Genomic DNA, 54216 nt, shown 5'->3' on the forward strand with positions numbered 1-54216 from the left:
CCAGCGCGCTCACCGGATTGCCGGGCAGGCCGAGCACCGGCGTGCGGCCGAGCCGGCCGAAGATCAGCGGCTTGCCCGGCCGCATCGCGATCTTCCAGAAGTCGAGCGCGAATCCCTCCGGCCCCAGCGCCTGCTGCACCAGGTCGTGGTCGCCCACGCTCGCCCCGCCGGTCGTCACCAGCAGGTCGCAGCCCTGCGCGGCCCGGGCGGCGGCGGCGATGGCGGCGGTGTCGTCGGGCGCGATCGGCAGCACCACCGGCGCGCCGCCGCCCGCGCGCACCAGGGCGGCGAGGGCGTGGGCATTGGAGCTGACGATGCCCCCGGCCGGGATCGGGTCGCCGGGCAGCGCGATCTCGTCGCCGGTGGCGAGGATGCCGACGCGCGGCGCGGCGTGCACCGCGATCCAGGCGTGGTTGGAGGCGGCGGCGAGGCCGATGTCGCGCGCGCTCAGGCGCCGGCCCGCGGGGATCACCGCCTCGCCCTCGGCGAAGTCGAGGCCGCGCCGGCGCACCCAGCGTCCGTGCCGCACCGTCTCCTTCACCAGCACCATGCCGTCGGCGCCGGCCTCGGCGTCCTCCTGCAGCAGGATCGAATCGGCGCCGGCGGGGAGGAAGCCGCCGGTGAAGATCCGCACCGCCTCGCCGGGGCCGACCGCGCCCGCGAAGGGGCGGCCGGCGGGCGCGCTGCCGATCACGCGCAGCCGCGCGCCCTCCTGCGCGTCCGCCGCGCGCACCGCGTAGCCGTCCATCGCCGAGACGTCGGCCGGCGGCTGGGTCAGCCGCGCGACGACCGGCTCCGCCGTCACCCGGCCCCAGGCCTCGGGCAGGGAGACGGTCTCCGGCGCGGTCGGCGCCAGCGCGGCGAGGATGCGGGCGCGGGCCTCCTCGACGGAGAGCATCTCAGGGCGCCTCGTAGGTGCCGGACTTGCCGCCGGACTTGCGGACGAGCCGCACCGCCTCGATGCGCATGCCGCGGTCCACGGCCTTGCACATGTCGTACACGGTCAGGGCGGCGACGGTCACGGCGGTCAGCGCCTCCATCTCGACGCCGGTCTGGCCGGCGAGCTTGACCGTGGCCTCGATCTCCACCGCGTCCGGCGGGGCGGGAACGAGGTCCACGGCGACGCGGGAGAGCATCAGCGGGTGGCAGAGCGGGATCAGCTCGCTCGTGCGCTTGGCGGCCATGATGCCGGCGATGCGCGCGACGCCGAGCACGTCGCCCTTGCCCATCGTGCCTTCCTCGATGCGCGCGAGCGTGGCCGGCGCCATCACCACGCGGCCGCGCGCCACCGCGACGCGCTCCGTCACCGGCTTGGCGGAGACGTCCACCATGGCGGCGCGGCCGGCCGCGTCGAAATGCGTCAGCCGGCCCTGTTCGCGTTCGTCGCTCACGCCGGGGGGGCCGCTCAGAGCGCCTCCACCAGCGTCCGCGCGGCCGCGGCCACGTCGGGCTGGCGCATCAGGTGCTCGCCGACCAGCAGGCAGCGCGCGCCGACCGCCGCCATGCGGCGCACGTCGTCGGGGGTGCGGATGCCGCTCTCGGCGACCGGGATGCGGTCGGCGGGGACGAGCGGCGCCAGGCGCTCGGTGACGGCGAGGTCGGTGGTCAGGGTGCGCAGGTCGCGGTTGTTGATGCCGATCAGCCGCGTCTCCAGCCCCAGCGCGCGCTCCAGCTCGCGCTCGTCGTGCACCTCGGCGAGCACCGCCATGTCGAGGGAGCGCGCCACCGCCTCGAGCTCGGTCGCCTGCTGGTCGGAGAGGGCGGCCATGATGAGGAGGATGCAGTCCGCGCCCATGGCGCGGCTCTCGAACACCTGCCAGGGGTGGATCAGGAAGTCCTTGCGCAGCACCGGCAGCGCGCAGGCGGCGCGGGCCGCGACCAGGTGCTCCGGCGCGCCCTGGAAATAGCGGGCATCGGTCAGCACCGAGAGGCAGGAGGCGCCGCCCGCCTCGTAGGCCCTGGCCAGCGCCGCCGGATCGAACGGGTCGCGGATCAGCCCGCCGGAGGGCGAGGCGCGCTTGATCTCCGCGATCAGCCCGACTCGCATCTCGGCGACGCGGGCGCAGAGCGCGCCGATGAAGTCGCGCGGCGCCTCGGCGGCGGCCGCCAGGTCCTCCATCTCGGCGAGAGGGGTGGCGGCCATGCGTTCGCGCACCTCCTCCTGCTTGTCGGCGAGGATGCGCGCCAGGGTGTCGGGCATGGTCTTGCGCTCGTTCGCTTCGGCGGGGGCCGCGCGGAGCAGGGGGGCGTTCATGTCTGGCCTCTGGCCTCGGGGGGGGTGCACGCTTTCCTGAGCTTCTCGAGCACCGCGGCCGCGGCGCCGGAATCGATGGCCCGCGCGGCCAGCGCCGCGCCCTCGCGCAGGTCCGCGGCCCGGCCGGCCACCACGAGCGCGGCGGCGGCGTTCAGCAGCACCACGTCCCGGTAAGGGCCCGGCGCACCCTGCAGCAACGCGACCAGCGCCGCCGCGTTCTCCGCCGGATCGCCGCCCTTGAGCGCGGCGGCGGGCGCCCGGGGGAGGCCGGCCTCCTCCGGGGAGACGGTGAACTCCCGCAGGCGACCGTCACGGATCTCCACCACCTGGCTCTCGCCCGCGAGGGTGAGCTCGTCGAGCCCCTGGCCGTGCACGACCCAGGCGCGCTCGGTGCCGAGCCGGCCCAGCGCCTCGGCCATCGGGCGCAGCCATTGCGGCGCGAAGGCGCCGGTCATCTGCCGCCGCACGCGGGCGGGATTGGCCAGCGGGCCGAGCAGGTTGAAGATCGTTCGGATGCCGAGCTCGACCCGGGGCCCCGCCGCGTGGCGCATCGAGGCGTGGTGGCGCGGCGCCATCAGGAACACCATCCCCGCCTCGCGCAGCACCTCGGCGAGCCGCTCGATCGGCGTCTCCAGGTTGATGCCGAGCGCCGCGATCGCGTCCGCCGCGCCGGAGCGGGAGGAGAGCGCGCGGTTGCCGTGCTTCGCCACCGGCACGCCGCAGCCGGCGACGACGAAGGCCGCGGCGGTGGAGATGTTGAGCGTGCCGGCGGCGTCGCCGCCGGTGCCGACGATGTCGATCGCCCCGGGTGGCGCCTCGATGGCGAGCATGCGCGCGCGCATGGCGCGCACCGCGCCGGTCATCTCGGCCACCGTCTCGCCGCGCACGCGCATCGCCATCAGCAGGCCGGCGATCTGCGCGGGCGTCGCCTCCCCGGCCATGATGATGCCGAAGGCATGCTCGGCCTCGGACTCCGCAAGCCGCTCGCCGTCGGCGAGGCGGGCGAGGACCGGGCGCAGCGAGGTGTCAGGCTGCGACAATGGGTTGCAGGGTCCGCACGCCCGCGAGCTTGAGGAAGTTGGAGAGCAGGTCGTGGCCGTGCGCCGAGGCGATGCTCTCCGGATGGAACTGCACGCCCCAGAGCGGCAGCGTGCGGTGGGCGAGACCCATGACCAGGCCGTCCTCGGTCCAGGCGGTCAGGGCGAGGTCGGCGGGCAGCGTGGCGCGCTCGACCACCAGCGAGTGGTAGCGCGTGGCGCGGAAGGGCGAGGGGAGGCCGGCGAAGACGTCCGTGCCGGCGTGGTGGATGTCCCAGACCTTGCCGTGCACCGGCTCCGGCGCGCGCACCACCCGTCCGCCGAAGGCCTGGCCGATCGCCTGGTGGCCGAGGCAGACGCCGAGCAGCGGGATGCCGGCCTCCGCCGCGAGGCCGATCAGCGGCAGGCAGATCCCCGCCTCGTTCGGCGTGCAGGGGCCGGGGGAGAGCACGATCGCCTCCGGCCGCAGGGCGAGGGCGCCCTGCGGGTCTATGGCGTCGTTGCGCCGGACCTCGACCACCGCCCCAAGATCGCCGAGGAAGTGGTAGAGATTGAACGTAAAGCTGTCGTAATTGTCGATCAGGAGGATCATGCTGGCGTGATCCTTGTCCCGCCGCGCGGCAGGAATCAAGCGAGGACCCGGGAGGACGCCCTGCGGCGGGCGCAGCGCAGGGGCAGCGCCGTTGCGGGTGCGAGGCCCGGGCCGGCCCGCGCGGTCTCGACGGGGGGACGGCGGACCGAGCGGGGGCGCTGCGATGCGTTCGCCCTTCGTGGCGCGGCGGCCGCGCGGCCGTTCCGCCGCCGGCAGGCCGGCGCCGGGGCGGCGTTGCGGGCGGATCGGCGCGCCCGCCTAGAGCGTCGGCGTCCAGGGGCCCTCGACCGCGTGGCACTCGCTCGCGTCGGTCCAGGGCGGCATGGTGACGCCGAGCGCGACCAGCGGCTCCGCCCCGTCGCAGCGGAACTGGAAGTGCGTCCGCGGCGGGATCGCGAGCGACAGGCCGGGCGCCAGCGCGAGCACCTCCTCCTCCCCCTCCAGGCGGCGCCACATGCGCCCGGTCCCGCTCAGGATGAACCAGAGCTCCTCGAGGCGGTGATGCGCGACGGCGCGCGAGACGGCGCCCGGCGGCAGCGTGAACTGCGCCATCGAGCCGCGGCTGGCGGCGCAGAGGACGCGCACCTCGGAGCCGTCGGGCGCGATGGCGTCGGGCCGCTCGGACAGCCGGCGGGAGGGGAGGCCGGAGGCGGGCGGCGCGGACATGCCGCCGCTCAGACCGGGCAGACCCCGCTCGCGCATTGCAGCGCGGCGAGGTCCACCGCCTCGTGCAGCGCCGGGTCGCGGATCGCCGCGACGGTGGCGGCGAAACGGTCGGCCGGCAGCTCCTCTTCCGGCAGGTACTCGTAGCCGAGGGAGTCGTCCGGCCGGCCCGGCAGCACGGCGCAGCAGCGCACCTCCGGCTGGTGCGTGCGCACGATGGCGCGGAAGGCGTCGAGGTCGTGGCGGTCGGTGAACACCTTCAGGGTGTAGGAGATCTGGTTGCCGCGCTCCTCGCCGATCCAGTGGCGCTCGAGCAGCATCAGCCAGCGGTAGTGCTGTTCCGGCGTCGCCTCCGGCGCGGTCACCAGCCGCTCGCCGAGGCCGAGGCGCTGGATCAGCGGCAGGGTCGGGAAGCCGACCGCCGACATGCCGGGGAAGCTGCGCAGCGTGCGGATCGGGTAGCCGCGGCGCTCGTACTCGGCGAGCAGCGGGTCGGAGTCGGGCGCCCAGCCGCCGTCGGGACCGCGCGTGCCGCGGAACTGCACCCAGCGGAGGTACTGCCGCCGCGCCGGCAGGTGCGCGCCCTCGGTCAGCCCGAACAGCTTGGAGGTGGTGCCGGCGGGCTTGACCGTGGTGACGGTGAGCGGAGGGGCGAGGCCGAGCTCCGCCGCATAGGCGTCGCCCTCCGCCTTCGCCGCGGCGGAGAGCCGCTCCAGCATGGCCCAGAAGGGGGCGGAGCGGGCGGGGTCGAGCAGGTCGTCGAAGGCGAGGCCGAAGCGCATCCAGGCCCATTCGTGCAGGCCGGTCGGGCCGATGCCCATGCGGTTGGTGCGCCGCACCTCCTCCGCGTAGAGCGAATCCATCAGGTTGGCGCGCATCAGGAAGCGCACGCCGAGGCGGACGGAGTCCTCCACCCGCGCGTCCCACAGCGCGGCGGTCGCCTCGTCCACCTGGCCGGGCGCGACCTGCTCGAGCGGCACGGGGCAGGCGAGCAGGGGGGCGAAGTCGCCGATCACGCAGTAGCCGCCGGTGACGTGCAGCACGATCTCGCCGCACGGGTTGGTGGTGGCCGGGAAGTCGGCCGCGGCGGCGCGGCGCGACAGCTCGGCGAGCAGCCCGGCGGCGTGGTCCACCTGGTAGCGCGCGCTGCGGATGTCGCGGCCGTCCGTGTGGACGGGCTTGCGCCGGGCGGCGCCGGTGCGGTGGTCCTCCAGCCTGTCGGCGTTGATGAAGCCGGGCTCGCCGTTGACGTAGGCGCAGCGCGTCGCCTCCTCGAACACGGCGCGGGCGTGGCGGCTCAGCGGGTCGTCCGCTCCCTCGCGCACGCGGCGCCAGAACTCGGCGTCCACCATGACCGAGTTGTTGGCGGTCCAGAGGCCGCCCGCCTCCTTGGCGCGGATGAAGCGCAGCACGCCGGGGTCGCGCCAGGACTTGGTCGCCATGCGCGCGGCGCGGCGGGCGCCGCCGACCTGCACCTCGACCGAGAGGTGGTGGTCCACGAGCAGCGCCTGCTCCCAGGGATCCGGCAGCGCGCCGGCGCGCGCCGGCTCGATCACGGCGCGGCGGATGTTGAGGAAGGCGCGCATCAGCGACAGCGGGCCGGAGGCCGGGCGCCCCTGCATGCCGCCGATCGGGCTGCCGCGCGGGCGGATGGCGGAGAAGTCGAGCAGCACGGCGCGGTCGCGCGCGCCCGCGAAGGCCAGGCTCTCGACCAGCTCGACCGCCTTGGCCCAGCCCTCGCGGCTGTCGGCGACGGCGTGGCGGATGGCGCCCGGCGGGGCGGCGGCCGGGTCGGCGAGGAATTCGCGGGCGAGGAGGTCGCGCACCGCCGCCTCCTGCGCCGCGCCGAAGGCGTCGAGCGGCGTGCCCCAGGGCAGCAGGCCGAACTCCACGCCGATCCGGTGCAGCTCGGCGCGATCGCGCGGCCAGTCCGGGTGCGCGGGATCGAGATGCAGCAGCAGCTCCGGCGCCCGCGCCCAGTCCACCACGACCAGCGCGTCGTCATAGGCGCGGCCGACGCCGCTGCCGTTCAGCAGCAGGTAGAACTTGGCGAAGGAGGCGATCGCCGTCGCGCAGTTGGTGAACACCTCCATGTTGCGCCCGGGCTGCGCCGGGTCGCCGTGCTGCAGGTGCCGGCCGGAAGTGAGGAGCGCGCCGGTGGCGATGGCGTTGCGCAGGCGTGCCGCCTCGACGCGGTCGGTCTCGTCGGGGGCGCGCGGCAGCAGGGCGATGTTGCCGGCGGCGACGCGGTCGGCGACGCGGCCGAAGCACTCGCCGTCGTCCGGGCGGAAGACGGTGCGGCGCGCGACCGCCATCCCCATGCCGGGGTCGAGCGGGCGCGGCGGCAGCGGCGCCTCGCCGAAGCTCGCCCCCGGCGGGGGGCGGCGGCTGATGCTGCGTGCCGCCGCGGTCGGGATCAGTCCGGCCACCGAGCCGTCCATGCGCAATCCTCTCCGTCGCCGATCGATTCGACGGACACAGCATATATGGGTCACCGCCGCTTGGCGACCCTATATCTTGTGATGCGATCCCGTCCCCGGGAGGAGCCGACCGGCCCCTTCCCGCGCGGGCGCGGGGCCGCTTTGATCGCGCCGCGCGGCGGGCGGGGCAGCCCGGCCGCATTCCTGGAGGATTTCCGGCCGATGGCGCTCCGCTGCGACCTCATCATCCGCGACGCGACGATCTTCGACGGCACCGGTGCGCCGCGGCGGGTCGGCGATGTCGGCGTGACCGGCGACCGCATCGTGGCGGTGGGCGACCTCGGCGGCGCCTCCGCCGACCGCGAGGTGATCGCCACCGGCAAGGCCGTCGCGCCGGGCTTCATAGACGCCCACACCCACGACGACCGCGCCGTGCTCTGCGGGCCGCAGTGCATGACCTGCAAGATCAGCCAGGGCGTGACCACGGTGGTGGTGGGCAATTGCGGCGTCAGCCTCTCGCCCGCGCGCTTCGCGACGCGGCCGCCGCCGCCGCTCGACCTGATCGGCGAGGAGGGCTGGTGGCGCTTCGACTCCTTCGGCGACTACGCGCACGAGCTGAAGACGAGGGGCTCGGAGGTGAACACCTACGCCCTCGTCGGCCACCAGACGCTGCGCGTCGAGGCGATGGCGGGGGACGTGATGCGCCCCGCCAACGACCGCGAGATCCAGCGCATGCACCAGCGGGTGAAGCAGTCGCTCGCCGAGGGCGCCTCCGGCTTCTCCACCGGCCTCTGGTATCCGCCCAACATGCACGCCCCGACCGAGGAGGTGATCGCGGTCGCCGAGGCGCTGCGGCCCTTCAACGGCCTCTACGTCACCCACATGCGCGACGAGGCGGACCGCGTCTGCGCCTCGATCGAGGAGACGCTGAAGATCGGCAAGCGCGCCGGCGTGCCGGTCTGGATCAGCCACCACAAGTGCTCGATGCCGGAGAACTACGGCCGCTCCGTGCAGACGCTGGCGCTGATCGCGGCGGCGGCGACGATGCAGGAGGTGGCCTTCGACGTCTATCCCTACCCCGCGGGCTCCACCGTCCTGATGCCGGAGCGGCTGCGCGAGGACGTGAAGGTGATGATCACCTGGTCCGTCCCGCACCCGGAGATGGCGGGACGCTACCTCGACGACATCGCCCGCGGCTGGAACACCGACATCCGCTCCGCCGCCGAGCGCCTGCTCCCCGCCGGCCAGATCACCTTCCAGATGGACGAGGAGGACGTGCGCCGGATCATGGCGCACCCGCTCTCCGTCATCGGCTCCGACGGCATCCCGCACGACCGGCACCCGCATCCGCGGCTCTGGGGCACCTTCCCGCGCGTGCTCGGCCTCTACGCCCGCCAGCTCGGCCTGTTCACCATGGAGACGGCGGTGCACAAGATGACGGGCCGCACGGCGCAGCTCCTCGGCTTGGTGGACCGCGGCGTGATCCGGCCCGGCGCCTTCGCCGACCTGGTGCTGTTCGACCCGCACACGGTGCTCGACAACGCCACCTTCGAGCAGCCGATCCAGCCCGCGACCGGCATCGAGGAGGTATGGGCGAACGGCGTGCCGACCTACGTCGCGGGCAAGGGAGCGACCGGCGAGAAGCCCGGGCGGCTGGTCACGCGCAACAGGGGGTGAAGCGGCGCGTTCCGTGCTACCCTGGCGCGGGCAGGACCGGACCGAGGATCGCTCCCGCATGCGCCACACCACGCTCAAGATCGCAGCGGGCGCCGCCGCGGCGCTGCTGCTGGTCGCCGCCGCGACCGGCGCGGAGCCCGCGCGGGAGGAGCTGCCGGTCCGCCGGGTGACGCTCTCCTCCTCCGGGCTGATCCAGATCGAGCGCGGCGGCACCCTCGGTCCCGGCGCCTCGGCGCGCTTCCGCGCGCCGGTCGAGGACGTGGACGACATCCTCAAGAGCCTGGTCGTCGCCGATCCCGCCGGCACGGTGGAGGGCGTGCGCCTCCCGGCCCAGGACCTCGCCGCCGAGGCGTTCCGCGGCCTGCCGCTGCGGCCCGAGGACTTCGCCTCGCGCGCCGCGCTGCTCAACGCGCTGCGCGGGCACGAGGCGGAGGCGGGCGGCGCGCGCGGGCGCATCGCCGAGGCGGCGGAGACGGACCAGGGCGCGCTCCGCCTCGTGCTGATCGGGCCGACGGGCCTGCGCAGCCTCCTCGTCCGCGAGGGCGAGGAGGTCCGGCTGGCGGACGCGGCGCTCGCCGCGCGGGTCGCGCGCGCCGCCGAGGCGCTGGCCGCGGCGCGCACCGCCGACACGCGCGAGGTGGAGGTCGCCCTGCGGGCCGAGCGGGCGCGGGAGGTGATGCTGGCCTATGTCGCGGGGGCGCCGCTGTGGAAGCCCTCCTGGCGGCTCGCCGTGCCGCCGATCGGCGCGCCCGCGGGCGCGGAAGCCCGGCTGATGGGCTGGGCCGTCGTGGAGAACCGGACCGGCAGCGACTGGAACCAGGTGCGGCTGACGCTGGTCAGCGGCGAGGCGGCCGCCTATCGCCAGGCGCTCTACGCCCCCGTCCTGATCGCCCGCCCGGAGATGCCCGTGCGCGGCGCCGGGCCGGTGATCGTGCGCCCCGACACCGGCGTGCGGCCGCCGCCTCCTCCGGCGCCGCTGGCGATGGCCGAGGCCACGTCGCGCTCGGCGCGGGACCGCGTCGCGGGCGGCCCGGCGGCGCCGCTCGCGCCCGTGCCGACGATGGCCCCGCCGGCCCTGCCCGCGGCGCCGGCGGTCGCGGAAGCCTCGGCCGGGCGGGTCGCCTTCGTCCTGCCGGAGCCGGTCTCGATCAGGGGCGGCGAGACGGCGAACGTGCCATTCCTCGATGCCCGGCTGCCGGCGGAGCGCATCTGGTGGGTGCAGGACCTGTCCGCCCGCCATCCGCTGCAGGCGGTGCGGATCCGCAACACGACCGCGCACGCCCTGCCCGACGGGCTCGCCACCGTGTACGGCACCGACGCGGCGGAGGCCGGCGCCTTCCTCGGCGACGGCGAGATCCGCGCCATGCCGCCCGGCGATGTCCGCATCCTCGCCTTCGCGCGCGACCGCGACGTGCTGATGACCGGCTCCGACAGGATGGCCGAGGAGCCGCGGGGGGTGAGGCTGCGCCGGGGATTCGTGGAGGTGGAGTTCCTCGCCCTGCGCGAATCCGCCCTCGCGGTTGACCCGAAGGGGGCGCGCGGGAAGCTCGTCGCCGACCTGCCGCGCCGCGACGGCGAAACGCCGCGCTTCCCGGTCGCGGCGGAGGGCGATTTCGGCCTGCGTCACGAGGCGACGCTGGACGGCGCGCCGGTCACCCTGCGCTTCGTGTGGGAACGCGCGCATCTGCGCCAGACGCCGCTCTGGGACCCGGCGCTCGGCGATCCGATCCTGCTGCGCTGGCGCGACATCGAGGTGGAGCGCGAGGCGCGGCGGCTGCCGGGCGGGCCGGGCACGCTGGAGACGCTGCGCGCCGTGCTCGTCCGGCTTCCGGTGGACGCGCCGGGGCGCGCCGAACTGGCGGCGCTGGTCGGCGACCTCGGCGAGGCGCGCAGGCTGCTCGACGCGTTCCGCGCGCAGCGCCGCGCCTACGCCACCGCCGAGGCGGCGCTCGAGCGGGCGCGCCGCGCGGTCGAGGACCGCACCGGGCCGGCGCGCGAGGAGGCGCGGAGGAGCCTCAACCGCGCCTCGATCGAGGCGGAGCAGGCGGGCGCTGCGGCCGACGCGGCCTGGGAGGCCTGGCAGGGCGCGGTGCAGCGCATCATCGCGCGCGGCGGGTAGGGCGAGCGGCGCGCGGCGGGAGGGCGCCCGACGCGCGCCGGCCCGCTCACTCCGGCTGCACCCCGGCCTCGCGCAGCACCCGCTGGCTGCGCGCCGCGTCCTGGCGGACGAATTCCGTCAGCGCCTCGGGCGTCGCGAGCTCCGGGCGGCGCTCGACGGCGAGCTCGGTCAGGCGCGGCTCCAGGCGCTGCATCGCCTCGTTGAAGGCGGCGTTCAGCGTGGCGATCGCGGCCGGCGGGGTTCGCGCGGGGGCGAAGGCGGCGAGCCAGGCGGCGGCGGACCAGGCGGGCAGGCCGGCCTCGCTGGCCGAGGGAACGTCGGGAAGGACGGCGCTGCGGGTCTCCCCGGCCACCGCGATCGCGCGCACGGTGCCGCCGCGGATGTGCCCGACCGCGGAGGCGACCGGATCGACGCACATGTGGGCCTCGCCGGCGATCACCGCCTGCATGGCCGGGCCGCCGCCGCGGTAATGCACCATCTGCACCTCCGCCCGGGCGGCGGCGCGGAAGACCTCGCTCGCCAGGTGGTTGGCGCTGCCGATGCCGGCCGAGGCGAAGTTCACCCGCCCCGCATTGGCGCGCAGCCAGGCGAGGAGCGACTGCATGTCGGTGATCGGCAGGCGCGGGTTCACCACCAGCACCTGCGGGATGCGGCCGAGATGCGCGACCGAGGCGAAATCGGCCAACACGTCGAAGGGCATGCGCGAGACCAGCGCCGGCGCGATGACGTGGGCGTTCGAGTGGATGAGGATGGTGTGCCCGTCGGGCGCCGCCTTCGCCACGGCCTCCGAGCCGATCAGGCCGGCGGCGCCGCCGGGGCGGTTCTCGATCACCAGCGGCTGCCCGAGAATGGTGCCGACGGTCTCGGAGAGGACGCGGGCCACGACGTCGGTCGCGCCGCCGGGAGCGAAGGGCACGATGGCGCGCACCGGACGGCTCGGGGTCCAGCGCGGGGCCGCCTGGCCGGCCGCCGCGGCGGCCGGCGCCAGCAGGGCAGGGGCGAGTAGCAGGATGCGACGGCGCATGAGGTTGCCTCCCGTTGATTGCGGGGCGCCCGCGGAACCGGCGCCCCTGCGAGCTATGCCAGCGCGGCGCGACGTCCGCCAGCGGAGACGCGCGCCGCGCCGGCGCGCGGCGCGGCCGCCCGCCCGCGCCTTGCCAGCGGCCGCCGCCGCGCCTAAGCCCCGCGGCGCAAGCGAAGCCGCGAGGCACGGGATGACGCCGACGACCGCGACCGCCGCCGAGGACCACGCCGAGATCCGCGAGGAGGTGCGCAAGCTCTGCGCCCGCTTCCCCGGGGAATACTGGCGCGCGCTCGACCGCGAGCGCGGCTACCCCACCGAGTTCGTGCGCGCGCTGACCGAGGCCGGCTACCTCGCCGCGCTGATCCCCGAGGAGTATGGCGGCGCCGGCCTGCCGCTCTCCGCCGCCGCGGCGATCCTCGAGGAGATCCAGCACTCGGGCGGCAACGCCGCCGCCTGCCACGCCCAGATGTACATCATGGGCACCATCCTCCGCCACGGCTCGGAGGAGCAGAAGCGCCGCTACCTGCCGAGGATCGCCTCCGGCGAGCTGCGCCTGCAGGCCTTCGGCGTCACCGAGCCGACCAGCGGCACCGACACCACCGCGCTCCGCACCACGGCGCGGCGCGAGGGGGACAGGTACATCGTCAACGGCCAGAAGATCTGGACCAGCCGCGCCGAGCACTCCGACCTGATGCTGCTGCTCGCCCGCACCACGCCGCGCGAGCAGGTGCGGCGCAGGACCGAGGGGCTCTCGACCTTCATCGTGGACATGCGGGAGGCGCTCGGCAAGGGCCTCAGCATCCGCCCGATCCGCACCATGATGAACCACAACACCACCGAGGTGTTCTTCGACAACGTCGAGATCCCGGCCGAGAACCTGGTCGGCGAGGAGGGCAAGGGCTTCCGCTACATCCTCGACGGCATGAACGCGGAGCGCCTGCTGATCGCGGCCGAGTGCATCGGCGACGCCAAGTGGTTCATCGAGAAGGCGGTCGCCTACGCCAAGGAGCGGGTGCTGTTCGGCCGCCCGATCGGCCAGAACCAGGGCGTGCAGTTCCCGATCGCGCGCGCCTACGCGCAGATGCGCGCGGCCGAGGCGATCGTGCACAAGGGCCTGCGCAAGTTCGAGGCCGGCGAGAATTGCGGCGAGGAGGCGAACATGGGCAAGATGCTCGCCGCGGAGGCGAGCTGGGCCGCCGGCGAGGCCTGCATCCAGACCCACGGCGGCTTCGGCTTCGCCGAGGAGTACGACATCGAGCGCAAGTTCCGCGAGACGCGGCTCTACCAGGTGGCGCCGATCAGCACCAACCTGGTGCTGAGCTATCTCGGCGAGCACGTGCTCGGCATGCCGAGGAGCTACTGAGATGGCCGGCGCCAGGCCCCTCGCGGGCCTCCTCGTCGTCTCCATGGAGCAGGCGGTCGCCGCGCCGCTCTGCTCGATGCGGCTCGCCGACGCCGGCGCGCGGGTGATCAAGATCGAGCGGCCCGAGGGCGACTTCGCCCGCGGCTACGACAGGGCGGCGAAGGGGCAGTCGAGCTACTTCGTCTGGCTGAACCGCGGCAAGGAGAGCGTCTGCCTCGACATCAAGAGGCCCGAGGACAAGGCGCTGCTCGCGCGGCTGCTGGCGAAGGCGGACGTGTTCATCCAGAACCTCGCCCCCGGCGCCATGGCCCGCGCCGGCTTCGGCAGCGAGGATCTCCGCAGCCGCCATCCGCGCCTGATCACCGTGGACATCTCCGGCTACGGCGAGACCGGCGAGTACGCGCAGATGAAGGCCTACGACCTGCTGGTGCAGGCCGAGTCCGGCCTGTGCAGCGTCACCGGCCGGCCGGAGGGCCCGGGCCGCGTCGGCGTCTCCGCCTGCGACATCGCCTGCGGCATGAACGCCCACGCCGCGGTGCTGGAGGCGCTGATCGAGCGCGGCCTCACCGGCCGCGGCAAGGGCATCGCCGTCTCGCTCTTCGACGGCATGGCGGACTGGATGAACGTGCCCCTGCTGTTCTACGAGGGCACCGGCAAGGCGCCGGAGCGCATGGGCCTCGCCCATCCCTCGATCTGCCCCTACGGCGCCTTCCCCACCAGGGACGGCGCGCTGGTGCTGATCTCGATCCAGAACGAGCGCGAGTGGGTCGAGTTCTGCGCCAAATTCCTGCTGCAGCCCGACCTGCCGCAGCGCCCCGGCTTCCGCGTCAACGTCGAGCGCGTCGAGCACCGGGCGATGGTGGACGCGCACATCGCCGAGACCTTCGCCGCGCTGACGCGCGAGGAGTGCGCGCGGCGCCTGCGCGCGGCCAACACCGCCTTCGGCTTCGTCAACGACGTCGCCGGCCTCGCGCGCCATCCGGCGCTGCGGCGGCTGGCCGTGCAGACGCCGAACGGCCCGGTCGAGGTCGCCGCCCCGGCGGCCCGGTTCAGCGACGGCGCGCGCGACTACGGCCCCGTGCCCGCGCTCGGCGAGCACACGGAGCGGGTGCGGGCGGAATTCGCCGCCTGACGGCGGGGCCGGCGAGTCCGCCGGCGCGGCCGTCTCAGCGCCGCGCTGCGCCGGGGCGTGGGGCCGCCACGGCGCCGGCGGGCGCCTCCGCCGTCTCCACGACCGGGACGGACCGTCCGGCGATGGTGATCGGGGCGGCGCGGTAGGCCGCCAGCCCGCGCCCCGTCGCGCGGTCGCCGCTTGCGCCGCGCTCGATCGGCAGGATCTGCGCCCGCTCGGCGCGGTTGGACAGCGACAGCGCCCGCAGATGGAAGCCGTTCAGCGACGCCGCGGCCTGCTCCGCTGCCACGCGGTCGCGCGCCGCCGCCCCGGTCGCCACGGCGGCCAGCGCGGAGCGCACGCCGCGCCCGCGTTCGGCCCCCGCCTGGGCCCAGGCGTGCGCCGTCTCGTCGCGGAGGGTGTAGGGCCGGCGCGCCTCCGCCGGCCAGGCGGCGAGCACCCGCGTGCGGTAGGCCTCGGCAAGCTCCGGCGTCTGGGAATGGTAGTGCGCCGCGGCCAGGGTCCAGTCCCGCCGCGCGGCGTGGAGCCCCTTCAGGAAGCGCGCCGCATAGCGGGCATTGGCCACGGGGTCGAACGCCTCCTCGAGCGAGGCGAAGGCGTTGGGGTGGTGGTGCAGGTTGATCTGCAGGCAGCCGACGTCGATCAGCCGCACGCCCCGGGCCTGAAGCTGCCGGACATGGGCAATCGCTTCCTCCCGGGTGGCGAAATGCCGCCCCTGGCCCTCGGCGTTGACGGTCCAGGGCCAGGGACCGAAGGCGCCGGTCGTGGGATGGCGCCGGCCGGACTCGACCTGGGCGATGGCGTGGAGGAGCTGGGGCGGCAGGTCGTGGCTCCGCTCGGCGAGCTGGATGGCGGCCCGGCACTGCTGCATCGGGTCCGCGGCGGGGCCGGGGGCAGCCCGCGCCGGACCGGGATGCTGGACGAGCGCGACGAGGAGGGCGCTGCCCGCGGCGACGCCGGAGAGGAGGCCGACGCTGCGGGGTGCGGGGGGGGAATGCTCGGCCATCGGGCTCCCTGCGTTGCCACAGGCGAGGCAGCAACCGGCATGCCAGGGCGGCTGCTGCCGCGCGGCGGCTGAGCTATGCATATTCATCCATTGTGCAGTGCAAAAATGCACTTGCGGGCGGGTAGTGCGGCCCCTATCTTGTGCGACGCAGCAAGGCGGTCAGCCGCGGCGCTGCATTCTTGGACGTTTCCTCCCTAAACTCGGCGGTGCCTCCCGGCACCGCCTTTTTTTTGCGATCAACGGAGATATGACCAGTCGGCCGCGGCGAGCCGCGCGATCAGGCGCGTCAGGTCGCGGCGCAGCGCGCCGAAGCCGGGGCGGCGCTCGATCCGGGCCTCGTCCATGTAGAGGGACCGGGCGACCTCGATCTGCAGTGCGTGCACGCCCTCGCGCGGCCGCCCGTAGTGGCGGGTCACGTAGCCCCCGGCGTAGGGGTCGTTGCGCCGGACGCGGTAGCCGAGGCCGGTCAGCACCTCCTCCACCAGCCGCGTCGCGCGCGGGGCGCAGGCCGTGCCGTGCGCGTCGCCGAGCACGAAGTCCGGCGGGGTGGCCGCCTGGGCCGGGTGGGCCGGCATCGAGTGGCAGTCGATCAGCAGGCAGCAGCCGAAGCGGGCGCGGGTCTCGGCGATCAGCCCGGCGAGCGCGTCGTGATAGGGCTGCCAGCAGTTCTGGATGCGCGCCTCGGCCTCGGCGAAGGCGAGCTTGCGACGGTAGACCGGTTCCCCGGTCGCGACGATCCGGGCGATGGTGCCGAGCCCGGCCCCGACGCGCGGGCTGCCGGTGTTGACCCAGGCGGGGAGCGGCCCCTCGAACATCGCCGGGTCGAGTTCCCAGGGCTCCCGGTTCACGTCGCAGAAGACGCGCGGGAAGGTCGCGGCGACCAGCGGCGCGCCGAGCTCGGGCGCGGCCGAGAACAGCTCGTCCACGAAGCTGTCCTCGCTCCTCCGCAGGCTGAGCGGGTCGAGGCGCGCGGCGGCGAGGAAGTCCGGGGGGTAGTCCGCGCCCGAATGGGGCGAGGCGAAGACGAGCGGCGCGACCTGCCGCTCCGGGCGGCGCAGGATGACCGGCGGCGGCGTTCCGCCCGTCGGGTCGGGGGGGGCCGTCGTCGGGTCGGCGGGTGGGACGGGCGACGGCAGGTGGTCCATGGCTCTCGGTCGGCCGAAAGAACCACAGACGGGCGGGCCTGTCACGCCATCGGGCCGCGCGGCGCGGATGGCCGCGCCATGCGCGCGCCTTCGCCGCGGCGCCGATCTCGACCGGTCCCGGCACGGTCGCGCGCACCGCGGGTGCGACGGCCGGGAACCGGGCGGCGAGGCGCTCGCGCGACCGCCGCTGCCCGCCGACCGCCGGCGCGCTACCGCCCCGCGGCCGCCTGCGCGGCGGCGGCGCGGCGACGGGAGGCGAGCAGGGCGCGACCTCGCGGCGTGGCGACGACGTACAGGTGGCCGCCTTCGCCTCGCCCGCAGGCGACCAGGCCGCCATCCACGGCGTCCTCCCACACCGTCAGGCGCGGGCAGGAGGTGCGCCAGGCCTCGATCACCTCCTCATAGGGACGCGGCGCGTCGGCCACCCACTCGACCAGGTCGAGGACCAGGGGCTCGATCGGCGTGGTCGGCATCGGTTCCTCCGATCTCCGCGATGTCGGGCCGCCGTCACGGCACCACCGGCAGCCGGGTTCCCCGCGCGACATGGGCGCCCGCGATCGTGGTCACCAGCCATCGGCCCGGAACCTATTCCCGGAACCTATACTGCCGCTCCGTCATCGCCTCGAGGTCTGGCAGACGCCTTGCGCGTGCCGGTCGGGCCTGCCGCCGAGAAAGAAGCTGTCGGGCAAGGGGCCGGCCGCGCCGGCGCCGCCGGGCGGACGGAGACGCGAAACGCGGGGTTGCCCCGGCCCCGGAGCGGGGCTAAGAGGCCGGCCCGGGCCGGGCGCGTAGCTCAGCGGGAGAGCGCCCCCCTGACACGGGGGAGGTCAGAGGTTCAATCCCTCTCGCGCCCACCATCCGGCCTCCCGGGTTGTTCCCCCCTCTCCATGCGGCCATGATCGCGCCGGCCGGGCGGGCGGCCCGGCCATGCGGGGAGGACGCGTCATGGCTCGAGGGACGACGCGGCGGACCATGCCGGCGGCCGCCGCCCTGCTGGGCGCGGTGCTGGCCGCCGCGGCACCGGCGCGTGCGCAGCCGGCGGCCGCGGCGGAGTGGCCCGACCGCCCGGTGCGCTGGGTGCTGCCCTACGCCGCCGGCGGGCCGACCGACCTGATCGCCCGCATCCTCGCCGACCGCCTGTCGCAGCGCCTGCCGCACCGCGTGGTGGTGGAGAACCGCAGCGGCGCCGGCGGATCGATCGGCGCCGGCCTCGTCGCGCGCGCCGCGCCGGACGGCTCGACCTTCCTGTTCACCAACAACGGGCATGTGGTGCTGCGCCCGCTCTACCCGAGCATCGACTTCGATCCGGAGGGCGACTTCGCGGCCGTCTCGATCATCGCCGAGAGCCCGATGGTGCTGCTCGTGCCGCCGAACGCGCCGTGGCGGACGGTCGCGGAGTTCGTCGCCGCGGCGCGCGCCGCGCCGGGGCGGCTGACCTACGGCAGCACCGGCGGGGGCGGCGTGCTGCAGCTCGTCAGCCTGCTGTTCATCCGCTCGGCGGGGATCGAGCTGCAGGAGGTGGCGTATCGCGGCAGCGGGCCGGCGGTGCAGGACCTCGCGGCCGGGCGGCTCGACATGCTGTACGACGCGGGGCTGACCGGGTTCGGCCTCGCGCGCGGCGGACAGGCGCGTGCGCTCGCCGTCTCGGCGCCGCGGCGCAGCCCGGTGATGCCGGATGTGCCGACGATCGTCGAGGCGGGCTACCCCGACGCGACCTTCGCGGTGTTCCAGGTGGTGCTCGCCCCGGCCCGCACGCCGGGCGCGGTGGTCGAGCGCATGTCGCGCGAGATCGCGGCGGTGCTGCGCGAGCCCGCCATCCGCGAGCGGCTGGAGGAGCTCGGCGCGGAACGCGTCGTCGGCAGCACGCCCGCGGAGGCTGCCGAGGTGATGGCGCGCGAGACGCCGCGCTGGGCGCGGATCCTGGCCGAGGCGGGCGTGCGGCAGCAGCGCTAGCCCGCGACCGCCCTCGGCGTGCGCACCGAAGGCGGGCACGCCGGGACGCGGCCGGGGCGATGCGGTCTGGCGCGCCGGCATCGGAACGGACGGGCGGTCGGGCCGCGCGGGGTCGCCAGGCCGCGCCGCCTGGCCTAAATCTCGCCGCGATCCTTCCGGAATGCGACGAGGCCCGAGCAGCATGCCCGATACGACCATGCCCGATCCGACGCGCCTGAAGTTCGGCATCGGCCAGCCCGTGCCGCGCAACGAGGACCCGATCCTGCTGCGCGGCGGCGGGCGCTACACCGACGACCTCTCGGTGCCGGGCCAGGCGTACGGCCACGTGGTGCGGAGCCCCTACGCGCACGGCGTGATCCGCGGCATCGACACGGCGGCGGCGCGCGCCATGCCGGGCGTGCTGGCGGTGTTCACCGGCGCCGACCTCGCGGCGGCCGGCTACGGGCCGCTGCGCTGCGGCATGCCGCTCCGGAACCGCGACGGCTCGCCGCTGAAGAGCACCGAGCGCCCGGCGCTCGCGACCGACAAGGTGCGCTTCGTCGGCGACCCGGTCGCCTTCGTCGTCGCCGAGACGAAGGCGGCAGCGAAGGACGCGGCGGAGGCGGTGCTGCTCGACGTCGAGCCGCTGCCGGCGGTGACTGAGGCCTCCGCCGCCGTCGCGCCCGGCGCGCCGCAGCTCTACGACGACATCCCGGGCAACGTCGTCCTCGACTTCCACTACGGCGATTCCGCCAAGGTGGCGGAGGCCTTCGCGCGCGCCGCGCATGTGACGCGGCTCTCGATCCGCAACAACCGCGTCGTCGTGGCGCCGATGGAGCCGCGCAGCGCGATCGGCGAGTACGACGCGGCGGAGGGGCGCTGGATCCTCCACGTCGGCAGCCAGGGCGTGTTCGGCATGCGCGCCCAGCTCGCCAAGGAGGTGCTGAACGTCCCGGCCGAGAAGGTCCGCGTGCTGACCGGCAACGTCGGCGGCTCCTTCGGCATGAAGGCCAACGTCTATCCGGAGTACGTCTGCGTGCTGCACGCGGCGAGGGCGCTCGGCCGGCCGGTGAAGTGGACGGACGAGCGCACCGGCTCCTTCCTCTCCGACCAGCACGGCCGCGACCACGAGGTGACGGCGGAGCTGGCGCTCGACGGGGACGGGAGGTTCCTCGCCGTGCGGCTGACGGCATTCGCCAACATGGGCGCCTATCTCTCGCCCGTCGCGCCGCTGATGGGCACCGGCAACTTCGTCAAGAACGTGCAGAGCAACTACGCCACCCCGCTGATCGAGGTGGCGACCCGGTGCGCGCTGACGAACACGACGCCCGTCTCCGCCTATCGCGGCGCCGGCCGGCCGGAGGGCAACTACTTCATGGAGCGGCTGATCGAGGTGGCGGCGAAGGAGACGGGGCGCGACCCGATCGAGCTGCGCCGGCGCAACCACATCCGCCCCGACCAGCTCCCCTACGCCGCCGCCTCCGGCAGCACCTACGACAGCGGCGAGTTCTCCGCCATCCTCGAGGAGGCGCTGCGCGCCGCCGACTGGGACGGCTTCGCCGCGCGCAGGGCGGAGAGCCGCGCGCGCGGCCGGCTGCGCGGGCGCGGCATCGGCAATTTCCTCGAGTGCACGGCGCCGCCGATGAAGGAGCAGGGCGGTATCCGCTTCGAGCCGGACGGGACGGTGACGATCATCACCGGCACGCTCGACTACGGCCAGGGCCACTGGACGCCCTTCGCCCAGGTGCTGCACCAGCATCTCGGCGTGCCGTTCGAGAGGATCCGCCTGCTGCAGGGCGACTCGGACGAGCTGATCGCCGGCGGCGGCACCGGCGGGTCGAAGTCGCTCATGGCCTCGGGCGCCGCGATCGTCGAGGCGTCGGCGAAGGTGGTGGAGAAGGGCAGGCTCGCCGCCGCGCATGTGCTGGAGGCCGCGCCCGCCGACATCGAGTTCGAGGCGGGGCGCTTCACCATCGCCGGCACCGACCGCGGCATCGGCATCATGGAGCTCGCCGCGGCGCTGCGCGAGGCGAAGGGCAGGCTGCCGGAGGGCGTGCCCGAGAGCCTCGACGTGCGCCACGTCTTCGACCAGGCGCCGATGGCCTTCCCGAACGGCTGCCACGTCGCCGAGGTGGAGGTGGACCCCGAGACCGGCATCGCCCAGGTGGTGCGCTACGTCACGGTGAACGACTTCGGCACCATCGTGAACCCGCTGCTGGTCGAGGGCCAGGCGCATGGCGGCATCGCCCAGGGCATCGGCCAGGCCCTCTACGAGCGCACCGTGTACAGCGAGGAGGGCCAGCCGCTGACCGGCTCCTTCATGGACTACGCGCTGCCGCGGGCCGACGACGTGCCGCCGATCGCCTTCGGCAGCCATCCCGTGCCGGCGAAGACCAACCCGCTCGGCGCCAAGGGCTGCGGCGAGGCGGGCTGCGCCGGCTCGCTGCCGGCGGTGATGAACGCCCTGGTGGACGCGCTGTCCGAGTACGGCGTCCGCCACATCGACATGCCGGCGACGCCGGAGCGGATCTGGCGGGCGATCCGGCAGGCGCGGGGCTGACGCGGTCCCGCCGCCGCGCGCAGCGGCGCGCCGGGCGCCAGGCTGTAGCGGGTGAAGCGGCGGTTCAGCGCCGGCATCGGCGCGATCTCCATCACGCCCTCCGCCGGGCGCATCAGGATCATCGCCACCGTCGCCGAGATCGTCCCGTTCAGCGCCGGACGCGGCGGGCGGCAGACCGACCAGGGCGACTGCCAGTCGTCGAAGAAGGCCGCGCGCAGGTCGTCGAGCGTCAGCCGACCGCGCTTCGCCTCCAGCGCCGCGCGCACGCGCCGCTCGCGCGTCACCGAGCAGGGCGTGCTGGCGATGCCCGTGTCGCGCAGCTTGGCGAGCGCCACCGGGCTCTGGAAGTGGTTGGCGTGGACGAGGATGCCGCCCTCGGCGTGCAGCAGGAAGCTCTCGTCGGGGGCGCATTCGATGTCCACGCCGAAGCCGTCCTGGCTCAGCATCAGGTTGTTCGCGGCGGATTTCGGCGTGGCGTGGAGCACCCGCAGCGCCAGCGCCACGTGCTCCTGCTCCAGCGCCTTGCGCCGCAGGAGGGAGAGCGGGACGCCCTGGGTGCGGTAGTCGCGGTCGCTCTCCAGGTAGTTCGCGGTGAGGCCGATGCCGGCGGCGTTGAGGCCGGAGCGCGCGAGGCCGCCGGCCTCGACGAAGGTGAGGATGTCGGGGCCGTCCTCGCGGCGGAGGCGCAGCACCACGCCGGTCCCGGCGCATTCGGCCTTCCAGTCCCAGTTCTGGCCGTGCAGCAGCGTGCCGTCGGCGCTCGCCTCGGGCAGGACGATGGCGCCGGTGCAGCCCTCGGGCGCGGCGCGGGCGGCGGAGGCGGCCTCCGCCGCGCGGCGGGCGAGCTGGAGCACCTCGGTGCGGCAGTTGACCAGGACGATGTCCTCGAAGGCGACGCCGGCGCCCTCGGCGATGCCGCGCATCTCGGCGACGTAGGCGGGGTCGAAGGCCTCGATCCGCGGCACGAAGGCGCGGGCCATGGCGCGCACCTGCGCCGCGTCCTGGCCGGCCGCGGCGAGCTGCGCGCCGTAGTGCTCGAGGGTGCGGCGCACCCGCGCCTTCGCCGCCTGGCCGTAGGCGCGGCCGCGGTGCTCCGGGGCGCCGGAAAGCTCGATCAGCGGGAAGGGTTCGAAGGTCATGGCGGCGGGCTCCCTCCTCGGCACGGCCGGCGCCGAGGCTAGACCGGACGCGCCGCGCTGGCGATGCCCGTCACGAGCGCGCCGCAGCGCCCGCGCCGCATCTGCTCTGCCTCCCGCCGGTCGCATGCGCCGGGCGGTGGCGCGATGGAATCCGCTGGAGCAGGTCGCGGACGGCTGGAATCAGCCGGGAGCGTGAAGCGGCTCGGCGGACAACGAGCGGGAGCCATGCAGCGAGCACAGCCGAGCGGAATCGGCGCTAGCAGCCTGTCGGCTTTGCGTCTGCGGTCTGCGCATGGGGCGGTGGTGTCTGAGGTCGGGCGAGCCGCAGGCGGTGGAGCCTGCGGCCGTTGTAGGCGAGGGCGATCAGGGTCCACTCGGCGGTGACGTTGGCGAGGCCGCGGAGATGGGAGCGGGCGAAGCCGAGGGCTGACTTGATGATGCCGAAGACGGGCTCGATCCGGCGCGAGGAGAAGATGCCGTCGGCGTAAGCGTAGATCAGCGCCAGCGGCCGCCGCGGGTGGTCCTGCGCCCTGCCGCCGGGGATCGGCCGCACCGCAAGGGCGCCGAGCGCCACCCGCTCCACCGCCGCCACCACGCAATGCGCCGCGTCATCGGCCGGAAGCCAGCCCTGCGCGTCGGGCGGCAGGAGAAACGCCCGGTCGCGGCTGAACGGGATGAACCCCGTCATGCACGCCGGACTCGCCGGTTTCAGGCCAGACGGGAATCCGACAGGCCGCTAGGACGCTGCGACCCGCGCCGCGATGGCGCGGCCGGCCTCGGCCGTGCCCAGCCGGCCGCCGAGGTCGCGTGTGGACTCGCCCGCCGCGACGCTCGCCGCCACCGCCCGCTCGATCGCGCCCGAGGCGGAGGCGAAGGCGTTGTTGCCCGTCCGCTCAGCGTGCCAGGCGAGCAGCATGGCGGCGGAGAGGATCAGCGAGATCGGGTTCGCCCTGTCCTGGCCGGCGATGTCCGGCGCCGAGCCGTGCGCCGCCTGCGCCATCGCGTAGCGGTCGCCGGCGTTGATCGAGCCGCCGAGGCCGATGCTGCCCGAAAGCTCCGCCGTCAGGTCGGAAAGGATGTCGCCGAACATGTTGGTGGTGACGACCACGTCGAACCGGGCGGGGTCGCGCACCAGCAGCGCGGCCATCGCGTCCACGATCACGGTGTCGAGCGTCACCTCGGGGAAGTCCTTCGCCACGGTCCGGCAGGCCTCGAGGAACATGCCGTCGCCCTTGCGCAGCACGTTCGCCTTGTGGACCGCGGTGACCTTCCTCCGCCGCCGCGCGGCCAGCCGGAACGCGGCGCGCGCGATCCGCTCGCAGCACGGCCAGGTGATGCGGCGCAGGGAGACGACCACGTCGGGCGTGACGCGGAGTTCCGCGTTGCCCTCCTCCATGTTGCGGTCAGCGTAGAAGCCCTCGGTGTTCTCGCGCACGATCACGAGGTCGAAGTCCCTCGACAGCGGATTGCGCACGCCGGGATAGGTCCGCGCCGGGCGGAGGTTGGCGTAGAGGTCGAGCTTGCGGCGGAAGAAGGCCGAGGGATTGATCTCGCCCTTCGACGGGTCGCCGAGCCCGATCGAGTCCACCGGACCGAGGACGAGGCCGTCCGCGGCCTTCACCGCCTGGAACAGCTCGGGGCGCAGGCTGGTGCCGTCGCGCGCCATGGCCTCGCGTCCGGCGCGCTCCTCCTGGTAGGCGAGGCCGAGGCCGAAGCGCATGTCCGCGGCGCGCAGCACGGCCATGGTGGCGGCGGTGATCTCCGGTCCGATCCCGTCACCGGGAACCACGACGAGGCGCATCTTGGTTTTCTCCATCATGTGTGCCGCAGGCGGGCCGACCGCCGCGACGGCGGGCGGCGCGGGCCGTCGGGAGGGCAGGCCGCGCGTTGCGGGTTCGGATCCCGCCAGCGCGCGGCGAGCGGGCGGCCGCGCGACGATCGGCGCCCTTGTTGGACCAGCCGCCCATCCGGCGCAAGACCGCGGCGCGCCCCGTGCGCTCCGGTCGCGCGGCATGGCCGGCGGCCGGGCGCGCGGCGGAGCGGCCCGGCGCCCTGCGCGCCTACAGCGCCGCGGTCATTCCGCCATCCACGTACAGCAGGTGGCCGTTGACGAAGTCGGAGGCCGGCGCGGCGAGGAACACCGTCGCGCCGACCAGCTCCTCTAGCCTGCCCCAGCGCCCGGCCGGCACGCGCCGGGTCAGCCAGGCGGTGAACTCGGGGTCGTTCACCAGCGCGTTCGTCAGCTCCGTGGCGAAATAGCCGGGCGCGACGCCGTTGACCTGGATGCCGTGCCGCGCCCATTCGGCGCAGAGCGTGCGCGTGAGCATGCGCAGCGCCCCCTTGCTCGCCGCGTATGGGGCGATGGTCGGGCGGCCGAGCTCGCTCATCACGGAGCAGATGGTGATGATCTTGCCGCCCCGTCCGCGCGCGATCATGCGCCTGCCCACCGCCTGGCAGCACCAGAAGACGCCGTCGAGGTTGGTGGCGAGCACCTCGCGCCACATCGCGGGCGGCATCTCGGCCGAGGGGGAGCGGCGCATCACGCCGGCGTTCGCGACCAGGATCCCGATCGGGCCGAGCCGCGCCTCGATTCCGGCGACCGCGTCATCCACGGCGATGGGGTCGGTCACGTCGAACGGCGCCTGCTCTGCCGCGATGCCCGCCTCGGCGAGCGTCGCGGCGGCGGCGGCGAGCTTCGCCGGATCGCGCCCGTTCAGCACCACGCGCGCGCCGGCCTCGGCGAGGCCCTTGGCCAGGGCTAGGCCGATCCCCTGGCTCGACCCGGTAACGAGGGCGAGCCGGCCCGTCAGGTCGAACAGCGCGCGCGTCATCCGCGACCCCTTCCGTCCCGCTGCCCGTCCGCGGCCCTGGGCGGGCGGGCGGCAGAACCCTAGGGGCGAGGCGCGCGCCGGGACAAGCGGGCGCGGCCGGCGGACGGGCCGCCGGCCGGGCGCGTCGCGAGGTTCAGAACGGCAGGATGGTGTCGAGCACCTCCTGACCCCAGCGCGGCCGCTGCACGTCGGAGAGCGTGCCGCGCCCCCCATAGGCGATTCGCGCCTCCGCCAGGCGGTCGTGACGGACCGTGTTGTCCGAGGCGATGTCCTGCGGCCGGATGATGCCTGCCACCTGCAGGTCGCGCAGCTCGCTGTTCACCCGCACCTGCTGCCTCCCGGCCACGACCAGGTTGCCGTTCGGCAGGACCTGCATCACCGTCGCCGCGACCCGCAGCGCGATGGTCTCGAGGCGCCGCACCTGGCCGGCGCTGTCCACCGCGCCGCTGCTGTTGGTCGAGACGAGCCGGTCGGCCTGCACGCTGTTCGGCAGCACGCGGTTGGTCGAGGCCTCCAGGCCGAGCAGCGCCGGCACGCCCATCCGTTCGTTGTTCTCGCGCGTGCGCTGGGTGCGGTTCTGCAGCTCGGCCTCGTCCCGGATCGAGACGAGGATGGTGACGAGATCGCCCACCGCCGCGGCGCGCTGGTCGCGCAGGAAGGTGCGGCTGCCCGGCCGCCAGAGGCTGTTGGCCGGCACGATCGGGTCCTGCGGATTGGGCATCGGCATCGCCACCGGCCGCCAGCGGGGATCGGCGGCAGGGTTGGCGATCGGCGCCATCGGCGGCGGCTCGCCGACGCGGGAGAGGCGGTCGAGCGAGCCGCAGCCGGCGAGCGCCAGCGCCGCGGTCGCCGCGAGCAGCGCGGGGGGACCGCAACGAAGAGGTGAACAGTCCATGCCTGCCTCCGGCCTCAGCGCGCCGCCATCGGCACGGCGCCGGGCCGCACCCGCACGCGGCCCGGCCCGATCGCCTCGGCCTGCACCACGGCGCGGCTCGCGAGGTTCATCACCGGCACGACCGCGCCGCGCGGGGCGCTCTCCAGCGCGCGCCCCTGCGCCGTGAGCGTCAGGCCCGGCGCCTCGAGCAGCATCAGCACCAGCCCATGCTTGCGCACCACCTCGGGCGCGCCGAGGTCGGCGATGCCGAAGATCACCTCCGGCGCGATCGGGCGGCGCAGCTGCTGGCCGACGACCTGGTCGAGCCGCTCCGCCGCGCCGGGCCGCACCCGCTCGGCGCGCAGCCGCACCAGCCGCGCATCGCCGGGCCGGACCACATCGCCCACGGCGAGCCGACGGGTCGCCACCACCACCGGCACGGTCGGCACGGCGCGCCCGGCAAGTCGCTGGCGGAGCAGCGGCATGCCCTCGGCCGAGACGGCCAGGGTGACGGCGAAGCGCGCGGTGGCGGCGTCGTATGCGGCCGCCTCGATGGCGAGCTGTGCCAGGGACGCCGGCGGCACCATCGGCGGGGCGAAGCCCGGGATGTCGAGCTCGGCCGTCTCGTCCATGCCGTGGCGGACCAGCTCGTCGCGGAACAGCGCGAGGATCTCCTCGCGCGGCACCGGGCGGCCCGGGCGCTCGATCACCGCGCGCGCGTCGCCGCCGAGCGGGCGCCACGACAGGCCGTGGCGGTGCGCGATGGCGACAAGCTGCGGCGCCTCCACCACGCTGCGGCGGCCCGGCGCCGGTGCCGGACCGACCGGCGCCGCCGCGGCCCGCCCGCCGACCCCCTCGAACAGGTCGCCGAGCCGGACGACGGGGTCGTCCACCACCGCGAAGGGGCGGAGCAGGACGGGCTCCGGCGCGGCGCGCGCGCCGGACGACGGGGCGCCGGCCGCAGCCGCGAGCGGGAACGCGGCGAGGCAGAGGGCGAGCGCGAGGCGGCGGCGCATCGTGCGTGCCCCCTCAGCGCAGCCGGGTGAGCGTCGAGAGCATCTCGTCGCTCGCGGTGATCACCTTGGAGTTCATCTCGTATGCCCGCTGGGCGGTGATCAGCGCGGTGATCTCCTGCACCACGTTGACGTTGGAGGTCTCGATGAAGCCCTGCAGCACCTGGCCGAACCCCGGCTGGCCGGGCGCGGCCTGCTGCGGCTCGCCCGAGGCGGGGGTGGCGAGGAACATGTTGTCGCCGATCGCCTCCAGCCCGCCCTCGTTGGGGAAGATGGCGAGGAGGATCTGTCCCGCGAGCTGCGGGACCGTCTGCCCGTCGATCTTCGCCAGCACCTCGCCGGAGGCGTTGATCGTCACGTCGCGCGCGGCCGGCGGGATGGTGATGCCGGGCGCGACGACGAAGCCCTCGGCCGTGACGATCGTGCCCTCGGGTGAGAGGCCGAAGGTGCCGTCGCGGGTGTAGGCCGTCTCGCCGGAGGGGAGCTGCACCTGGAAGTATCCGTTGCCCCGCACGGCGAGGTCGAAGCGGTTCTCCGTCTGCTGCAGGTTGCCCTGCTCGGCGATGCGGTAGATCGCCGCGGTCTTCACGCCGAGGCCGATCTGCGCGCCGGAGGGAAGCACGGTGCCGGTGTCCGCGCTCTGCGAGCCGACGCGGCGCAGGTTCTGGTAGATCAGGTCCTGGAACTCCGCGCGCCGCCTCTTGTAGCCGGTGGTGCTCATGTTGGCGATGTTGTTCGAGATCACCTCGACGTTGGTCTGCTGGGCCAGCATGCCGGTGGCGGCGACATGGAGGGAACGCATCGCTTCGCTTCCTGTCCTTCGTGCGTGGCAGGGGGATGGCTCAGGCGGCGCCGCGGCGGCGCAGGATGCGCTCGACGGCGGAGGAGAGGCGTTCGCCCTCGCGCTCGACGAACTGCGCGGCGAACTGGAACTCGCGCAGCTCCGCCATCAGGCGGGTCAGCTCGATCACCGGCCGGACGTTGGAGCCCTCGACCGCGCCCTGCACCAGGGCGGGCCGCTCGACCGGAAGGGGCGGGTCGTCGGCGGCGAACAGTCGGTCGCCCTCCGCGCGGAGCCGCTGCGGATCATCGAAGCGCACGACGCGCAGCCGGGCGATGACGCCGTTCTCGGACCGCAGCGTGCCGTCGCCCAGCACCTCGATACGCGTGTCGGCGGCGGCGATGACGATCGGACGGCTCTCGACGTCGAGTACCGGGTGTCCCTCCATGTCCACCACCCGGCGGTCGATGTCGAGGCTGAAGCGGCCAGCGCGGGTGTACCGCTCGCCGCGCGGCGTCTCCACCGCGAAGAAGCCGTCGCCGGCGATGGCGACGTCGAGGGGGTTGGCGGTGTGCTGCAGCGCGCCGGCCGTGGTGTCGCGCCAGCTCGCCCGGTCCTCGACATAGGCGACGCGCGCGCCGCCGGGAGGCGCGGCAGTCCCCCGCTGCCGGTCGAGATGCGCGGCGAAGACCATCCGATGGGCGCGGAATCCCGGCGTGTCGGCGTTGGCGATGTTGTGCGCCAGAAGCTCGGTGGCGCGCGGCTGCAGCGCAAGGCGCGAGAGCACGACATAGCCCGGGCTGTCCATCGGCGCGTCTCCCTGCGGCGACAAGCGGTCCTGCGGCCTTCCGGGCAAGCCGCGTGCCAGTCCGCGGGCGAAGGATCGGCGGCGGCGGGGGCGGACAGCCCGGCAGCTTCTGCCGCCACCCGGCAGCCCTGGCCGCGCAAGCCTTCGTTAAGACGGCGCGGCCATGCTCCGCCGCATTCGGTACGAACTGCGGAGAGGGGATCGGGCCATGTCGGCCGCGGGACGATCGGAGGGTGCGGGGACGGGGCAGCCAGAAGCCGGGCGGCGCAAACGCGGCGCCGGTTTCCTGCTGGCGGCGCTGCTGCTCGGGCTTCCCGCGACGGGGCTGTGGTTCGCCGGCGTGGTGCCGCTGGCCGGCGGCGCCGATGCGCGGGCCGCGCCCCGCCCGCCGGCATTCTTCGAACTGCCGGAGGTGGTGTCCAACCTCAACGTCACCGGCCGGCGCGCATCCTACGTGAGGCTGCGCAGCAAGCTGGAGCTCGCGCGCGCCGAGGACGCCGCTATGGTGCAGGCGGCGCTGCCCCGGGTCCTCGACCTGTTCGCCACCTATCTGCGCGAGATGCGGCCGGAGGAGCTGCGCGGCTCCGTCGGCACGCAGCGGCTGCGCGAGGAGCTGCTGGCGCGGATCAACCTCGCCGTCGCGCCGGCGCGGGTGAACGACGTCCTGTTCCTCGAGATCCTCGTGCAATGAGCGGCGATCCGCAGGAGGAGGCGGACCTCGACGCCGCCTGGGGCGCCGCGCTCGGGGAGGCGGCGGCCGCTGCCCCTGCCGCCACGCCCGCTGCGCCGGATGCGGCGCGCGAGCTCAACCAGGCCGAGATTGACAGCCTGCTCGGCTTCGACAGCGGGTCCGACCGGCGCGCCGCGGCGCAGACGGGCATCGAGCGGATCATCCGTTCGGGGCTCGTCTCCTACGAGCGCCTGCCGATGCTCGAGATCGTCTTCGACCGGCTGGTGCGGCTGCTGTCCACCACGCTGCGCAACTTCACCTCGGACAACGTCGAGGTGTCGATCGATTCGATCGCCTCGCTACGCTTCGCGGACTACCTGGATTCGGTGCCGCTGCCCGCCATGCTCGGCGTCTTCAAGGCGGAGGCCTGGGACAACTACGCCATGGCGGTGGTCGACTCGCCGATGATCTACTCGGTGGTGGACGTGCTGCTCGGCGGGCGGCGCGGCACGGCGGCGATGCGCATCGAGGGCCGCCCCTACACCACCATCGAGCGCAGCCTGGTCGAGCGGCTCCTCAACGTGGTGCTGGCCGACCTCACCGCGGCCTTCGAGCCGCTCTCCCCGGTAGTGTTCCGCCTCGAGCGGCTGGAGGTCAACCCGCGCTTCGCGATGATCTCGCGCCCCTCCAACGCCTGCGTGCTGGTGCGGCTGCGGGTGGACATGGAGGGGCGGGGCGGGAAGCTCGAACTGCTGATCCCCTACGCGACGCTCGAGCCGGTGCGCGAGCTGCTGCTCCAGCAGTTCATGGGCGAGAAGTTCGGCCGCGACTCGATCTGGGAGACGCACCTCGCCGAGGAGCTGCGCCACACCGAGGTGGTGCTCGACGTGGTGCTGGACGAGCAGATCATGCCGCTCGGCGCGGTGCTCGATCTGCGGGTGGGCGACCGCATCGCGCTCGGCGTCGCGCCGGGCGCCCCGGTGCGCCTGGCCTGCGGGCCGGTCGGACTGTTCGAGGCGCAGCTCGGGCGGCGCGAGAACCGGCTCGCGGTGCGGATCGAGCGTGCGCTGCCGCGCGGCGGGCGTCCGGGCGCCGCGGGCGCCGCAACGCAGGTGACGGAGGAGACGGCGGCATGAGCACGCTGGAATGGACGCTGCAGCTCGTGCTGCTCGTGCTGCTGGGTGCGGCGATCCCCTTCGCGCTCCGGCTCGAGCGGCAGCTCGGCGCGCTGCGACGCGACCGCGTGGCACTGGAGGGCAGCGCCGCCGGCTTCCAGGAGGCGACGCGCATGGCGGAGGCGGCGATGGTCCGGCTGCGGGCGGCCGCCGAGCTGGCGGGGCGCCAGGTCGCCGAACGCGCCGCTGCGGCCGAGCCGCTGCGTGACGATCTGCGCTACCTGGCGGAGCGGGCCGAGGGCCTCGCGGATCGGCTGGAGGCGCTGGTGCGGGCGGCGCGCCCCCTGGCGGCCACCGGCGCCGCGCCGGCAGCGCGGCCCGAGGGGGCCGCCGCGGAGCCGGCGCCGGAACGCGGCGAGGCCGGGCGTGATCTCGTGCACGCTCTGGCGCAGGCCCTGCCGAGGACGGAACGGTGAGCCCATCCATGTTCGCCGCGGTCCGAACGCGCCTCCGTCTGCTGCCGGCCCTGGTGGCCGTCCTGCTGGCCACCTTCGCCGTCCGGGCCGAGGCGCTGTGGCGGGCGGCGACGGCCCAGCCCGCGTCCGGCGCCCTGGGCGGCGCGGCGCCGCCGACGCCGCGTCTCGTCGCGACGTCCCCGCGGACGGTCCTGCCGTCGCCGCCCGGCAGCGCGGCGCCGCCCGTCACGGCTTCGGCGACCTTGGGGGCGGTCGTGGCGCAGGCCGCGACGGCGAACATGGGCGCGCGGACGCCGGAACCGGCCGCGGCGGAGCGGGCGCTGCTCGAGCGGCTGCGCGAGCGGCGCGCCGAGCTCGAGGCGCGCGAGCGGGCGGTCGAAGCACGGGAGGCGATGCTCGCCGCTGCGGAGCGGCGCCTCGCCCAGCGGATCGAGGAGCTCGCGCGCCTGCAGGGGCGGCTGGAGGCGCTGGAGCGCGACCGTGCGGAGCGCGAGGACAGCGGCTGGCGCGGCCTGGTGCGGCTCTACGAGAGCATGCGCCCGCGCGAGGCCGCGGCGATCTTCGACGAGCTGGAGATGCCCGTCCTCGTGCAGATCCTGGACCGCATGCGCGAGGCCAAGGCGGCACCGGTGATCGGCGCGATGCGTCCGGAGCGGGCGCGGCAGGCGACCATCGAGCTCGCCCGCCATCGCGGAGAGCGGAGTCTGCGGCCGGACGGCGAGGGCGGCGGCGAGTGAGGCATGGCGGCGCCGGCATGACGCGGCGCGGCGATCGAAGGGAATGCGGCGGGGAACATGGACAAGTCGATCAACGTGCTGATCGTGGATGACTACCGCACGATGCTCCGGATCATCCGCAACCTCCTCAAGCAGCTCGAGTTCGAGAACGTGGAGGAGGCGACCGACGGGCAGGAGGCGTTGGCCAAGCTGCGCGCCGGCAATTTCGGGCTGGTGATCAGCGACTGGAACATGCAGCCGATGACCGGCCTCGACCTGCTTAAGGAGGTGCGGGCGGACGCCCGGCTGAAGGCCACGCCGTTCATCATGGTCACCGCCGAGAGCAAGACCGAGAACGTGATCGCGGCGAAGCAGGCCGGCGTGTCCAACTACATCGTCAAGCCATTCAACGCGGAGACCCTGCGCGAGAAGATCGAGAAGGTGCTGGCCAATGCCTGACGGCGCGTGCCCGGACCGCGCGCCGGCCGCCGCGCTTCCGCCCTCGCGGCCGAACGACGAGGCGATCGAGGCGGCGGTGCGCGCCGTGCTCGGCAGCCTGGAGGGCGACCTGACGACGAAGGAGGCCGCGCTGCTGGCGGAACTCGAGGCTCTCGGCCGCACCGTCAAGCGGGTCAAGGCCGAGATCGCCGCGCTCGGCGTCGAGGACATCACGGCGAGCCACATTCCGAGCGCGACGGACGAGCTCGATGCGGTCGTCGAGCACACCGCCGGCGCGACGAACGAGATCCTCGATTGCTGCGAGACGCTGGAGCGGCTGGAGCCACAATTGGGGGCGGAGGGCCAGGCGGCGTTGCGCGGGGCGATCACGCGCATCTACGAGGCCTGCAGCTTCCAGGACATCACCGGCCAGCGCATCGCCAAGGTGGTCGCGGCGCTGAAGGCGATCGAGTCGCGCGTTGCCGCGGTGGTCAGCGCGGCGCGGGGCGCGGCGGCGGCCAGGGCCCATCCGGTTGCCCGCGTGTGCGAGGCGGCCGCGGAAGGCGCGCGGCCGGCGCCGACGGACGGGCAGGCGCTGGCGCAGGGGCCGCAGCTGCCGGGCGCGGGCGTCAGCCAGGACGAGATCGACCGCTTGCTGGCGAGCTTCGACTGATGGATGGCGGTGCGTCGCGGGCGGGCCGCGTCGGCCTGTCGCTGGCCCTCGCCGCGGCGGTCGCGGTCGTTTCGGGGCCCGGGGAGGCGCACCGGCCGGCCGCGCAGCGGGCAGGCCCGGAGGCCGCGCCGGCCGGCCCGCCGCGGATCGGCGTGCGCGTCGGCGACCATCCGACCCATGGTCGGGTCGTGTTCCATGCGCCGCCCGGTCTCTCCTACCGCATCGAGCGCCTCGGCGAGCACCGCCTCGCCGTGCGCTTCGATGCGCCGGCCGGCGTCATCCTGGATCTCGGCAGGGCACGGCCGCCGCGGAATGTCGCCGCTCTCCGCGCGCTCGGGGACGGCGCGGAGATCACCCTGCGCGCAGGGGCACGGCCGCGGCATTTCCGCCTGGGCCGCCTTGTCGTGGTGGATGCCCGCGATCCGCGACCGCCGGGGCGGCAACCGGGGGCGCGGGCGGACGGCGACGCCCCGGCAGGCGCGCCCGCGGTGGCGGTGCCGTCGCCGGGGACCGCGATGTTCCCGGCCAGGGAGGCGCAGGGGCGCGACGCGGACCGCCCTGACGGGCCGGAAGGCGCGGCGCAGCCGAACGAGCGACGGGAGGCCCTCGGCCCGGCGGCGCATGCGGAGGGGCCGGGCCTGGCGCCGGCCGTCGCGGGCGAGATCGCGGGCACCACGCCGTCCGCGGAGACGGCACCCGGTTCCGCGGGCGGCGCTGCGGCCTCCACGCCCGTCCCCGCCACCTCGGCGCCGGTGCCGGGGGGGGAACCACCCCCGCTCCCTTCGGGCATCGGTGTCGGCGTGGCGGCGCCTCCCGTTCTGGGCGCCGCCGCGCCGGAGGCGGCGCAGCCGCGAGAGGCGGGTGCCGTCGCTTCGCCGCCGTCCTCGGCGGCGAGTGCGATCGGATCGTCTGACCTCCCGGCGCCGGCGACGCCCGCCTCGGGACCGACCGCGCGGGCGCAGCCTGCGAGCGAGACGCGCGTGCCGCCGCACTTCCTGCCGGCTCCGCCGACCGTCGGGCGCGAGGCGCGGCCGGTGCGCATCGTCGCCGATCCGGCGCCGTCGGGTCGTGCCCTGCTGCTGCCCTTCGGCCCGGAGGTCGGGGCGGCCGCCTTTCGCCGGGGCGATGCCGCGGTGGTGGTGTTCGACGCCGCCCAGCCGCTCGATCTCGGTACGTTGGTCGGCGACCCGGTGTTCGGCGCGATCGAGGCCCGCATCACCGCGGATGCGACCGTCCTGCGCCTGCCGCTCGCCGCGCCCGGCCACCTGGTCCCGCGACGCTCGGCGGACCACGGCCAGGCCTGGCTGGTGGAGATGCGGCAGGAGGCGGCCCCCCCGGCGCGGCCCCTGGCAACGGAGCCCGAGGCCGAGCCGCCGCGCCTGGCGGTTCGCGCAAGCCAGCCGGGCCGCAGCATCGTTCTGGCCGACCCCCTGACCGGCGCGCCCCTCCTCGTCGGCACCCTGCGGGAGGACGGACAGGCCATGGCCCTCTCCCGTCGCGGCGCGCAGTTCGATCTGCTGCCCAGCGTGCTCGGCGTGGTGGTGCTGGCCCGGTCGGATGCGCTGGTGCTGCGTGCCGGTCTCGATCGCTTCACGCTCTCCGCCGCCGGGGGCGCGGAACTGGTGCTCGGCGAAGCCTGGGATGCGCCTGCCGCGGCGGCGGAGGCGGCGACGATGGGCCGCGTGCTCGACCTGCCCGTGGCGCCGGCCGAGGCGCTGCTGGAACGCCTGCGCCACCTCCAGGGCGCGATCGCGGCCGCGGCGCCCCTGGCGCGCGCGCCGCTCCGGCGGGAGGCGACGGAGGCACTGCTCGCCCTGGGACTGGCGCAGGAGGCGCAGGCGATGTCCGCCCTGGCCTTCCAGGAAGACCCGCGCGCCGTGGACGATCCGCGGCTGCTGCTGGCGCACGGCGCGGCGGCGCTGCTGGCGGGCCGGCCGGCCGAAGCGGCAAGCGCGATCGAGGATCGCCGCCTGCCGGAGGTCGAGGAGACGGAGCTCTGGCGCGCCGTCCTGGCGGCGGCGCGCGGCGCGCCGGAGGCGGCGGCGCCCGTGCTTGCCGGCACGGCGCCGCTGCTCCTCGTCTATCCGGGCGCGGTGCAGGCGCGGTTGCTGCCCTCCGCCGTCGAGGCGCTGATCGGGGCGGCCGGCCAGCGGCCGACGCTGCTCGGCGCGGCGCGGCGGCTTCTCGAGGAGGCAGCGGTGGAGACGCCCCTGCTCGCCCTCGCGCAGGCGCGCCTGGCCGAGGCGGAGGGCAGGACGGGCGAAGCGCTGGCCGCGTATGACGCGCTCGCGCGGGGCCGGGACCGGCTTGCCCGCGCCCGGGCGATCCATCGCGCCGTGGAGCTCCGCTTGGCGACGGGGGCGCTCGATCCGCCCGGCGCGGCGGCGGCGCTGGAGGCGGCCCTGTTCGCCTGGCGCGGCGACGCCATCGAGGTCGGGGCGCGGCTGCGCCTGGCAGCGCTGAAGCGCGAGATCGGCGATGCGGAAGGCGCCTTCGCCCTGTTGCGCGAGGCGGAAGCGCAGCACCCGGACCATGCCGGCACCTTGCGTCCCCGGCTGCGCGAGGCGCTGCTTGCGGCGATGGCGCAGGCGCCGCCCCTGAGGGCGGTCGCGCTGGCGGATGCGAGTCAGGACCTGCTGCCGGAGGCAGGCGAGGCGGGCGTGGCGGCGCTGATGCTGCTGGCCGACCGGCTGATCGCGCTTGACCTGAGCGATCGGGCGGCGCGTCTGCTGGGCGTGACCGCCGTGCGGAGCCTGGAATCGCCGGCGCGAGCGGCGCTCGGCGCGCGGCTCGCGGCGCTGCGCCTGGACGAGGGCGATTTTGCGGGCGCGCTCCTGGCTCTTGGCGCGACGGCGGCGGTGGGTCTGCCGCAGTCCTTGACGGCCGAGCGCGAGGTACTGCGGGCGCGCGCCCTGGCCCGCGGGGGCGATCCGCAGGCAGCGGCGGCGGCCCTGCGCCGGCTCGGCGCCGCCGGCGCGGAGGCGCTCGCCGAGCTGCTCGCCGAGGCGCGGGACTGGCCGGGCGCGGCCGCGGCGCTGGCAGTTCACGTCGAGAACGCGCTGCCCGCGCCGCCGGCGCCCCTGAGCCCGGAGCACCGGCGCGCCCTGGCCCGGCTCGCGGCCTTCGCCGCGCTGGCCGGGGACGAGGCGCGCCTCGCGGCGCTGCGCGCCGCGCACGGTCCGCGCATGCGCAACGGTCCGCTGGGCGAGGCCTTCGCGCTGCTGACGGCGGCCCCGGTGCGGGGCCTCGACGACCTGCCGCGCCTGCAGCGCGAGCTCGAGGCGATCCGCACGCTGACGTCACGGCTGGAGCCATTGCGGACAGGCGGCCCGGTCACACGATGAGTCCCGCGTGCGATGCGGGGCGGTCCGGCGAAAATTCCGGCCCAGGGGGGGAAATTTCCCTTGCGGCGGGGGGCCTCATGCCCCATATGCGCCCGCCGTTGACCTGATCGAATCCCGATCGCCCTGGTCATCTGCTGGCTGGAAGGAGCCCGACGATGGAAGCTCTCGTCCAACCGGGGATGGTCTCGGAGTTCCCGAGCGACGCCCGGACTTACGACACTGAGACGCGCTCGGAGAGCGTGATCGAGGAGGCGAAGGACTACTTCGTCTGCCGCAACGGCGTCCGCTATGCCGGGACGCACCTGATCGTGGACCTCTGGGGGGCGACCAACCTCGCCGACCCGGCGCACATCGATCGCGTGCTGCGCGAGGCGGCGGAGGTCAGCGGCGCCACGATCCTGCACGGCCACTTCCATCACTTCTCGCCCAACGGCGGCGTGAGCGGGGTGCTGGTGCTGGCGGAGAGCCACCTCTCCATCCACACCTGGCCGGAGCGGGACTACGCCGCGCTCGACCTCTTCATGTGCGGCGAGTGCGATCCGTACAAGGCGATCCCCGTGCTGAAGAAGGGGTTCGCGCCGGAGCGCGTGCAGCTCGCCGAGCACAAGCGCGGCCTGGTCGGCTGAACCCCGGCCCGCCGGAGCGATTCTGGGGCCGGGCCGGCTGGTCCGGCCCTTTCCCTGTCTGCCCGCCGAGGAGGGTCCGATGGCGACCGAAGTCTGGGTGAACGAGGCGCTCTATTCCGGCTGGGGCCAGCGCTTCCGGATGAAGCGCGAGCTGGCGCGCGTGCGGTCGCCCTTCCAGGATATCCTGGTGTTCGAGAGCGAGAGCCACGGCCGCGTCATGCTGCTCGACGGCGTGGTCCAGATCACCGAGGCGGACGAGTTCGTCTACCAGGAGATGTTGACCCATGTGCCACTGCTCGCCCATGGCGAGGCGCGGCGCGTGCTGGTCATCGGCGCCGGCGACGGCGGCGTGCTGCGCCGCGTGCTGCAGCACCGGGGGGTCGAGCGCGCGGTGATGGTCGAGATCGACGGCGAGGTGATCCGCCTGGCCAAGGAGCACCTGCCCGGCGTCGCCGGGGAGGCCTGGAACGACCCGCGGGCGCAGGTGATCGTCGGCGACGGCATCGACTACGTCCGCCAGGCGCCGGCAGCGAGCTTCGACGTGGTGATCGTGGACAGCACCGACCCGATCGGCGTGGGCGAGGTCCTGTTCACCGAGGAGTTCTACGTCAACTGCGCGCGGCTGCTCACCGCGCGCGGGCTCATCGTGAACCAGTGCGGCGTGCCCTTCATGCAGGGGGAGGAGCTGCGCGAGAGCTCGGCGCGGCGGGCGAAGGCCTTCCGCGACATCTGGGCCTATGTGGCGGCGGTGCCGACCTATGTCGGCGGCTTCATGACGCTGGGTTGGGCCGCGAAGGATCCGGCGATGCGCGGGACCCCGGTGGAGGAGATCCGGCGCCGGGCGGAAGTGGCCGGAATTCTCGGCACGACGCGCTACTGGACGCCCGAGGTCCAGGTCGCCTCGTTCCAGCTTCCGCCTTACATCGCCGAGCTCCTGCCGGCGCGCTGACGCCGCCCCGCCGGCGCAGCACGGCCGACGGACGCACTCCTCATCCCCTCGGGGCGAAGGGCCACTCCGGACCGTGCCGAACCTCCTCGAGCACGCGGGCGAGGTTGCGGCCCACGCGCGCCAGCGCCTCGTCCCAAGGCACCACCGCGAAGGTGGCGATCTCCGGGATGCGCCTGCCATCGGGGAGCGGGAGGAGCGACCGGCAGCGCAGCCGCGCCGGATCCGGCATCACGACCGGGCGCCACAGAAAGAGGGCGAGATCCTTCCCCGGCATGTAGGGGTGGACCCCGAGCGGCATCAGCGCTGCGGGGTCGGCGCGAAGTCCCGTCTCCTCCTCGAGTTCGCGCAGGGCGGCCTCGGCGAAGGCTTCCCCCGGGGCCGCGACGCCCTTCGGGATGTCCCAGCGGCGCGACTGCGGCGGGCGGCCGAGCAGGAGCCGCGTGCCGTCATCGCTGACGATCACCCCGCAGCTCGTCCTCCGGGCGGCGCGCCGGCGCATGCCGGCCACCATGCGCCGCCGCCGTCGGGCGGCCAAGGGGGGCGGGCGCGGGGTCAGATCTCGGCGAAGCCCTGCACGAGGCTTCCGGCCACCAGCCGCCAGCCGTCCACCAGCACGAAGAAGATCAGCTTGAAGGGCAGCGACACCACGGAGGGCGGCAGCATCATCATGCCGAGCGACATGAGGATGCTCGCCACCACCATGTCGATGACGAGGAACGGCAGGAAGAGCAGGAAGCCGATCTCGAAGGCCCGCTTCAGCTCGCCGACGAGGAACGCCGGCACCAGGGCGCGCCACGGCGTCTGATCGGCCGCGGCCGGCGCCGGCAGGCCGGCGAGGTCGAGGAAGAGCGCGAGGTCCTGCTCGCGCGCCTGCGCGGCCATGAACCGGCGGAACGGCTCGGCCGCCGCCTCGAGCCCGGCGATCTCGCCGACCTGCCCTGCGGCGAGGGGGGCGAGTCCCTCCGTCCAGCTCGCCTCCAGCACGGGCTGCATCACGAACAGCGTGAGGAACAGGGCGAGCCCGATCAGCACCGGGTTCGGCGGGACCCCCTGCGCGCCGATCGCGCTGCGCAGCAGCGACAGCACGATCACGATGCGCGCGAAGGCGGTCGCCATCACGAGCAGCGAGGGCGCGAGGGACAGCAGCCCGATCAGCGCGACGAGCTGCACCAGCCGCGCCGTCGCGCCGGGTTGGCCTGCCGCGCCGAGGTCGATGCTCACGCTCTGCGCCAGCGCCGCCGAGCCGGGCAGGAGCAGCGGGAGCGCGAGCGCGAGGCACGACGCGAGGCGGAGTGCGCGGGAGGTCCACGCGCGTCGGTGCGGCGTCACGGCGCCGGCCTTTCCTCGCCGACCGGCAGCCAGCCGAGCAGCGCATCCTGGCCGCCACCGGTGAGCAGCAGCGCCTCCCGCCCGTCGCACCGCACGAGGACCAGGCGGCGGCGCGGGTCGAGGGCCAGCACCTCGATCAGGGCCAGGCGGCGGCCGGGGCGCGGCCCGGCGGCGCCGAGGCCGAGCCGCCGCGCCGCCCAAGCGAGCAGCGCGATCAGCGCGAGCACGCCGACGAGCGCGGCGAGGGCGCCCGCGAGGCTGGCGAAATCGGCGATGGGCGCCGTGGGCATGACTGGCGGCTCCGGCGCGGTCAGCCCGTGGCGGGCCGGGCGGCGGCCAGGCCGGCCCGCAGCCGGTCCACCTGGCCGACCAGGCGCTCCAGCGCCGGGCGCAGGCCGCGCGTTGCGGCGCAGGGCGGCGCGAGGGCGAGGAGCGCGGCGCAGATCGCCTCGACCTCCTCCTCGAGGCCGGTGAGATCGACGGCGCGGCCTGACGCGACCAGCGCATCGGCCAGGGCGAGGGTGGCGGACAGCGATTCGATCGCCGTCGAGGTGGCGGCGAGAGGGCCGTCGGGCTCCGGCGGTGGCGTGGAGGTCGGCGCGGGCATGGCGGAAGGGATGCACGCGGTCGGTTACCGAAGTCCTGCATCTCTCGGGCCGCTGCTCGCTTAACCCCTTCTTCGTCCTCCCGTGCCAAGCTCGGCGCATGGACCTGACGCAGAGCGGACCGCTCGCGCTGGCGGAGCACCGCCTGCGCTGGCTGGAGCAGCGCCAGAGAGTGCTGGCGCACAACATCGCGAATGCCGACACGCCCGGCTACCGGCCGCGCGACCTGGCGCCGTTCGCCGAGCTTGTGGCGCGGCGCATGGCCGCCTCGGCGCCGGCGCTGGCAACGACGGATCCGCGGCATCTGCGGCCCGGAAGTGGCGATGGCGTGGGCTCCTGGCGCGCGAAGGAGGATCGCCGCGCGGTGGAGCGCCTGCCGAACGGCAATGCGGTGGCGCTGGACGAGCAGGCGCTCCGGGTGGCGGACACCGATGCGGCGCATGCGCTCGCGATGGGGCTGCACCGTCGCTACCTGGCCATGTTCCGCGCGGCGCTCGGGCGCCACGCCTAGGCGCGGCGGGCCGGCCGAAGGGGGAGGGCGAGGATGGAGCTGGATCGGGCGTTGCGGATCTCGGCGGCGGGCATGCAGGCGCAGTCCGTGCGATTGCGGGTGGTGGCGGAAAACCTCGCCAACCGGGACAGCACCGGGCAGGCGCCGGGCGCCGATCCCTACCGGCGCAAGACGGTGAGTTTCGCCAACCGGCTCGACCGCGCGCTGGGCGTGCAGATGGTGCGGGTGGCGCGCGTCGGCGTCCAGCCAGGCCCCTTCGCGGAGCGCTACGACCCGGCGCACCCGGCCGCCGACGCGCGCGGCTACGTCAAGCAGCCCAACGTGGACAGCCTGGTGGAGATGATGGACATGCGCGAGGCGCACCGCAGCTACATGGCGAACCTTGCCGTGCTGGAGACGACGCGCGGCATGCTCGTCCGCGCCATCGAGGCGCTGCGCTGATGGCGGCGCCGCTCCTTGCCGCCGCGCCGCTGCTGGCCGGTGCGGCAGGCGCCGTGGCCGCGGCGGCGTATCGCGCGGTCGGAGGCACCGGCGGCCCGGCGCCGGTCGGGACAGCGTCCGGCGCGGCCGGCCCGGCGCAGGGCGACGGCTTCGGCGCCGCGTTGCGGCGCGCCGTGGAGGGGGCCGTGGAGCGCGGCCGATCCGCCGACGTCACGACCACGGCGGCGCTGCTCGGACAGGGCAGCGTGACCGATGTGGTGCTGGCCGTTTCGGCCGCCGAGCTTGCCTTGCAGACCGCGGTGGCGGTGCGCGACCGCGTCGTCGCCGCCTATCAGGAAGTGATGCGCATGCCGATCTGACGGCACGGCTGGTCGGGCATGTGATCGCGCGGCGGGAGCGGGGCCGGATGGCAGCCGGCGTGGCGGGATGAGCGATCCGATCGTGCTTGCCGCGCGCGACGCGTTGTGGATGGCGGTGCAGATCGGCGGTCCGCCGTTGCTGGCGATGCTCGCCGTCGGCCTCGGCGTGGCGCTGCTGCAGGCGCTGACGCAGATCAACGAGGCGACGCTCGCCTTCCTGCCGAAGCTGGCGGCGCTGGGAACCGCGCTGCTGCTGCTGGGGCCTGCCATGGCGGGCTCGCTACGGGGGTTCGCGGGGCGCCTGTTCGACGCGGTGATCGCCGCGGGGCTGCGCTGATGCCGTTCGGGGCGGACCCGGCGGCGGCGCTGCTCGGCGCGCCGCTCGCCGTGCTCGCGTTCCAGGCGGTGTTGGTCTTCGCGCGACTCGGCGCGGCGGCGCTGCTGCTGCCAGGGATCGGCGAGCAGGAGATCCCGGCGGCACCGCGCCTCGTGCTCGGCCTGGTCGTGACGGCGCTGCTGCTGCCCGGGATCGGGCCCGCGCTGCCCGATGCGCCGGAGGCGCCGCTGGAGGCGGCGCGGCTGCTGCTGCTCGAGGTGCTGGCCGGGCTGTTCCTCGGCGGGCTGGCGCGGCTGGTGGTCTTCGCGCTCGGCATCGCCGGGCAGGCGGTGGCGCTGCTGCTCGGGCTGGCGACGGTGCTGGTGCCGGAGGCGCAGTTCGGCGGGCAGGGCACGGCGCCGGCGCGGCTGCTCATGATGGGGGGGGTGGCGCTGGTGCTCGGGTCCGGGCTCTATGCCGTGCCGCTGCGCGCGCTGGCCGAGAGCTACACGGTGCTGCCGCCGGGCGCGTCCTGGCCGGCCGGCGAGGCGGCGGAGCTCTACGCGCGGGCCGCGGGCGAGAGCGTCGCCCTGGCATTGCGGCTCGCCGCGCCCTTCGTGCTGGGGGCGGTGCTGTTCCACCTCGCGCTCGCGCTGCTCGCGCGGCTCGCGCCGCAGCTGCAGATCTTCTTCATCGCCATGCCGGGGCAGATCCTGCTCGGCCTGACGCTGTTCGCGCTGCTCCTGCCGGCGCTGATGGAGACCTTCGGCGCCGCCGCGACCGAGGCCTTCGCGGCGCTGCCTGGGCTGCGGTGAGGGACGCGCGGGCGCGGCACAGGCCATGGCGGAGGACTCGCGGGAGCAGGGCGCCGAGGACAGGACCGAGCCGGCGACGCCGCGGCGGATCGAACGCGCGCGAGAGGAGGGACAGGTCGCCCTGTCGCGCGAGGCGGTGGCGATGGGCACCCTCGCGGGCGGGCTGGGCGTCGGCGCGGTTCTGCTGCCGGCGCTCGGTGCCGAGACGCTGCGCGCGATGCGCGGAGTGCTGGAAGGGGCGGGGCACGCGCTGGCCTGGCGGGGCGCGGCGGTGGAGATCGCGCGGGTCGGCGCCCTCGCGGTGCTCCCTGTGGCCGGCGGCGCAGCGCTCGGCGCGGCGCTGTCGGTGCTGCTGCAGACCAGGGGGCTGGTGGCGCCGCGCCTGCTGCGCCCGAAGCTCGGCCGCATCAGCCCGCGCTCGGGCCTGCGGCGGCTGCTCGGCGCGGATGCGGCGATCGAGCTGATGCGTACCCTCCTCAAGCTCGGCGCGGTGGGCGCGGCGCTGTGGTGGGCGATTCCGCGTGATCTGGCGCCGCTCGCCTCGATGCTGCACCTGCCCCCGGCCGCGCTGGCCGGCACGGCATTCGTGTTGGGGATGCGGTTGGCGCTCGCCGGGCTTGCCGCCTTCGCGCTGGTTGCGGCGCTCGACCTGCTGCTCGCCCGCGCGCGCCACCAGCGGCGATTGCGGATGAGCCGGCGCGACCTGCGCGAGGAGCTGCGGGAGAGCGAGGGCGACCCGCAGGTGAAGGCGCGGCTGCGCCGGATCCGGCAGGCACGCTCGCGTCGGCGCATGCTGGCGGCGGTGCGCAAGGCGGCGGTGGTTGTGACCAACCCGACGCATTACGCCGTCGCCCTCGCCTACGAGCGCGGATCGAGCGCGGCGCCGCGCGTGGTGGCGAAGGGCGTCGACTCGCTGGCCGCGCGCATCCGCGCCGAGGCCGAGCGGCACGGCGTGCCGGTGGTGGCCAACCCGCCGCTGGCGCGGGCGCTGCACGGGCTGGAGCTGGAGGCCGAGATCCCGGTCGAGCACTACCAGGCGGTGGCCGAGATCATCGCCTTCGTCTGGCGCCTGCGGCCGGCCGCGGCCGGTGCCGCGTCAGCCGCGACGTGATTTCGCAGCGAGAGCTCCGTCAACTGTCGCCGCGACGCTTGCCGCGGCCGCGCCGGGTCGCGCCTGATGGGGAGGTGCGAGGACCGGAGGCGGGGCCGGAGACGGACGGCGCGATGGAGGATCGCGGCAGCGGCATGTCGGCCGGCGGTGGGTTGCGTGCGGCGGGGGGCGGTGAGGTGGCGGAAGGGGCGGGCAGCGGCGTGGGGGGCGCCGAGGCGCCCGCCCCGGTGGCCCGCGGATCGGCGGTGCGGCGGCTGCTCTCTCGCGGCGGACGGGGACCGACCTCTGGCGCCGACGGGTCGAAGGGGATCGGGACCGACCTGGAGGCACGCTTCGGCCCTGCGCGTGCGGAGGCGTTCCGCGCGCTGTTCGAGGCTGATTCCGTCGGCGTCGCCCTGCTCGACACGGCCGGGCGCCTGCTCGCGGCGAACCCGGCGCTGCGGGATCTCCTGGCGGGCACGCGGGCGGAGACGGCGCTGCGCGATGACGGCCCCGCCACGGCGCTGTTCGCGCCGGAGCACCGCGCCGCGGTCCGCACGCGCATCGCTGCCGCGGCCGCCGGCCGCGGCGCGCCCGGTTCGACGGCGGCCGGAGAGCCGGCGCCGCTCGAGGTGCGCCTCGATCGGGCGCCCGGCGCCGATGGCGCGAACACGGCCGTGGAGGTCGCGTGCCGTCCCCTGCGCGGCCGGGACGGCGTGGTCGAGGGCGTCCTGCTGCGCGTCATCGACGCGACGCCACGGCTGCGGCTGCAGGCCGGGCTGGCGCGCGCCGGCGCGCACGAGGCGATCGCGCGGCTCGCCGGCGGCGTGGCGCACGACTTCAACAACCTGCTCACCGCGGTAATCGGCGGCGCAGAGACGGCGCTCGCCCGTCGGCCCGAGGAGGCGGTCGCGGCCGAGCTGCACCACATCCTCGATGGGGCGCGCCGCGGCGCCGCGCTGGTCGGCCGGCTGCTCGCCTTCGCCCGGCAGCAGACTCTCCAGCCGCGGGTGATCGCGCTGAACGAGGCGGTGCGCGGGGCCGCAGGGCTGGTGCGGCGGCTGGTCGGCGACCGCGTGCGCGTCGAGCTGGCGCTCGAAGAGCCGGGGCGGCTGGTGCGGGTGGACCCGGTGCAGCTCGACCAGGCGCTGCTCAACCTCGCTGCCAACGCGCGCGACGCGATGCCGGAGGGCGGCACGCTGCGCCTCGCGACCTCCCGCGCGACGCTGCTGCGGCCGCGGCAGGAGCCGGGCGCGACGGAGCCGATCCCGCCCGGGCGCTGGGTGGTGCTGGAGGTCGCCGACACGGGATCCGGCATCCCGCCGGAGGTTCTGCCGCGCCTGTTCGAGCCCTTCTTCACCACCCGGCGCGACCAGGGCGGCACGGGGCTCGGGCTGGCGACGGTGCAGGGCGTGCTGCGCCAGTCCGGCGGGCATGTGACGGTGCAGAGCCGGCCAGGAGAGGGGACGGCGTTCCGCCTCTGGCTGCCGCGGCACGAGGCGACGGAGGCGCCGGGCGAGGCGGCGCCAGGCACCGTCACGCCCAGATGCGGTGCGTACCGGCCGGCGTCGCCCCCATGCGGTCCCGGCGCAGCCGCGGGGCCGGTGCTGGTGGTCGAGGACGAATCGCCGGTCCGCCGGCTCGCCGAGCTGGCGTTGCGCGCCGCCGGCTACGCCGTGCGGTCGGCGTCGGGCGGCGAGGCGGCGCTGGCGGCGCTTGGCGATTCCGAGCTCGATGCGCCCCCGGCGGCACTGGTCTCCGACGTCTCGATGCCCGGAATGGACGGCCTCGAGCTCGCGCGACGGTTGCGGGAGCGCTTCCCCGGCCTGCCGGTGGTGCTGGTCTCCGGCTACGCTGAGACGACGATCGGCAAGGACTTGGCGGCCGAGGGACTGCACTTCCTCGCCAAGCCCTACGGGCCGCAGGACCTGGTTGCGGCGGTGCGGGCGGCGTTGGCCGGAGCAGGGTGAATTCCGCGCCATTGTTTACCAAATGTTCTTGTTAATTGGCGCGAGCAGGAACATAGTTTGCACGCTTCGTTAATCGGTCGTGAGGGGGTCGGATTCGCTTGCGTTCCCTCGCGACCCGGGTGCAAGCGAGGCGGAAAGGGCGATCTCCGGCCGAGTCTTGCGCCCTGCGGTTGCGGGTGCGGCGAGGAAGGCCAGCCGGCGGACCAGGACATCAGGCGACGGAAAAGTCAGGGACAGCACCGCATGGACAAGGGAAAGGCGCTCGACGCCGCGCTCAGCCAGATCGAGCGGGCCTTCGGCAAGGGCTCGATCATGCGCATGGGCGCGCGCCAGGAGCGGCAGGGCGATGTCGAGGTGGTCTCGACCGGCTCGCTCGGGCTCGACCTGGCGCTCGGCATCGGCGGGCTGCCGAAGGGGCGCATCGTCGAGATCTACGGCCCGGAGAGCTCGGGCAAGACGACGCTGGCGCTGCACTGCATCGCCGAGGCGCAGAAGAGGGGCGGCACCTGCGCCTTCATTGATGCCGAGCACGCGCTCGATCCGGGCTACGCCAGGAAGCTCGGCGTGGACCTCGACAACCTGCTGATCAGCCAGCCCGATGCCGGCGAGCAGGCGCTCGAGATCGCCGATACGCTGGTGCGCTCGGGCGCCATTGACGTGCTGGTGGTGGATTCCGTCGCTGCGCTGGTGCCGCGCGCCGAGCTCGAGGGCGAAATGGGCGATTCCCATGTCGGCCTGCACGCGCGGCTGATGAGCCAGGCGCTGAGGAAGCTCACCGGCTCGGTCTCGCGCTCGAACACGCTGATGATCTTCCTCAACCAGATCCGCCTCAAGATCGGCGTGATGTTCGGCAACCCGGAGACGACGACGGGCGGCAACGCGCTCAAGTTCTACGCCTCCGTGCGGATGGAGATCCGCCGCGTCGGCTCGATCAAGGAGCGCGACGAGGTGGTGGGCAACTCGACGCGGGTGAAGGTGGTCAAGAACAAGATGGCGCCACCGTTCCGCCAGGTGGACTTCGACATCATGTACGGCGAGGGCATCTCCAAGGTCGGCGAGCTGATCGACCTCGGCGTCAAGGCCGGCATCGTCGAGAAGTCCGGCGCCTGGTTCAGCCACGACAGCCAGCGCATCGGCCAGGGGCGCGAGAACGCCAAGCAGTTCCTGCGCGACCATCCGGAGATGGCGGCGGCGATCGAGCAGAAGATCCGCGCCCAGGCGGGGGTCGTGGCCAACGCCATGCTGGTCGGCGAGGACGCGGAGGAGGCGCAGGCGGCGGAGTAGCGCGGGCGGGGGCGACCCGGCGCGACGGTTTCAGGCGGCGCTGCCGGTGTCGCGCCGGTCCGGGTCGTTCGTCGCCTGGTCCCAGGCAGCGCCTCGGGGTTGATCTCGCGCTCCGCGAGCTGGGAGAGCCGCGCGTCGGCGGCCTTCTTCTCCTCGAGCGTCCGGACGAGCAGGTCGCAGGCCTGCCGGTGGCCGACCGCCTCGAGGAGCACGCACAGCGAGCCGTAGGCCGCGATCTCGTAGTGCTCCACCTGTCGCGCCGCCGCGACCAGGGCGACATCGCGCAGCGGACCCGGCCCCATGCCCTCGATCGTCTCCTGCACTTCCTCGATGAGGCCCTGCATGCCCTCGCAGGTGCTGCCCTCGGGGGTATGCCGAGCGTCCGCGCCGCCAGTTCCAGCCGCTCGATCTGGCGCTCGGTCTCGACCATGTGCTCCTGGATGGCGCGCTTGAGGCTCCGGGAGGAGGCGGCGTCGAGCATGGCCTCCATCGCCCCGAGGGCCTGGCGCTCGGCGCTCAGCGCGTCGAGCAGTTCGGCCTCCAGAAACCCCCGCATGGTCTCGGCCATGGTCCGTCCTCCGGATGGGTCGGCGCTGCCGCGAGGGCGGACCGCCCCCACCGACCGGCCGCGTGGCGGGCAGGCCGGACCGCGTGAGCGTGCGCCGCGCCGGCCGCCGGCTGCCGCAAGGCAACGGCGCGCGCGGGGGCAGGTTGCGGTCGGGCGCGCCTGTCGGCGGCACCGGGCGGGTGGCGGCAGCCGGGCGCCGCCGCAGGCGGTCTCGTCCCTCGACGCTTCCGGCGGCGCGCGCTAGAGGGACGCCGGGCCCTCCTTGCCCGCCGGCGCGGCCGCCGCGCCGACGCAGGTGGAAGGGGGCGAGCACAAGCGGGGCGTTCGGCCCCAGACCGGGCTTTCGGGGCCATGAGCAGCAGCAACGAGATCCGCGCCACCTTCCTCGACTACTTCGCGCGCAACGGCCATACGGTGGTCGAGTCCTCGCCGCTGGTGCCGCGCAACGACCCGACGCTGCTGTTCACCAACAGCGGCATGGTGCAGTTCAAGAACGTCTTTACCGGCCAGGAGAAGCGGCCTTACGTGCGCGCCACCACGGCGCAGAAATGCGTGCGGGCGGGCGGCAAGCACAACGACCTGGACAACGTCGGCTACACCGCCCGGCACCACACCTTCTTCGAGATGCTGGGCAATTTCAGCTTCGGCGACTACTTCAAGGAGCAGGCCATCGCCTACGCCTGGGAGCTGCTGACCAGGGACTTCGCCCTGCCGAAGGACCGCCTTCTGGTGACGGTGTACGCCGAGGACGAGGATGCCGCCTCCTACTGGAAGAAGGTGGCAGGCCTGCCCGACAGCCGCATCATCCGCATCGCCACCAGCGACAACTTCTGGCGCATGGGCGACACCGGCCCGTGCGGCCCGTGCTCCGAGATCTTCTACGACCACGGGGCGGAGATCCCGGGCGGGCCGCCCGGCTCGCCGGACGCCGACGGCGACCGGTTCATCGAGATCTGGAACCTGGTCTTCATGCAGTTCGAGGAGGGGCCGCCGGGCGTGCGCGTGCCGCTGCCCAAGCCCTCCATCGACACGGGCATGGGGCTCGAGCGCTTCGCCGCCATCCTCCAGGGCAAGCACGACAACTACGACACCGACACGCTGCGCGCGATCATCCTCGCCAGCGCCGAGGCCACCGGGCACGAGCCGGACGGGCGGTTCAAGGTGAGCCACCGCGTGATCGCCGACCACCTGCGCGCCGCCGCCTTCCTGATCGCCGACGGCGTGCTGCCCTCCAACGAGGGGCGCGGCTACGTGCTGCGACGGATCATGCGCCGCGCCATGCGCCATGCGCACATGATGGGGGTCGAGGACCCGCTGATGCACCGGCTGGTGCCGGTGCTGGTGCGCCAGATGGGCGGCGCCTATCCCGAGCTGGTGCGGGCCGAGCCGCTGGTCACCGAGACGCTGAAGCTGGAGGAGGGGCGCTTCCGCACCCTGCTCGCCCGCGGCCTCCACCTGCTGGCGGAGGAGACGGCGAGGCTCGGCGCCGGCCAGCCCCTGCCCGGCGAGGTGGCGTTCCGGCTCTACGACACCTACGGCTTCCCGCTCGACCTCACCCAGGACGCGCTGCGCGCCGAGGGCCGCGCGGTGGACGTGGCCGGCTTCGAGGCGGCGATGGCCGAGCAGCGCCGGCGCGCGCGCGCCGCCTGGGCCGGCTCGGGCGAGGCGGCGACCGAGGGCGTCTGGTTCGACGTCAGGGAGAAGGTCGGCGCCACCGAGTTCCTCGGCTACACCACCGAGACGGCGGAGGCCGAGATCCGCGCCCTGGTCGCGGGCGGCCGGCCGGTGGAGAGCGCCGCGGTCGGGACCGAGGTCGCGGTGGTGCTGAACCAGACGCCCTTCTACGGCGAGAGCGGCGGCCAGGTCGGCGACACCGGCCTGATCAGCGCCGGCGAGGCGTGCCGCATCGTCGTGCGCGACACGCAGAAGAAGCTCGGCGACCTCATCGTCCACTACGGCACGGTGGCGCACGGCGAGGCCAAGGTCGGCCTCGCCGTGCAGGCGGAGGTGGACCACGAGCGCCGTACCGCCCTCCGCGCCCACCACAGCGCGACGCACCTGCTGCACGAGGCGCTGCGGCGCCGGCTCGGGACGCATGTGGCGCAGAAGGGCTCGCTGGTGGCGCCGGACCGGCTGCGCTTCGACATCTCCCACCCGAAGCCGATCGAGCCCGAGGAGCTCGCCTGGGTCGAGCGCGAGGTGAACGCGCGGGTGCGCGAGAACGCCGAGGTGACGACCCGGCTGATGACGCCCGAGGCTGCGGTGCAGGCCGGCGCGATCGCCCTGTTCGGCGAGAAGTACGGCGAGGAGGTTCGGGTCGTCGGCATGGGACAGGACCCGGCGGCGGTGGAGCGGCAGGGCGTCTACTCGCTCGAGCTCTGCGGCGGGACGCATGTCCGGCGCACGGGCGACATCGGGCTGTTCAAGGTGGTCTCGGAGGGCGCCGTCAGCGCCGGGGTGCGCCGCATCGAGGCGGTGGCCGGCGAGGCCGCGATCCGCGTCGTCGAGGAGGACGAGCGCCACCTTGCCGAGGCGGCCGCGGCGCTGAAGGTGCGCCCGCCCGAGCTGCCGCAGCGCATCGCCGCGCTGCTCGAGGAGCGGCGGCGGCTGGAGCGCGAGGTGGCGGAGCTGCGCCGCAAGCTCGCCACTGGCGGGGCGGCGGCGGAGGTGGAGCGGCTGAACGGCGGCCTGCGCGTCGCGCTGCGCGAGGTGGGCGAGGTGCCGGCGCGCGACCTCAAGGGCCTGGCCGAGGCGATTCTCAAGGGCGGTACCGCGGACGTCGTGGCGCTGGTCAGCACGGCCGAAGGCAAGGCGAACATCGTGGTCGGCGTCGGCGACGCGGCAAAGGGCAAGGCCGACGCGGTGGCACTGGTGCGGGCCGCGAGCGCCGCCGTCGGCGGCAAAGGCGGGGGCGGCAGGCCGGACATGGCGCAGGCCGGCGGCCCCGAGGCGGCGAAGGCGGCCGAGGCGCTGGCGGCGGTGCGCCGGGCGCTGGCGGGCTAGGCAGGCCGTCCACGCCGGCGGCGACGGCCGGCCGCTGGCGGCGCGCAAGCGGCGCCGTCAGCGGCGCGCGTTGCCGGCGCGGAGCGCCTCGCGCACCTCGCTGCGGAATTCGCGGCGGTGCAGCTCGCGCAGCACGAGCAGGCTGGCGATGACGAGCGCCAGCGGATGCAGCAGCCAGGCGAGCGCGGCGAGGCCGAAGTAGTAGCTGCGCAGGCCGGTGCTGAAGTGGCGCGCGGCGCGGTTGACGACCCGCGCCGCCGCCTCGGCCTGGGCGATGCGCGCGGCGTCCGGCGGCCCGGCCGGGATGCCGGAGACGAGGATCGAGGCGTAGTTGAACTGCCTGAGCGCCCAGGTCAGCGCGAAGAAGGCGTTGACGAAGATCACCAGGAGCAGGGCGATCTTGGCCTCCCAGGCTGCCTCCTCCGGCACCGCCGTATAGGGCAGGGCCGCGAGGACGCGGCGGCCGAGGTCGGGCGCGCCCAGCATCGCCACCAGCCCGCCGAGGACGAAGATCGAGGTGGTGGCGAGGAAGGAGGTGCTCTGCATCAGGTTGCCGATGGTGGCGATGTCAGCGATGCGGTTCTCGCGCTCCAGCATGGCGATCATCCACCGCCGCCGGTGCTCGTCCATCGCCGCGATGACGCTGCGGGCGCGGATCGCCGGCACGCGGTCGGTGACCAGCGCATAGGCGATCCAGCACAGGAGGAAGACCCCGAGGGCCAGCCAGTCGGAGAGCGTGAGCGCGGTCATCGGGTCAACGGCGCTGCACTACTGCTGCGGTGCGGCGGGGTGCCGCCGCCGAACTGCGTCGCCCGCCGCAAGCGGCACTAGGACCGACAGCGCCATTGCGAACAGCGGCCATCGTGGCACGGGGAGTTCGCCGAGGCGGTCCGCCGCCGTGAGCGCCCCCGTCACGCCGAACATGGCGGACCAGTCGTGGAGGGCGATGGTGCCCCAGAGATCGTCCGTCACCGCGAGAAAGGCCCTGGTCGCGAGTCCGCCCCCGGTCAGCAGGAGGATCATCGCCGGCTGGTCGAAGGACGGACTGTGCGCGACGTGATAGATGCCGAAGAGCGCCGCGGCCAGGAGAACGGCGAGCGCCGGCGCCGCGTGCGCGCAGCGCCCCCCGGCCGCGCCGCCGACCAGGACGGAGCAGACCGGCACCTCCGCGACCGATGCTGGCAGCACCTGGGCGAAGGCGTTCGCTACCACGACCGGGTCGCGCGACGGCGCCCCTTGCGCGAGATAGAGGCCGAAGCCGAGCAGGAGGCCGGCAACGAGGCCGATCGCCGCACGCCGAAGAGGCGCCGCGTCCGCGAGGCGCAGCATCTCTGCCGAGGCCACTCGGCGCCGCCACCGGCGAACAGCCACGACGCTGCGGCGGTGCCGATGAGCGGGTTGGCGACCAGCGTGTAAACCGCGCGATCCCAGGCCGCCTCGGGCCGCAGCAGCGTGCGGATGTGGCCCTCGCGCAGCCGGCAGGCAAGCGTCCAGACGACGTGGAGCGCGAGCGCCGCGCCGAGGCCGGACCCTCGGCGCGGCGGCGTCATCACCCCATCGCCTTCTTCAGGTTCTCGTCGATCTTCGCAAGGAAGGCCTGGGTGTTCAGCCAGGGCTGGTCCTTCGAGATCAGGATCGCGAGATCCTTCGTCATGTGGCCGCTCTCGACCGTCTCGATGCAGACCCGCTCCAGCGTCTCGGCGAAGCGGACCACCTCGGGCGTGTCGTCGAAACGACCGCGGTAAGCGAGGCCGCGGGTCCAGGCGAAGATCGAGGCGATCGGGTTGGTGCTGGTCTCGCGCCCCTTCTGGTGCTCGCGGTAGTGGCGCGTGACGGTGCCGTGCGCGGCCTCCGACTCGACCGTCCTGCCGTCCGGCGAGAGCAGGACGCTGGTCATCAGGCCGAGGCTGCCGAAGCCCTGCGCCACGACGTCGGACTGCACGTCGCCGTCGTAGTTCTTGCAGGCCCAGACGTAGCCGCCCTCCCACTTCAGCGCCGCGGCGACCATGTCGTCGATCAGGCGGTGCTCGTAGGTGAGACCACGCTTGTCGAACTCGGCCTTGAACTCGGCGTCGAAGATCTCCTGGAACACGTCCTTGAACATGCCGTCATAGGCCTTGAGGATCGTGTTCTTGGTCGAGAGGTAGACCGGGAAGTTCCGCGCCAGGCCGTAATTGAAGCAGGCGCGCGCGAAGCCCTCGATCGACTCCTTCGTGTTGTGCATGCCGAGCACGACACCCGCGCCCTTGAAGTCGTGCACCTCGAGCGTCACCGGCGCGCCGCCGCCGGCGGGCTGGTAGGTGAGCGTCACCTTGCCGGGGCCGGGGATCTTGGTCTCCGCGGCGCGGTAGATGTCGCCGTAGGCGTGGCGGCCGACGACGATCGGCTTCGTCCAGTGCGGGACCAGGCGCGGGACGTTGCGGCAGATGATCGGCTCGCGGAAGATGGTGCCGTCGAGGATGTTGCGGATCGTCCCGTTCGGGGACTTCCACATCTTCTTCAGGCCGAACTCCTTCACGCGCGCCTCGTCCGGCGTGATGGTCGCGCACTTCACGCCGACGCCGTACTTCTTGATGGCGTAGGCGGCGTCCACGGTCACCTGGTCGTCCGTGGCGTCGCGGTTCTGGATGCCGAGGTCGTAGTACTTCAGGTCGATGTCGAGGTAGGGGAGGATCAGCTTCTCCTTGATGAAGCCCCAGATGATGCGGGTCATCTCGTCCCCGTCGAGCTCGACGACGGGGTTCTTCACCTTGATCTTGGCCATGCCGATCCTCGCAACCTGGCGCCGACGCACGGGGCGCCGGCCGCAACGACGGGAACCCGCCCAGAACGGGCAGGGCGCGCGGGTTTTCGCATCGGGCCGCGAGGGGGGCAAGACCGGGCGGGCGGCATCGCCGTGGTGACGGCATGCTCCCGCCATCGCGTGCCTGCCCGCACGCCAGGGCGCTTGCGGCGGCGGCGGCGGCGCACAAGTCTGCATCGGGAACAGGGAGACGGACCATGCTGCTGCCGCCGCTGCCAGGGATGCGCACGCTCGGGATGGGGATGGCCGGCCTTGCCGTCGGCGGCGCCTTCGCCGCGGGGATGGCGCTCGGCGCGGCCCTCGGCGCGGCGGGTGCGGGAGGAGCCTGGATCGCGTGCCGGATGATGCGCCGGCGTGGCCGCTGGCGCGATGAGGATCGGATCGAGGGCATGCCTCCGGCCGCGGGCCCGAATCCCGGGGACGACAGTCCACAGCTTCCGATCGGTGAAGCGCCGGTGGTCTGAGCGGCGCTCGGGCAGGCCGGCGGAGCGACGACCGGCATCGCCCCGCGCTCCGGCCGGTGCCGGGTGGCTCCTGTGGCCGGCCGGGCGGCCGCAGGCAGGGGCGGGCTTGCGATGATCGCCGGCGATCATGCGAGAATGCCGGTCTTCGCCGTCGCGCGGCGCATGCAGGCCGGCCGAGGCGGGACAGGACGAGGGGGAGTGCGCGTGGACGCGGCTGGCGGGACCGGAGAAGTGACGCTCAGGATCGAGTCGACGCCGGAGACCGGCCGGGTCGCCTGGGTGACGATCGACAACAAGGCGAAGCGCAACGCGCTCAACTCGTCGGTGCTGCGACGCTTCGCCGAGACGGTCGAGGGGCTCGCCACGCACGCGGACCTGCGCGCGGCGGTAGTGACGGGCGCCGGCGGGCGGGCCTTCGTCGGCGGCGCCGACATCCGCGAGATGGCGGCGCTCCCCGACCATGTCGCGGCCACGCGCTTCATCGAGGCGGTGCACCGCGCCTGCAACGCCGTGCGCGAGCTGCCGGTGCCGGTGATCGGGCGGATCAACGGGCATGCGCTCGGCGCGGGGCTGGAGCTCGCGGCGGCCTGCGACCTGCGCATCGCCGCCTCGACCGCGACCTTCGGGATGCCGGAGGTGCTGCTCGGCCTGCCCTCCGTGGTGGAGGCGGCGCTCCTGCCGACGCTGATCGGCTGGGGACGCGCGCGGCGCCTGCTGCTCCTCGGCGAGACGATCGGCGCCGAGGAGGCGCTCGCCTGGGGGCTCGTCGAGCGGGTCGCCGAACCGGGTGCCGCGCTGGACGCGGCGGTGGCCGACTGGCTGGCGATGCTCGGCCGCGCGGGGCCGCAGGCGCTCCGGCTGCAGAAGCGCCTGATCCGCGCCTGGGAGGACCTGCCGATGGCCGAGGCGATCCGCGCCGGCGTCGGCAGCTTCGCCGAGGCCTGGCGCGGCGAGGAGCCGCGGCGGATGCTGCGCGCCTTTCTCGACCGGCCGCGCCCGCCGAAGGGCTGAACGCGCGCCCCGCGAGCGGCCGCGGGCTCCCGACCGCGCCGTCGCGGCGCTCAGACGTGCAGATGGGCGTCACGCACCTCCGGCGCGGCGGCGAGCGCGGCGCTGCTGCCGGCCCAGACGGTGCGCCCCTTCTCGAGGACCACGTGCCGGTCGGCGAGGCGCAGCACCGCGGCGAGGTTCTTGTCGATCAGCAGGATCGAGAGGCCCTCCGCCTTCAGCGCGGCGATCACCGACCAGATCTCGGCCCGCACCAGGGGCGCCAGCCCCTCC

52 protein-coding genes, 1 tRNA gene and 3 pseudogenes (2 of these 56 cut by a window edge) are annotated in these 54216 nt (G+C 74.7%); 27 read left to right on the plus strand and 29 right to left on the minus strand.

Annotation, left to right across the window (positions count from 1 at the left end):
* From IEX99_RS04340 to IEX99_RS04370, 7 genes are all read right to left on the minus strand, one after another.
* A protein-coding gene (locus tag IEX99_RS04340; protein WP_188898777.1) for a molybdopterin molybdotransferase MoeA crosses the window boundary here: on the minus strand, nucleotides 1–898 show its 5' portion. The gene continues 314 nt to the left of window position 1, outside the view; 898 of the gene's 1212 nt are visible here — the first part of the coding sequence; the start codon lies at nucleotides 896–898; its stop codon lies beyond the left edge, outside the window.
* A 1-nt stretch (nucleotide 899) separates the two neighbouring features.
* Nucleotides 900–1391: a cyclic pyranopterin monophosphate synthase MoaC gene (gene moaC / locus IEX99_RS04345; RefSeq protein ID WP_268237457.1), complete on the minus strand. Its 492-nt coding sequence runs from the start codon at nucleotides 1389–1391 to the stop codon at nucleotides 900–902.
* 14 nt (nucleotides 1392–1405) lie between these two features.
* Entirely contained in the window at nucleotides 1406–2254 is an 849-nt protein-coding gene (gene trpC / locus IEX99_RS04350; RefSeq protein WP_456304519.1) for an indole-3-glycerol phosphate synthase TrpC, read from the minus strand.
* On the minus strand, nucleotides 2251–3294 hold the full coding sequence (gene trpD, locus IEX99_RS04355; RefSeq protein ID WP_188898778.1) for an anthranilate phosphoribosyltransferase: 1044 nt from the start codon (nucleotides 3292–3294) through the stop codon (nucleotides 2251–2253). The genes trpC and trpD overlap by 4 nt, the downstream gene beginning before the upstream one ends.
* Entirely contained in the window at nucleotides 3281–3883 is a 603-nt protein-coding gene (locus IEX99_RS04360; RefSeq protein ID WP_188898779.1) for an anthranilate synthase component II, read from the minus strand. The genes trpD and IEX99_RS04360 overlap by 14 nt, the downstream gene beginning before the upstream one ends.
* Nucleotides 3884–4141: 258 nt before the next feature.
* A complete protein-coding gene (locus tag IEX99_RS04365; protein ID WP_188898780.1) occupies nucleotides 4142–4549 on the minus strand; it encodes a cupin domain-containing protein in 408 nt (135 codons plus the stop codon).
* Between the two features lie 8 nt (nucleotides 4550–4557).
* Nucleotides 4558–6987, minus strand: coding sequence for a recombinase (locus IEX99_RS04370; RefSeq protein ID WP_188898781.1), 2430 nt, complete (start codon nucleotides 6985–6987; stop codon nucleotides 4558–4560).
* Between the two features lie 201 nt (nucleotides 6988–7188).
* On the opposite strand from IEX99_RS04370, the gene IEX99_RS04375 reads away from it, so the two are divergent.
* Both IEX99_RS04375 and IEX99_RS04380 read left to right on the plus strand, forming a co-directional pair.
* Nucleotides 7189–8643 carry an N-acyl-D-amino-acid deacylase family protein gene (locus IEX99_RS04375; protein ID WP_188898782.1) on the plus strand — a complete coding sequence of 485 codons (1455 nt, stop codon included), beginning with the start codon at nucleotides 7189–7191 and terminating at the stop codon, nucleotides 8641–8643.
* Nucleotides 8644–8701: 58 nt separating this feature from the next.
* Complete coding sequence (locus tag IEX99_RS04380; RefSeq protein WP_229677800.1) at nucleotides 8702–10762, plus strand: DUF4139 domain-containing protein; 2061 nt, start codon at nucleotides 8702–8704, stop codon at nucleotides 10760–10762.
* A 46-nt stretch (nucleotides 10763–10808) separates the two neighbouring features.
* Here IEX99_RS04380 and IEX99_RS04385 read toward each other — a convergent pair whose 3' ends face one another.
* Nucleotides 10809–11786, minus strand: coding sequence for a Bug family tripartite tricarboxylate transporter substrate binding protein (locus IEX99_RS04385; protein WP_188898783.1), 978 nt, complete (start codon nucleotides 11784–11786; stop codon nucleotides 10809–10811).
* A gap of 190 nt (nucleotides 11787–11976) precedes the next feature.
* On the opposite strand from IEX99_RS04385, the gene IEX99_RS04390 reads away from it, so the two are divergent.
* Together IEX99_RS04390 and IEX99_RS04395 are read left to right on the plus strand one after the other, a co-directional pair.
* Nucleotides 11977–13149, plus strand: coding sequence for an acyl-CoA dehydrogenase family protein (locus IEX99_RS04390; RefSeq protein ID WP_188898784.1), 1173 nt, complete (start codon nucleotides 11977–11979; stop codon nucleotides 13147–13149).
* A gap of 1 nt (nucleotide 13150) precedes the next feature.
* Nucleotides 13151–14281 (plus strand): CaiB/BaiF CoA transferase family protein, encoded by a 1131-nt coding sequence (locus tag IEX99_RS04395; RefSeq protein ID WP_188898785.1) that lies wholly within the window; start codon nucleotides 13151–13153, stop codon nucleotides 14279–14281.
* A gap of 34 nt (nucleotides 14282–14315) precedes the next feature.
* On the opposite strand, the gene IEX99_RS22335 is transcribed toward IEX99_RS04395, so the two are convergent.
* The 3 genes from IEX99_RS22335 to IEX99_RS04410 form a co-directional block, all read right to left on the minus strand.
* On the minus strand, nucleotides 14316–15287 hold the full coding sequence (locus IEX99_RS22335) for a transglycosylase SLT domain-containing protein (RefSeq protein WP_229677801.1): 972 nt from the start codon (nucleotides 15285–15287) through the stop codon (nucleotides 14316–14318).
* Nucleotides 15288–15523: 236 nt separating this feature from the next.
* Complete coding sequence (locus IEX99_RS04405; RefSeq protein WP_188898786.1) at nucleotides 15524–16432, minus strand: N-formylglutamate amidohydrolase; 909 nt, start codon at nucleotides 16430–16432, stop codon at nucleotides 15524–15526.
* A 209-nt stretch (nucleotides 16433–16641) separates the two neighbouring features.
* Entirely contained in the window at nucleotides 16642–16905 is a 264-nt protein-coding gene (locus IEX99_RS04410) for a hypothetical protein (RefSeq protein WP_188898787.1), read from the minus strand.
* Between the two features lie 309 nt (nucleotides 16906–17214).
* Between IEX99_RS04410 and IEX99_RS04415 the strand changes: the two genes are divergently transcribed.
* The 3 genes from IEX99_RS04415 (at nucleotide 17215) to IEX99_RS04425 (ending at nucleotide 20924) form a co-directional block, all read left to right on the plus strand.
* Nucleotides 17215–17289, plus strand: a tRNA-Val gene (locus IEX99_RS04415).
* 88 nt (nucleotides 17290–17377) lie between these two features.
* Nucleotides 17378–18385, plus strand: a complete 1008-nt coding sequence (locus IEX99_RS04420) for a Bug family tripartite tricarboxylate transporter substrate binding protein (protein WP_188898788.1) — start codon at nucleotides 17378–17380, stop codon at nucleotides 18383–18385.
* 181 nt (nucleotides 18386–18566) lie between these two features.
* Nucleotides 18567–20924, plus strand: a complete 2358-nt coding sequence (locus tag IEX99_RS04425; RefSeq protein WP_188898789.1) for a xanthine dehydrogenase family protein molybdopterin-binding subunit — start codon at nucleotides 18567–18569, stop codon at nucleotides 20922–20924.
* Nucleotides 20925–21025: 101 nt separating this feature from the next.
* Here IEX99_RS04425 and IEX99_RS04430 read toward each other — a convergent pair.
* The 9 genes and pseudogenes from IEX99_RS04430 to IEX99_RS04465 form a co-directional block, all read right to left on the minus strand.
* Nucleotides 21026–22189 (minus strand): annotated as a pseudogene (locus tag IEX99_RS04430) (C45 family autoproteolytic acyltransferase/hydolase); the annotation flags it as partial.
* Nucleotides 22190–22319: 130 nt separating this feature from the next.
* Nucleotides 22320–22538, minus strand: a complete 219-nt coding sequence (locus IEX99_RS22340) for a transposase (protein ID WP_373285159.1) — start codon at nucleotides 22536–22538, stop codon at nucleotides 22320–22322.
* Nucleotides 22515–22751: pseudogene (locus IEX99_RS22345) on the minus strand (IS5/IS1182 family transposase); the annotation flags it as partial. The gene IEX99_RS22340 and the pseudogene IEX99_RS22345, both read right to left, overlap by 24 nt.
* Before the next feature lie 48 nt (nucleotides 22752–22799).
* Nucleotides 22800–23864, minus strand: coding sequence for an isocitrate/isopropylmalate dehydrogenase family protein (locus IEX99_RS04440; RefSeq protein ID WP_188898791.1), 1065 nt, complete (start codon nucleotides 23862–23864; stop codon nucleotides 22800–22802).
* Between the two features lie 259 nt (nucleotides 23865–24123).
* Nucleotides 24124–24894: an SDR family NAD(P)-dependent oxidoreductase gene (locus tag IEX99_RS04445; protein ID WP_188898792.1), complete on the minus strand. Its 771-nt coding sequence runs from the start codon at nucleotides 24892–24894 to the stop codon at nucleotides 24124–24126.
* A 133-nt stretch (nucleotides 24895–25027) separates the two neighbouring features.
* Nucleotides 25028–25789 carry a flagellar basal body L-ring protein FlgH gene (flgH, locus tag IEX99_RS04450; protein ID WP_188898793.1) on the minus strand — a complete coding sequence of 254 codons (762 nt, stop codon included), beginning with the start codon at nucleotides 25787–25789 and terminating at the stop codon, nucleotides 25028–25030.
* A 14-nt stretch (nucleotides 25790–25803) separates the two neighbouring features.
* Nucleotides 25804–26784, minus strand: coding sequence for a flagellar basal body P-ring formation chaperone FlgA (gene flgA, locus IEX99_RS04455; protein ID WP_188898794.1), 981 nt, complete (start codon nucleotides 26782–26784; stop codon nucleotides 25804–25806).
* Nucleotides 26785–26797: 13 nt separating this feature from the next.
* Nucleotides 26798–27583: a flagellar basal-body rod protein FlgG gene (gene flgG / locus IEX99_RS04460; protein ID WP_188898795.1), complete on the minus strand. Its 786-nt coding sequence runs from the start codon at nucleotides 27581–27583 to the stop codon at nucleotides 26798–26800.
* 40 nt (nucleotides 27584–27623) lie between these two features.
* The gene (locus IEX99_RS04465; RefSeq protein WP_188898796.1) at nucleotides 27624–28370 is read right to left on the minus strand and encodes a flagellar hook basal-body protein; all 747 of its coding nucleotides are present in this window, start codon (nucleotides 28368–28370) and stop codon (nucleotides 27624–27626) included.
* Between the two features lie 208 nt (nucleotides 28371–28578).
* Here IEX99_RS04465 and IEX99_RS04470 point away from each other — a divergent pair, with 208 nt between their 5' ends.
* From IEX99_RS04470 to speE, 9 genes are all read left to right on the plus strand, one after another.
* A complete protein-coding gene (locus IEX99_RS04470; protein ID WP_188898797.1) occupies nucleotides 28579–29061 on the plus strand; it encodes a flagellar basal body-associated FliL family protein in 483 nt (160 codons plus the stop codon).
* Entirely contained in the window at nucleotides 29058–30176 is a 1119-nt protein-coding gene (fliM, locus tag IEX99_RS04475) for a flagellar motor switch protein FliM (RefSeq protein WP_188898798.1), read from the plus strand. Before IEX99_RS04470 ends, fliM begins: the two co-directional genes overlap by 4 nt.
* Complete coding sequence (locus tag IEX99_RS04480; RefSeq protein WP_188898799.1) at nucleotides 30173–30631, plus strand: DUF6468 domain-containing protein; 459 nt, start codon at nucleotides 30173–30175, stop codon at nucleotides 30629–30631. Before fliM ends, IEX99_RS04480 begins: the two co-directional genes overlap by 4 nt.
* The gene (locus IEX99_RS04485; protein WP_188898800.1) at nucleotides 30628–31368 is read left to right on the plus strand and encodes a MotE family protein; all 741 of its coding nucleotides are present in this window, start codon (nucleotides 30628–30630) and stop codon (nucleotides 31366–31368) included. The genes IEX99_RS04480 and IEX99_RS04485 overlap by 4 nt, the downstream gene beginning before the upstream one ends.
* 57 nt (nucleotides 31369–31425) lie before the next feature.
* On the plus strand, nucleotides 31426–31806 hold the full coding sequence (locus IEX99_RS04490; RefSeq protein ID WP_188898801.1) for a chemotaxis response regulator CheY: 381 nt from the start codon (nucleotides 31426–31428) through the stop codon (nucleotides 31804–31806).
* Nucleotides 31799–32458, plus strand: coding sequence for a protein phosphatase CheZ (locus tag IEX99_RS04495; RefSeq protein ID WP_188898802.1), 660 nt, complete (start codon nucleotides 31799–31801; stop codon nucleotides 32456–32458). Before IEX99_RS04490 ends, IEX99_RS04495 begins: the two co-directional genes overlap by 8 nt.
* A 980-nt stretch (nucleotides 32459–33438) precedes the next feature.
* Nucleotides 33439–35802, plus strand: a complete 2364-nt coding sequence (locus IEX99_RS04500) for a hypothetical protein (RefSeq protein WP_188898803.1) — start codon at nucleotides 33439–33441, stop codon at nucleotides 35800–35802.
* A 155-nt stretch (nucleotides 35803–35957) separates the two neighbouring features.
* Entirely contained in the window at nucleotides 35958–36428 is a 471-nt protein-coding gene (speD, locus tag IEX99_RS04505; RefSeq protein WP_188898804.1) for an adenosylmethionine decarboxylase, read from the plus strand.
* Nucleotides 36429–36507: 79 nt separating this feature from the next.
* Nucleotides 36508–37377 (plus strand): polyamine aminopropyltransferase, encoded by an 870-nt coding sequence (gene speE / locus IEX99_RS04510; protein WP_188898805.1) that lies wholly within the window; start codon nucleotides 36508–36510, stop codon nucleotides 37375–37377.
* A gap of 40 nt (nucleotides 37378–37417) precedes the next feature.
* Here the strand turns inward: speE and IEX99_RS04515 are convergent, their stop codons facing one another.
* The 4 genes from IEX99_RS04515 to IEX99_RS04530 are packed head-to-tail and all read right to left on the minus strand — an operon-like array spanning nucleotide 37418 to nucleotide 39313.
* Nucleotides 37418–37888, minus strand: a complete 471-nt coding sequence (locus IEX99_RS04515; protein ID WP_188898806.1) for an NUDIX domain-containing protein — start codon at nucleotides 37886–37888, stop codon at nucleotides 37418–37420.
* Nucleotides 37889–37929: 41 nt separating this feature from the next.
* The gene (gene fliP / locus IEX99_RS04520) at nucleotides 37930–38706 is read right to left on the minus strand and encodes a flagellar type III secretion system pore protein FliP (protein WP_188898807.1); all 777 of its coding nucleotides are present in this window, start codon (nucleotides 38704–38706) and stop codon (nucleotides 37930–37932) included.
* A complete protein-coding gene (locus IEX99_RS04525; protein WP_188898808.1) occupies nucleotides 38703–38996 on the minus strand; it encodes a flagellar biosynthetic protein FliO in 294 nt (97 codons plus the stop codon). The genes fliP and IEX99_RS04525 overlap by 4 nt, the downstream gene beginning before the upstream one ends.
* A gap of 20 nt (nucleotides 38997–39016) precedes the next feature.
* Nucleotides 39017–39313: a hypothetical protein gene (locus IEX99_RS04530; RefSeq protein ID WP_188898809.1), complete on the minus strand. Its 297-nt coding sequence runs from the start codon at nucleotides 39311–39313 to the stop codon at nucleotides 39017–39019.
* A gap of 98 nt (nucleotides 39314–39411) precedes the next feature.
* Between IEX99_RS04530 and IEX99_RS04535 the strand changes: the two genes are divergently transcribed.
* The 8 genes from IEX99_RS04535 (at nucleotide 39412) to recA (ending at nucleotide 46097) form a co-directional block, all read left to right on the plus strand.
* Nucleotides 39412–39822 (plus strand): flagellar basal body rod protein FlgB, encoded by a 411-nt coding sequence (locus tag IEX99_RS04535; protein WP_188898810.1) that lies wholly within the window; start codon nucleotides 39412–39414, stop codon nucleotides 39820–39822.
* A gap of 33 nt (nucleotides 39823–39855) precedes the next feature.
* The gene (gene flgC, locus IEX99_RS04540) at nucleotides 39856–40263 is read left to right on the plus strand and encodes a flagellar basal body rod protein FlgC (RefSeq protein ID WP_188898811.1); all 408 of its coding nucleotides are present in this window, start codon (nucleotides 39856–39858) and stop codon (nucleotides 40261–40263) included.
* A complete protein-coding gene (locus tag IEX99_RS04545) occupies nucleotides 40263–40622 on the plus strand; it encodes a flagellar hook-basal body complex protein FliE (RefSeq protein WP_188898812.1) in 360 nt (119 codons plus the stop codon). Before flgC ends, IEX99_RS04545 begins: the two co-directional genes overlap by 1 nt.
* Nucleotides 40623–40689: 67 nt before the next feature.
* Nucleotides 40690–40959 carry a flagellar biosynthetic protein FliQ gene (locus IEX99_RS04550; protein WP_188898813.1) on the plus strand — a complete coding sequence of 90 codons (270 nt, stop codon included), beginning with the start codon at nucleotides 40690–40692 and terminating at the stop codon, nucleotides 40957–40959.
* Nucleotides 40959–41753: a flagellar biosynthetic protein FliR gene (locus IEX99_RS04555; RefSeq protein WP_188898814.1), complete on the plus strand. Its 795-nt coding sequence runs from the start codon at nucleotides 40959–40961 to the stop codon at nucleotides 41751–41753. Before IEX99_RS04550 ends, IEX99_RS04555 begins: the two co-directional genes overlap by 1 nt.
* A gap of 25 nt (nucleotides 41754–41778) precedes the next feature.
* Nucleotides 41779–42864: an EscU/YscU/HrcU family type III secretion system export apparatus switch protein gene (locus tag IEX99_RS04560; protein ID WP_188898815.1), complete on the plus strand. Its 1086-nt coding sequence runs from the start codon at nucleotides 41779–41781 to the stop codon at nucleotides 42862–42864.
* 227 nt (nucleotides 42865–43091) lie between these two features.
* The gene (locus IEX99_RS04565) at nucleotides 43092–44813 is read left to right on the plus strand and encodes a PAS domain-containing sensor histidine kinase (protein WP_188898816.1); all 1722 of its coding nucleotides are present in this window, start codon (nucleotides 43092–43094) and stop codon (nucleotides 44811–44813) included.
* A gap of 243 nt (nucleotides 44814–45056) precedes the next feature.
* Nucleotides 45057–46097 carry a recombinase RecA gene (gene recA, locus IEX99_RS04570; RefSeq protein ID WP_188898817.1) on the plus strand — a complete coding sequence of 347 codons (1041 nt, stop codon included), beginning with the start codon at nucleotides 45057–45059 and terminating at the stop codon, nucleotides 46095–46097.
* Between the two features lie 101 nt (nucleotides 46098–46198).
* Here recA and IEX99_RS22785 read toward each other — a convergent pair.
* A pseudogene (locus IEX99_RS22785) lies at nucleotides 46199–46665 on the minus strand (YciE/YciF ferroxidase family protein); the annotation flags it as partial.
* Nucleotides 46666–47016: 351 nt separating this feature from the next.
* On the opposite strand from IEX99_RS22785, the gene alaS reads away from it, so the two are divergent.
* Entirely contained in the window at nucleotides 47017–49668 is a 2652-nt protein-coding gene (gene alaS / locus IEX99_RS04580) for an alanine--tRNA ligase (protein WP_188898818.1), read from the plus strand.
* A 57-nt stretch (nucleotides 49669–49725) separates the two neighbouring features.
* Here the strand turns inward: alaS and IEX99_RS04585 are convergent, their stop codons facing one another.
* From IEX99_RS04585 to IEX99_RS04595, 3 genes are all read right to left on the minus strand, one after another.
* Nucleotides 49726–50418: a DUF599 domain-containing protein gene (locus tag IEX99_RS04585; protein ID WP_188898819.1), complete on the minus strand. Its 693-nt coding sequence runs from the start codon at nucleotides 50416–50418 to the stop codon at nucleotides 49726–49728.
* Between the two features lie 18 nt (nucleotides 50419–50436).
* Nucleotides 50437–50997 carry a CPBP family glutamic-type intramembrane protease gene (locus IEX99_RS04590; protein WP_188898820.1) on the minus strand — a complete coding sequence of 187 codons (561 nt, stop codon included), beginning with the start codon at nucleotides 50995–50997 and terminating at the stop codon, nucleotides 50437–50439.
* A gap of 220 nt (nucleotides 50998–51217) precedes the next feature.
* Nucleotides 51218–52432 (minus strand): NADP-dependent isocitrate dehydrogenase, encoded by a 1215-nt coding sequence (locus IEX99_RS04595; RefSeq protein ID WP_188898821.1) that lies wholly within the window; start codon nucleotides 52430–52432, stop codon nucleotides 51218–51220.
* A gap of 236 nt (nucleotides 52433–52668) precedes the next feature.
* Between IEX99_RS04595 and IEX99_RS04600 the strand changes: the two genes are divergently transcribed.
* The gene (locus tag IEX99_RS04600; RefSeq protein WP_188898822.1) at nucleotides 52669–52935 is read left to right on the plus strand and encodes a hypothetical protein; all 267 of its coding nucleotides are present in this window, start codon (nucleotides 52669–52671) and stop codon (nucleotides 52933–52935) included.
* Between the two features lie 231 nt (nucleotides 52936–53166).
* Nucleotides 53167–53946 (plus strand): enoyl-CoA hydratase, encoded by a 780-nt coding sequence (locus IEX99_RS04605; protein WP_229677803.1) that lies wholly within the window; start codon nucleotides 53167–53169, stop codon nucleotides 53944–53946.
* Nucleotides 53947–53996: 50 nt separating this feature from the next.
* Here IEX99_RS04605 and IEX99_RS04610 read toward each other — a convergent pair whose 3' ends face one another.
* Nucleotides 53997–54216, minus strand: the 3' end of a protein-coding gene (locus tag IEX99_RS04610) for an ABC transporter ATP-binding protein (RefSeq protein ID WP_188898823.1). The gene runs 467 nt beyond the window's last position; 220 of the gene's 687 nt are visible here — the last part of the coding sequence; the start codon falls outside the window, past its right edge; it ends in the stop codon at nucleotides 53997–53999.

The organism is Caldovatus sediminis, from assembly GCF_014644455.1.
Classification (GTDB): Bacteria; Pseudomonadota; Alphaproteobacteria; order Acetobacterales; family Acetobacteraceae; genus Caldovatus; species Caldovatus sediminis.

Excerpts from the sequence above, each read along its gene's own strand:
- alaS (WP_188898818.1), top strand. The coding sequence starts at position 47,017 with ATGAGCAGCAGCAACGAGATCCGCGCCACCTTCCTCGACTACTTCGCG.
- IEX99_RS04425 (WP_188898789.1), top strand. The coding sequence starts at position 18,567 with ATGCCCGATACGACCATGCCCGATCCGACGCGCCTGAAGTTCGGCATC.
- speD (WP_188898804.1), top strand. The coding sequence starts at position 35,958 with ATGGAAGCTCTCGTCCAACCGGGGATGGTCTCGGAGTTCCCGAGCGAC.
- IEX99_RS04490 (WP_188898801.1), top strand. The coding sequence starts at position 31,426 with ATGGACAAGTCGATCAACGTGCTGATCGTGGATGACTACCGCACGATG.
- IEX99_RS04410 (WP_188898787.1), bottom strand. The coding sequence starts at position 16,905 with ATGCCGACCACGCCGATCGAGCCCCTGGTCCTCGACCTGGTCGAGTGG.
- IEX99_RS04395 (WP_188898785.1), top strand. The coding sequence starts at position 13,151 with ATGGCCGGCGCCAGGCCCCTCGCGGGCCTCCTCGTCGTCTCCATGGAG.
- flgC (WP_188898811.1), top strand. The coding sequence starts at position 39,856 with ATGGAGCTGGATCGGGCGTTGCGGATCTCGGCGGCGGGCATGCAGGCG.
- IEX99_RS04525 (WP_188898808.1), bottom strand. The coding sequence starts at position 38,996 with ATGCCCACGGCGCCCATCGCCGATTTCGCCAGCCTCGCGGGCGCCCTC.
- IEX99_RS04405 (WP_188898786.1), bottom strand. The coding sequence starts at position 16,432 with ATGGACCACCTGCCGTCGCCCGTCCCACCCGCCGACCCGACGACGGCC.
- IEX99_RS04495 (WP_188898802.1), top strand. The coding sequence starts at position 31,799 with ATGCCTGACGGCGCGTGCCCGGACCGCGCGCCGGCCGCCGCGCTTCCG.
- IEX99_RS04535 (WP_188898810.1), top strand. The coding sequence starts at position 39,412 with ATGGACCTGACGCAGAGCGGACCGCTCGCGCTGGCGGAGCACCGCCTG.
- IEX99_RS04380 (WP_229677800.1), top strand. The coding sequence starts at position 8,702 with ATGCGCCACACCACGCTCAAGATCGCAGCGGGCGCCGCCGCGGCGCTG.
- recA (WP_188898817.1), top strand. The coding sequence starts at position 45,057 with ATGGACAAGGGAAAGGCGCTCGACGCCGCGCTCAGCCAGATCGAGCGG.
- IEX99_RS04365 (WP_188898780.1), bottom strand. The coding sequence starts at position 4,549 with ATGTCCGCGCCGCCCGCCTCCGGCCTCCCCTCCCGCCGGCTGTCCGAG.
- IEX99_RS22335 (WP_229677801.1), bottom strand. The coding sequence starts at position 15,287 with ATGGCCGAGCATTCCCCCCCCGCACCCCGCAGCGTCGGCCTCCTCTCC.
- IEX99_RS04600 (WP_188898822.1), top strand. The coding sequence starts at position 52,669 with ATGCTGCTGCCGCCGCTGCCAGGGATGCGCACGCTCGGGATGGGGATG.
- IEX99_RS04560 (WP_188898815.1), top strand. The coding sequence starts at position 41,779 with ATGGCGGAGGACTCGCGGGAGCAGGGCGCCGAGGACAGGACCGAGCCG.
- IEX99_RS04470 (WP_188898797.1), top strand. The coding sequence starts at position 28,579 with ATGTCGGCCGCGGGACGATCGGAGGGTGCGGGGACGGGGCAGCCAGAA.
- IEX99_RS04555 (WP_188898814.1), top strand. The coding sequence starts at position 40,959 with ATGCCGTTCGGGGCGGACCCGGCGGCGGCGCTGCTCGGCGCGCCGCTC.
- IEX99_RS04360 (WP_188898779.1), bottom strand. The coding sequence starts at position 3,883 with ATGATCCTCCTGATCGACAATTACGACAGCTTTACGTTCAATCTCTAC.
- IEX99_RS04530 (WP_188898809.1), bottom strand. The coding sequence starts at position 39,313 with ATGCCCGCGCCGACCTCCACGCCACCGCCGGAGCCCGACGGCCCTCTC.
- flgH (WP_188898793.1), bottom strand. The coding sequence starts at position 25,789 with ATGGACTGTTCACCTCTTCGTTGCGGTCCCCCCGCGCTGCTCGCGGCG.
- fliM (WP_188898798.1), top strand. The coding sequence starts at position 29,058 with ATGAGCGGCGATCCGCAGGAGGAGGCGGACCTCGACGCCGCCTGGGGC.
- trpC (WP_456304519.1), bottom strand. The coding sequence starts at position 2,254 with ATGAACGCCCCCCTGCTCCGCGCGGCCCCCGCCGAAGCGAACGAGCGC.
- IEX99_RS04590 (WP_188898820.1), bottom strand. The coding sequence starts at position 50,997 with ATGCTGCGCCTCGCGGACGCGGCGCCTCTTCGGCGTGCGGCGATCGGC.
- IEX99_RS04445 (WP_188898792.1), bottom strand. The coding sequence starts at position 24,894 with ATGACGCGCGCGCTGTTCGACCTGACGGGCCGGCTCGCCCTCGTTACC.
- IEX99_RS04375 (WP_188898782.1), top strand. The coding sequence starts at position 7,189 with ATGGCGCTCCGCTGCGACCTCATCATCCGCGACGCGACGATCTTCGAC.
- IEX99_RS04390 (WP_188898784.1), top strand. The coding sequence starts at position 11,977 with ATGACGCCGACGACCGCGACCGCCGCCGAGGACCACGCCGAGATCCGC.
- IEX99_RS04370 (WP_188898781.1), bottom strand. The coding sequence starts at position 6,987 with ATGGACGGCTCGGTGGCCGGACTGATCCCGACCGCGGCGGCACGCAGC.
- IEX99_RS04465 (WP_188898796.1), bottom strand. The coding sequence starts at position 28,370 with ATGGACAGCCCGGGCTATGTCGTGCTCTCGCGCCTTGCGCTGCAGCCG.
- IEX99_RS04550 (WP_188898813.1), top strand. The coding sequence starts at position 40,690 with ATGAGCGATCCGATCGTGCTTGCCGCGCGCGACGCGTTGTGGATGGCG.
- flgA (WP_188898794.1), bottom strand. The coding sequence starts at position 26,784 with ATGCGCCGCCGCCTCGCGCTCGCCCTCTGCCTCGCCGCGTTCCCGCTC.
- IEX99_RS04420 (WP_188898788.1), top strand. The coding sequence starts at position 17,378 with ATGGCTCGAGGGACGACGCGGCGGACCATGCCGGCGGCCGCCGCCCTG.
- IEX99_RS04385 (WP_188898783.1), bottom strand. The coding sequence starts at position 11,786 with ATGCGCCGTCGCATCCTGCTACTCGCCCCTGCCCTGCTGGCGCCGGCC.
- IEX99_RS04515 (WP_188898806.1), bottom strand. The coding sequence starts at position 37,888 with ATGGTGGCCGGCATGCGCCGGCGCGCCGCCCGGAGGACGAGCTGCGGG.
- speE (WP_188898805.1), top strand. The coding sequence starts at position 36,508 with ATGGCGACCGAAGTCTGGGTGAACGAGGCGCTCTATTCCGGCTGGGGC.
- IEX99_RS04545 (WP_188898812.1), top strand. The coding sequence starts at position 40,263 with ATGGCGGCGCCGCTCCTTGCCGCCGCGCCGCTGCTGGCCGGTGCGGCA.
- IEX99_RS04585 (WP_188898819.1), bottom strand. The coding sequence starts at position 50,418 with ATGACCGCGCTCACGCTCTCCGACTGGCTGGCCCTCGGGGTCTTCCTC.
- flgG (WP_188898795.1), bottom strand. The coding sequence starts at position 27,583 with ATGCGTTCCCTCCATGTCGCCGCCACCGGCATGCTGGCCCAGCAGACC.
- IEX99_RS04480 (WP_188898799.1), top strand. The coding sequence starts at position 30,173 with ATGAGCACGCTGGAATGGACGCTGCAGCTCGTGCTGCTCGTGCTGCTG.
- IEX99_RS04595 (WP_188898821.1), bottom strand. The coding sequence starts at position 52,432 with ATGGCCAAGATCAAGGTGAAGAACCCCGTCGTCGAGCTCGACGGGGAC.
- IEX99_RS04440 (WP_188898791.1), bottom strand. The coding sequence starts at position 23,864 with ATGCGCCTCGTCGTGGTTCCCGGTGACGGGATCGGACCGGAGATCACC.